The organism is Delftia acidovorans SPH-1, from assembly GCF_000018665.1.
GTDB lineage: Bacteria > Pseudomonadota > Gammaproteobacteria > Burkholderiales > Burkholderiaceae_C > Comamonas > Comamonas acidovorans.
This window is the reverse complement of the sequence record NC_010002.1, coordinates 501,237-558,411: the sequence shown is the minus strand read 5'-3', so window position 1 is coordinate 558,411 and position 57,175 is coordinate 501,237. Positions and strand designations below refer to the sequence as shown.

The following is a 57,175-nucleotide window of genomic DNA, read 5'->3' as shown; positions in this document are numbered from 1 at the left end:
AGGCGTGACCGAGGACTGCAGCGCCCGCGCGCCGCGCTCGCCCAGCCCCGCCAACGGCAGCCGCCCCGAGCGCGTGAGGCGCGCGACGGCGGCGCGCACGCTGTCTTCCATGGCCTGGGGCGCCTGCCCGGGCTCGTCCAGGCCGGCCGCCACCTGCTGCTGCAACTGCTGCACCAGCAGGTATTCGGTCAGGCCGTCGAGCTGGAACAGTTCCTCGTCCACCACGGGGTTGTCCTCCTGCTCGAAGCGCACCTGCAGGCGCTGGCGCAGGTAGGCGCGCGCCGGGTGGCGCAGGAAATCGGTGAGCCGGGCCAGCGTCAGCGGCGCCGAGGCGTCGGGGACAAAGGGCGGGCGTGGCTGCGCGGGCAGCGCAGGCAACACGTCCGTGCCGTCAGACTGCGCATGCGCGGCCCGCCATTCGCGCGCATAGGTGGTCCAGGGCGAGCCTTCTTCGAAATAGCGGCGGCTGAAGGGCTGCAGCGGGTGCTGCTGCGTGCGCTGCGCCAGCAGCGGCTGGCCGCCTTCGCCGCGCCAGCCCGTCTCCAGGTAGTCGCGCAGCTGCGAGACCAGGACCGAGGGCGGCTGCTCGCTGTTGTCGCGCACATGGTGGCCGGTCCAGCTGATGTAGAGCGCGCGGCGTGCGGACAGCAGGGCTTCGAGCATGAGCTGGCGGTCATCGTCGCGGCGCGCGCGGTCGCCGGGGCGCTGCTGGCCGGGCAGCGCCATCAGGTCGAAGTCGCTGCGCGTGGCGCGGCGCGGATAGTCGCCATCGTTCATGCCCAGCAGGCAGACCACCTCGAAGGGAATGGCCCGCATGGGCATCAGCGTGCAAAAGGTCACGCCACCGGCGCGAAAGCGCTGCGACAGCGAGGGCTGCTCCAGCGCCTGCATCCAGGCCTCCTGGGCCACGCCCAGTTCCACGGCGTCCGCGTAGCCGGCCTGCTCGCAGGCGCGCTGCCAGTCCGTGAGGGCGGCGTCCAGCGCGGCCAGCATGGCCTCGTCCTCATCGTCCTGCGCCTTGAAGAAGTCCTGCAGCAGTGCGCGAAAGCGCTGCGCCCAGGCCTCGGGCGTGGCGGGCCGCCCGGCCTCGCGCCACCAGGCCAGCATGCGCTCCAGCAGCGCGGCCAGCACGCCGGCCAGCTCGGCCGACAGGCCGCCCACTTCGTCATAGGGCTCGATGCCGCCAAAGGCCTGGCCGTCCTGCGCCACGCCGCCGGCATAGCCCAGCAGCATGCGCTGCAGGCCGAACCAGGCGCTGTTGTGCTCGCCACAGGCCTGCAGGCCCAGGGCGCCGCGCTGCGGCGCATTGAGTCCCCAGCGGATGCCGGCCCCGGCCATCCAGCGCGTGAGCTGGGGCAGGTCGTCGGCCGCCAGCCCCATGCGCGCGGCAATCGCGGGCACGTCCAGCAGGTCGCACAGCTCGCTGAGCCGGCAGCGCTGCTGGGGCAGGCGCAGCAGCCATTGCAGGGCCACGGCCAGCGGGCTGCTGGCGCGCGCACCCAGGTCGGCGATGTCGAAGGGAATGTGGCGCGGGTCGTGGCGTCCGTACTGGCCGAAGACCGCACGTATCGAGGGCGCAGCCGTCTCTATGGACGGAAGCATGACCACCACGTCACGCGGGGCCAGCGGCGCTTGCCCTGGCTGGGCTGGATCCGGTGGCCGGGCCAGCATCTGCAGCAGCTGGTCGTGCAGCACCTCCAGTTCGCGCACCACGCTGTGGGCGCTGTGAAAGACGATGGAACGATCGGCCCGCGCCACCTCCAGCGGCGGGTGCTCGGCCAGCGGCACCAGGTCGCGGATGCGCTGCTGTACCTGGGCCAGCAGCGGCGCGGTGCGCAGGTCCTCGGCATCGGTTTCGTCGAACAGGTCCACGCGCGGCATCTGCAGCTGCGCGGCGGCACCCGTGGTGTCGAAGGCGTCGAGCTGGCGCACATAGTCGCGGCTTTGCCGGCCCCAGGCGGCCAGCAGCGGATGGGCGTGGGCATGCATGGCCTCCAGCGGCAGCTGCGCCAGATCACGCCCGCCGCGCAGCGGCTGGCGGCGCCGCGCCATGCGCAGCAGCTCGCGCCCGTCGATGGCGTCAGCCCAATGGAAGCGGCAGGGATTGGGCACGGCCAGCAGCACCTGGCTGTGGCGGGCCATGGCGGCCAGGAATTCCAGCAGGCTCAGCGGCAGCTGGCTGATGCCGAACACCACCACGCGGCGTGCCAGCGGCGCGGCCGGCGCCTCGCCGGACTGCAGCGCGGCCAGCACCCGGCCCTGCAGGCGCGCGCGCGTGGCGCCGCGCTGGTCCTCGTCCAGCTCGGCCAGCACGGCGCGCCACAGGCGCGGCTGCCACTGCTGGCCTTCGGGCACCGTGGCGTCCGCCACACCAGGGCGCAAGGGCATGGGCAGCACGTCATGCCCGGCCTCCCAGGCGTCCAGCCAGTCGGCGCGGTAGATCTGGTATTGGTCGAAAAGGTCGGCCAGGCGCTGGGCCAATTGCAGCAGCCGCTCGGGCTCGCCGGGGCGCAGAAAGCCTGCAATGGGGGCGAAGGCGGGGTCATGAAGGCACTGCGGCAGCAGGCGCATGAGCCGCCAGGTCATGGGCGTCTTGTCCAGGGGCGATTCGCGCGGCACGGCCTGGCGGCCCAGCACCTGGCGGTAGCTGCGCCACACAAAGCGCGCGGGCAGTTCCACGCGCGCGGCGGCGCACACGCCCAGCTGCTCGGCCATGCGCATCTTGAACCACTCGGCCATGCCGTTGCTCTGCACCAGCACCACCTCGGGCTCCAGCACATCCAGCGGGTGCGCAGCCAGCCATGCCAGCACCGTGTCGGCCAGCACCTCCGTCTGATTCCCGTGCAGGGCGATCAAGCCCGGCTGCCAATGCGATGCCACCTCTGCGCCCCCGTGCTCCAAGCCATGCGAGCAGCGAGCTTAACGCGGGCAGGGCCTGCCTGCAGGCTGTTTACCAGTGCAGGTAGAACATGGCCTTGGCCAGCAGCACGATGGCCAGCACGTGGCAGAACACGCTCAGGTGCAGACGGTGCGAGCGGCGCCCGCCCGGCACACCGCGCCGGCGCCACCACATGGCCGCCAGGAAATGCCCGAACACGCTGAGCGCCAGCACAATCTTGAGCGCCAGCAGCAGGCCGAAGCTGCTGGCCAGCGGAGCGGCAAAGGCGGCAGCCAATGCCGCGCGGTGCTGCCAGGCCAGCCCCAGCCCCGCGCCGTACAGCACCACCAGCACCCAGGGCATGACGGCGACCGCGCGGTCACCCAGCGCCTGCTCGGTGGCGCGCGCCACGGCAGCGGGCAGGTGGCGGCGCGCCCCGGCCAGCAGCACGACTTCGAAGAACACCGTGCCTGCAAAGGCAATGGCCGCCAGCAGGTGCAGGGTCAGCAGCAGTCCGTAGCTCATGCGCGGCTCCTGTGCGGCAGGGGCAGGGAGGCGGGAGCCGGCAGCAGATCGGCCAGCGTGAAGCCGTCCAGATGGGCCATGAAGCTGTCCAGCGCCCCGCCCAGCACGCCGGCCAGCCGGCAGTCCTGCGCAAGCGTGCAGGCCGGCGGGCTGGTGCCCGTGAAGCATTCGACGATGGCAAGGTCCGGCTCCATGCCGCGCACCACGTCGCCCAGGCCGATGTCGGCCGGCGCATGGGCCAGGCGCATGCCGCCGCCCTTGCCGCGCACGGTGACGATCCAGCCGCGCAGCGCCAACTGGTGCGTGACCTTCATGAGGTGGGCCTCGGAGATGGCATGGGCCTGGGCGATCTCGGCAATCGTGCACAGCCGCCCGGGGTGGCGCGCCACATGCATGAGCAGGCGCAGCGCGTAGTCGGTCATCAGGGTCAGGCGCATGGCAGGCCTGCGATCATGCCTGCCGGTCGGCACGCGGGCGCACCAGCAGCGGGGCGAAACGCCACAGGTACGGCGGCCGCAATCCCAGCTCCAGGAAAGCCTTCCATTGCGGTGCCGGCTCCCGGGTTCGCAGGGGTTCCTCCAGTTCCAGCCATTGCGCCATGATGTCCACTCCTTCCGGCCCGCCGTGCGCCTGCATAAGATTCATTCAGCGTACATCTTCAGGCGCGCGGGCGGGGCCGCTGCGGCACCACCTTCTGACCCACATCAAGCAGGAGCCAAGCATGGCACTCGAACACGCAAAGCCACTGGAGGTCATCGCCCTGCACGCCCGCGACGGCATGCCCATCAGCACCAGCCTGATCCGAACGCCGAAGCTGCAACTGCTGCGCCTGGTGCTGCCACCGGGCCATGCCCTGCCCAGCCATCAGGTCCCCGGCGAGGCCACCATCCACTGCCTGGCGGGCGAGGCCGGCATTGCCACGCGCCTGGCAAGCCTGCGGCTGGTGGCCGGCTCGGTGGTGCTGGTGCCTGCCGGCGAGCTGCACGATGTGCACGCGCGCGGCGACCAGGGCTGCGTGCTGTTGGTGACGATTGCGGGCGCGAACGACTGAAGGCGGCCGCAGCCGGCGCACAGGCAGGATCACGCATTGCCTGAGGCACAAAGAAAAACGGACCGCTTCTTGCGAAGCAGTCCGTAATTTTTTACTGAATTTGGTGGCCTGGGACGGAATCGAACCGCCGACACAAGGATTTTCAATCCTCTGCTCTACCGACTGAGCTACCGGGCCGAGAACTAGATTATATGCAGGATTTTTTGACCCAAAAACGAAAAAGCCAAAATTCCTTCAAAAAGTCTATCCGCGCTTGTTGCGGCCCAGGTCCACGCCCAGCTGGCGCAGCTTGCGGTACAGGTGGGTGCGCTCCAGGCCGGTCTTCTCGGCCACGCGTGTCATGGAGCCGCCTTCGCGTGCCAGGTGGAATTCGAAGTAGGCCTTCTCGAAACCGTCGCGCGCCTCGCGCAGCGGGCGGTCCAGGTCGAACCCCTGGTGTGCATGCGGCACGTTGTTGTCCACCGGCACGCGGCTGGCCGCAGGCGTGACCACGGCCGCAGTGTCCGGCTCGACCACCGCCACGGGCGCTGCAGCCGGTGCCTGGCTGGCGGCGTTGCGCGCCAGGCCCTGCTCCACGGCCTTGAGCAGCTTTTGCATGGTGATGGGTTTTTCGAGAAAGGACAGCGCACCGATGCGCGTGGCCTCCACGGCCGTCTCGATGGTGGCGTGGCCGCTCATCATGATCACGGGCATGGTCAGCAGACCTGCCGAGGCCCATTCCTTGAGCAGCGATACGCCATCGGTGTCGGGCATCCAGATGTCGAGAAGCACGAGGTCGTAGGTGTTGGAGGCGCGCGCCGAGCGTGCCTGACCGGCGTTCTCGGCCACGTCCACACTATGACCTTCGTCGTTGAGGATTTCCGACAACAAATCCCGGATCCCCAGTTCGTCGTCGACCACCAGTATGTTTGCCATGTGTCTTAAGCCTATGTGCTGAGGCGCGGGGGGCGTCAGGCCTATCCCGTACGCTCAGGCGCAAATGATAGCGACACTTGCGCACCTTGAATCACCCCGTCGTCTTCCCTGTTGCCCAGGTCGATGCGGGCGCCATGCTCGTCTGCGATTTTCTTGACCACGGCCAGGCCCAGGCCGGTGCCTCGCACCTTGGTCGTGACGTAGGGCTCGAAGGCCCGTTGAAGGATGTTGGCGGCGAAGCCCGTGCCGCTGTCACTGATGCTCAGGCGCACGCGGCGCGCGGACTCGTTCCAGCGCGTCTCTATGGTCACGGGGCCGGGGGGCTGGCCGCTTTCCTGCGCGCGCTGGGCCGTGGCGTCCTGGGCATTCTGCAAAAGATTGTGAATGACCTGGCGCAGCTGCTGGCCATCGCCGGAAATCGGCGGGCATTGCGGGTCCAGCACGCAGTCCACGCGCACTTCGGCGTTCTCTTCCCCATACAGCTGGAGCACATCGGTGACCAGCGCGTTGAGGTCCAGCGACTGCAGGTTGGCGGCGGGAAGGCGCGCGTAGTCGCGGAATTCATCGACCAGGCGCTTCATGGCGCCGACCTGATCGACGATGGTCTTGACGGACTTGGCCAGCAGCGCCTGCTCTGCTGGCTGCAGCTTGTCGGTCAGCCGCATGGCCATGCGCTCGGCCGACAGCTGGATGGGCGTGAGCGGGTTCTTGATCTCGTGGGCCACGCGGCGCGCCACCTCGCCCCAGGCCTGGGCACGCTGGGCCGAGACGATTTCCGAGATGTCGTCGAAGACCAGCAGGCGCTGCGCATCGGGCAGTTCCGCACCGCGCATGACCAGGGTGGTGGTGTGCTGGATGACGCCGCCATCGGTGGAGGCATGCAGCTCATGCACCAGTTGCCAGCGATCGCGCCCCTGCTCGCCCAGGAAGAGCGCGAACTGCTCCTGCACGACTTCGCCGAACTGCTCCAGCCCCGGCACCTGGGACAGCAGCCGGCCTTCATGGACGGCCATGGGCGCGCGCAATATGCGCGTGGCGCCGGGATTGCTCAGCACGATGGCGCCCCGCGCGTCCAGCACGATGACGCCCGAGGTGAGGTTGTCGAGGATGGTCTGCAGGTTGCCGCGTGCGGCATCGAGCTGGCCCATGCTGCGGTTGGCTTCGGCGCGGGCGTCGGCCAGTTGCTGGGTCATGAGCGCAAAGGAGCGCGTGAGCCCGCCGATCTCGTCGCGCGTCTGCAGCGCCGGCTTGGGCCGCAGGTCGCCGCGCGCCACGTCGCGCATGCCCTGGGCCAGCAGCAGCAGCGGCCGGGCCAGCTGGTTGCCCAGCACGATGGCCAGCACCACGGCGCCGAAGACGGCCAGGAACAGGCTGAGCGTGAGCGTGCCTATGTACATGCGCTGCAGGCCACCGCGTGCCAGCGCGCGCTCCTGGTATTCGCGGTTGGCTGCCTGCACGGCCAGGGCATTGGTCACCAGGGCCTGCGGCAGTGCAATGGTGGCCTGCAGGTAGCGCGGCTCGGTCAGCAGGCCCACGCTCGGGTTGGGCACCAGGGCCAGGGTGCGGACCTGGGCCCCGGGCGCGGTGGCGCCGGGCTGGGCCATGCCGTCGTCGTCCAGGCCTTCGATGCTGGCCACGGCGCGCTGCTCGCGCAGCGAGCGCAGCATTTGCGCGCTGGGGCGTTCGGGCTGCAGGTTGAAGCGCGACTGGCCCACGCTGGCGATGGCGCGCAGGCCCGCAAGGTCACCGCTGCGGGTGGTCTGCGTCGGGCCCATGACGGCAAGCTCCGATGCACTCCACAGCACGACATCGGTGGCACCCAACTGGTCGCGCACGCGCTCCAGGATCAGCGCTGCGCCGGCATCGGAGACCTGGGACAGCTGGGCGCCTGCGGTGCGCGTGTTGTTGGCCATGTCATTGGCCACGGTCTCCAGCGTGGCACTGGCCAGGCTCACGCCGGCCGACAGCGCGCCCTCGACCTGCACATCGAACCAGCTTTCGATGGAGCGCGAGACGAACTGGTAGGAGACGATGTAGATCAGCAGGCCCGGCACCAGGCCCACCAGCGTGAAGATGCCGGCCAGCTTGAGCAGCAGGCGGCTGCCGAAGCGCCCGCGCTGCAGCCGGATGGCCAGGCGGATGCCGCCCCAGGCCAGGATGGCCAGCAGCAGGCCGGCCACGACCACGTTGGCGGCGAACAGCCAGTTGTAGTTGCGCTCGTAGTCCAGGCGGTTGTTGGTGGCCAGGGTGAGCAGGAACAGCAGCAGCACCCCGACCAGGCCCATGAGGCCGGCGCCCACGCCCACGGCCCAGCGCGTGCCGCGCGACAGGCCGGCCGAGGCCGGCAGGGCCACGCGTTCGTCGTCGGCCGAGGCCCTGCTCATGGCGCGTCTTCCAGCATCTGGGTGCGCGACAGCTGCAGGTTCCAGCCCGAGCGGCCCAGCGCGCCGATCTGCAGCGGCCTGGGCAGCTGGGACAGGTCGATGCGAAAGCGCAGTTGCACCGATACGCCCGATTGCGTGGGCGCCGTGTCCATGATCTTCCAGCGCGAGATGCGCTGCATGGAGGCCAGCGCATCGTCCAGGCTTTCGAAGGTCTGGCCCAGCGCCAGCCCCAGGCCGCTGCTGGAGAACGGGGTGCTGGAGATGTGCAGGCGCCAGCGGCGCGTCAGCGGCTGGTGGCTGAGGCGGTAGTGGCGGCTGGCGGTGGCCAGTTGCTGATCGGACCAGTACCAGCGCTCGCGCTGGATCTGGGCATCGGCCACGAAGTACATGGGGATGCCCTGGCGCAGCGCATCGTCGATCTGGTAGGGCAGCTCGAAATGGAGGGTGGCCGACAGCAGCAGGCCGTCGTCGGAGCGATCGAGCTGCATGGGGCCGATCTCGGCCGTCAGGGCATCGGCCCTGGCCTGCAGGCTCAGGCCCGCCAGCACGCCGGCCAGCAAAAGCGCCCCGGCCAGCCGCGCCAGCAGGCGCAGCCAGGCTGGCGACCAGGCCCGATGGGGGGGGTCAGCGCGTCTTTTGCAGCAAGGCGTAGAAGAAACCGTCGTGGTCACCCAAAGCATTGTCAGCCAGCATGCCGGCTTTGTCGGCTTTGCCCGGGATTAAATGCCCCGGTGCCGCCAGGGTTCGCGCCTCACTGTTGCGTGTAACAAACGCTTGAACCTGTGCCTCGCCCTCTTCCCTGAAGACCGAGCAGGTGCAGTAGAGCAGGCGCCCGCCGGGCTGCAGCAGGGGCCACAGGGTGTCGAGCAGGCGCGCCTGGATCTCGGCCAGCTGGCGCACATCGCTTTCGCGGCGCAGCCAGCGCACGTCGGGCTGGCGCCGCACGATGCCCGAGGCCGTGCAGGGTGCGTCCAGCAAGATGGCGTCGAACCGCTGGCCGCCGCATTGCGCATCGAACCACTGGTCGGGCCGGGATGCATCGGCCACCACCACACGGGCCTGCAGGCGCAGCCGCCCCAGCGTGTCCGCGATGCGCGCGGCGCGCTCGGCATCTATCTCCAGCGCCGTGACCTCCAGGGTCTGCGGGGCTGCGTACTCCAGCAGGTGGGCCGTCTTGCCGCCCGGGGCGGCGCAGGCATCGAGCACACGCAGCGCGCGGCCGGCGGGCTGCTCCAGCCCCTGCAGCAGCAGCGGCGCGGCCAGTTGCGCGGCCGCATCCTGCACCGAGGCCAGGCCTTCGTCGAAGCCCGGCAGGGATTGCACCGGCAGGGCCTGCTGCAGTTGCAGGCCGCTGTCGGCCACGGCCAGCGAAGGCACGTCCATGGCCTGCAGCGCTGCCTGGTAGGACTGGCGGTCCGTTTGTTGGCGGTTGACGCGCAGCGTCATCGGCGGCTGTTCATTGTTGGCCTGCAGGATGGCTTGCCAATGATCGGGATGGTCCTTGCGCAAACGGGCGATCCACCAGGCCGGGTGGTTCCAGACGGCCTGCGGCTGGTCGTCGGTGGCGGCGACCAGGGCATCGCGCTCGCGCAGGAAGCGGCGCAGGCAGGCATTGATGAAGCCGGACTGGGCGCGCGTGGGCCCCTGCTTGGCAGCTTCCACCGTCTGGTTGACCAGGGTGAATGGCGGGTACGGTGCCCGGGACTCATCCCAGGCCAGGGCCAGGGCCGTGTTCAGCAATGCGCTGACGCGCGGCGGCGGGTTGCGCGAGGCCAGCTGCTTTTGCAGCGCCTGGGCACGGCCCAACTGGCGCAGTACCTGGAACAGCAGCGCCTGGACGCCGGGGCGCAGCGGCTGCGCCACGCGCGCCAGCACGCTGCGGCTGGACTGGCCTTCAAGCACGGACTGCAGGCATTGGGCGACGGCGTCGAGCTGCTGCCAAAGAGGCGGTGCGGCAGGTGCCTGCGAAGGCGCCGCAGCGCGGCGCGGGGAAGAATGCGTGCGTTGGTTCATGTTCCACTTTCCTGTGCCTTGCTGGCGACAGGCTCGACCAGCAGGCTGCGCACCGGGCGAAAGCCCAGCAGCCAGGCCAGCAGCCTGGCCGGATATTGCGCAATGGCGGCGTTGTAGCGCTCGGCCGCAGCGTTGAATTGCTGCAGTCCCAGGCGGTTGCGCACCTGGTGCTCGGTCCAGCGCTGCTGCCAGGGCTGCAGCGGATCGGGGTCCGGCGATGGGGCATCTGATGGCGCAGCGCCAGTGCCAGCGGCGCCCGCGCCGGTATCAACGGCGACCTTGGTCATGGCCTGCCAGGCCACGTCCAGCGCCGAACAGGCGTGCTCCAGCGAGGCCAGCGCGGTCTCGCGCAGCGGCCGGCCACGGGCATCGACCAGGGCCGCCTGCAGCTGTGCGGCGGTCTGGTGCAGTGCGGCCTGGGCATGCACAAGGGCGGGGCTTTGGCCTTCGGCCTTGGGCTGGGCCTCGAAGGCCTGCAGCATGGCGTGCCATTGGCCCAGGTGGGCATCGAGCACGCCGAACTGCTGCACGCAGCCGCTGCGCAGCCGGGCCAGCCGGTTGTATGCGCCAACGGCCCAGAACACGAGCAGGGCCAGCAGCATCCATTCAAGAGACAAGGACCACATCGTCTGCAATGGCCCGGCCGGAGGCTGGTCCGGCCGAACCCTGGTTATTCCCAAAGAAAAACGCTCCCGCCTGCGCTGGGCAGGCCGGGAGCGTCACGTCACTTCAGGGGCTCGCTTGACGCTCGCCCGAGTGCATCAGTCGGCGGAAGCGTCACCGGCGACAGACACTGCAGCAGTGTCGTCATCGGCCATCACACCGGCCAGTTCGGCCGCTTCGGCGTCGGCGATGGCGCGGCGCTCTGCGTCGTCCATGGCGTCCTTGGCCTTGCGTGCCTGGTGGTAGGCCAGACCCGTACCGGCGGGGATCAGGCGACCGACGATGACGTTTTCCTTCAGGCCACGCAGCTCGTCGCGCTTGCCCATGATGGCAGCCTCGGTGAGCACGCGGGTCGTTTCCTGGAACGACGCGGCGGAGATGAAGGAGTCGGTCGACAGCGAAGCCTTGGTAATACCCAGCAGCACGTTGGAGTACGTGGCAGGGATCTTGCCTTCGCGCTGCAGGGCCTCGTTGGTATTGAGGATTTCCGAACGCTCGACCTGCTCGCCAGCGATGTAGGTCGAATCGCCGGTGTTCTCGACCACGACGCGGCGCAGCATCTGGCGAACGATCACCTCGATGTGCTTGTCATTGATCTTCACACCCTGCAGACGGTAGACGTCCTGCACTTCATCAACGATGTAGCGCGACAGCTCCTCGATGCCCAGCAGGCGCAGGATGTCCTGCGGATCGGCGGGACCGTCGACGATGGACTCGCCCTTGTTGACCACCTGGCCTTCGTGCACCAGGATGTTCTTTTCCTTGGGCACGAGTTCTTCCCAGACCTTGCCATCCAGATCGGTGATCTGCATGCGCACCTTGCCCTTGGTTTCCTTGCCGAAGGAGATGGTGCCGGTCATCTCGGCCAGCGTGCCCTTGTCCTTGGGCGTACGGGCTTCGAACAGCTCGGCCACGCGGGGCAGACCGCCGGTAATGTCGCGGGTCTTCTGGCCTTCGACAGGGATACGGGCCAGCACTTCGCCGGGGCCCACGTCCTGGCCGTCGCGCACCTGGATCAGAGCGCCGACCTGGAAGCCGATCGTCACCGAGTGGTCGGTGCCAGGGATCTTGACTTCCTGGTTGTTGGCATCGATCAGCTTGACCTGAGGACGCACGACCTTGGCAGAGCCACGGCGCTTGGGATCGATCACCACCAGCGTGGACAGGCCGGTCACTTCATCGACCTGCTTGGCCACGGTCAGGCCCTCTTCCACATTCTCGAAGCGCACCTGGCCGGCGTACTCGGTAATGATGGGTCGGGTCAGCGGATCCCAGTTGGCCAGGATCAGACCGGCCTTGACCTGCTGGTCAGGCCTGACGGTCAGCACGGCACCGTAAGGCACCTTGTGGCGCTCACGCTCGCGGCCGTTGTCGCTGATGACGATTTCGCCCGAACGCGAAATCACGACCAGCTCACCCTTGGTGTTGCTGACGTAGCGCATCGTGCTGTTGAAGCTGATGGAGCCGTTGGACTTGGCTTCCACGCTCGAGGCGATGGCAGCGCGCGAAGCGGCACCACCGATGTGGAAGGTACGCATGGTCAGCTGCGTGCCGGGCTCGCCGATGGACTGGGCGGCGATCACACCCACGGCTTCGCCGAGGTTGATCAGGCCGCCGCGGCCCAGGTCGCGGCCGTAGCACTTGGCGCACAGGCCGTAGCGGGTTTCGCAGGTCAGCGCGGTGCGGACCTTGATCTCGTCCACGCCCTGCAACTCGAGTTCATCGATCCCGTCTTCGTTGAGCAGCGTGCCTGCGGGCAGCAGGACGGCCAGCGTCTCGGGATGCACGACATCCTCGGCCGTGGTACGGCCCAGCACGCGGTCGCGCAGCGATTCGATCACTTCACCGCCTTCGACGATGGCGCGCATCAGTGCGCCATTGGTCGTGCCGCAATCGTCTTCGTTGACCACCAGATCCTGCGTCACGTCCACCAGACGACGCGTCAGGTAGCCGGAGTTGGCCGTCTTCAACGCCGTGTCGGCCAGACCCTTTCGGGCGCCGTGGGTGGAGATGAAGTACTGCAGAACGTTCAGGCCTTCACGGAAGTTCGCCGTAATGGGCGTCTCGATGATGGAGCCGTCAGGCTTGGCCATCAGGCCACGCATGCCGGCCAGCTGGCGGATCTGCGCGGCCGAGCCGCGGGCACCGGAGTCGGCCATCATGTAAATGGCGTTGAACGATTCCTGCTCGACTTCGTTGCCGTGGCGGTCGATGACCTTTTCCTTGGCAAGCTGGGCCATCATGACCTTGGAGACTTCGTCGCCGGCCTTGCCCCAGATGTCCACCACCTTGTTGTAGCGCTCGCCAGCGGTCACGAGACCGGAGACGTACTGCTGTTCGATCTCCTTCACCTCGGCTTCGGCACGGCCGATGATCTCGGCCTTTTGCGGCGGCACCAGCATGTCGCCGATGGCGATCGAGATACCGGCGTGTGTGGACAGGCGGAAGCCGTTTTGCAGCAGCTTGTCGGCAAACACCACCGTGGCCTTGAGACCGCACTTGCGGAACGAGGCGTTGATGAGCTTGGAGATTTCCTTCTTCTTGAGCGCCTTGTTCATGTGGCTGAACGGCAGGCCCTTGGGAAGGATCTCGGACATCAGGGCGCGGCCCACGGTGGTTTCCACCAGGCTGGTCGAAGGCTCGAACTCGCCGGAGTCCTTGTTCTTGGTCCACTCGGTCAGACGCACGCTGATCTTGGCGGCCAGTTCGACCTGGTCGGAGTCCAGCGCGCGCTGCACTTCACCGATGTCGGCGAAGATCATGCCTTCGCCCTTGCCGTTGATGCGCTCGCGCGTTGCGTGGTACAGACCCAGCACCACGTCCTGCGAAGGAACGATGGAGGGCTCGCCCGATGCGGGGAACAGCACGTTGTTGGAGGCCAGCATCAGCGTGCGGGCTTCCATCTGTGCTTCCACCGACAGCGGAACGTGGACAGCCATCTGGTCACCGTCGAAGTCGGCGTTGAAGGCCGCGCAGACGAGCGGGTGCAGCTGGATGGCCTTGCCTTCGATCAGGATGGGCTCGAAGGCCTGGATGCCCAGTCGGTGCAGCGTGGGAGCACGGTTCAGCATGACCGGGTGCTCCTTGATGACCTCTTCGAGGATGTCCCACACCACGGGCGTGCCGGATTCGACTTCCTTCTTCGCCGCCTTGATGGTGGTGGCGATGCCGCGCTGCTCGAGCTGCGCGAAGATGAAGGGCTTGAACAGTTCCAGCGCCATCAGCTTGGGCAGACCGCACTGGTGCAGCTTGAGGTACGGACCCACCGTGATCACGGAACGGCCCGAATAGTCCACGCGCTTGCCCAGCAAGTTCTGGCGGAAACGACCGCTCTTGCCCTTGATCATGTCGGCCAGCGACTTCAGGGCACGCTTGTTGGCGCCCGTCATGGCCTTGCCACGGCGGCCGTTGTCCAGCAGCGAGTCCACCGCTTCCTGCAGCATGCGCTTTTCGTTGCGCGCGATGATTTCCGGAGCCTTCAGCTCCAGCAGGCGGCGCAGACGCGAGTTGCGGTTGATGACGCGGCGATACAGGTCGTTCAGGTCGGACGTTGCGAAGCGGCCGCCGTCCAGCGGCACCAGCGGACGCAGGTCCGGGGGCAGCACGGGCAGCACTTCCATGACCATCCAGCCCGGCTTGATGCCGGACTTCTTGAACGCTTCCAGCAGCTTCAGGCGCTTGGCGTTCTTCTTGACCTTGACTTCGGAGCCGGTCAGATCGCCGCGCAGGCGCTCTGTCTCGACATCGATGTCGATGCCTTCGAGCAGATCCTTGATGCCTTCGGCGCCCATCTTGGCTTCGAACTCGTCACCGTATTCGGTGCGCTTGGCCTCGTAATCGTCCTCGGTCATGATGCTGAACTTCTTCAGCGGGGTCATGCCGGGGTCGGTCACCACGTAGGCTTCGAAGTACAGCACGCGCTCGATATCGCGCAGCGTCATGTCGAGCACCAGGCCCAGACGCGACGGCAGCGACTTCAGGAACCAGATGTGGGCGCAGGGCGCAGCCAGGTCGATGTGGCCCATGCGCTCGCGGCGCACCTTGGTCTGGGTCACTTCGACGCCGCACTTCTCGCAGATCACACCGCGGTGCTTGAGGCGCTTGTACTTGCCGCACAGGCACTCGTAGTCCTTGATGGGGCCAAAGATCTTGGCGCAGAACAGACCATCGCGCTCGGGCTTGAACGTGCGGTAGTTGATGGTCTCGGGCTTCTTCACCTCGCCGAAGGACCAGGAACGGATCTTCTCGGGAGAAGCCAGACCGATCTTGATGGCATCGAAATGCTCATCAGGCGTGAATTGCTTGAACAGGTCGAGTAGAGATTTCATAAGACTCTTTCCCTTTTCAATATTTAAGAACGCTCAAGCTCGATGTCGAGGCCCAGGGAGCGGATTTCCTTGACCAGCACGTTGAACGACTCGGGCATGCCTGCCTCGATGGCGTGCTCGCCCTTGACGATGGATTCGTACACCTTGGTACGGCCCACCACGTCGTCGGACTTCACGGTCAGCATTTCCTGCAGCACATAGGCGGCGCCGTAAGCTTCCAGCGCCCACACTTCCATTTCCCCGAAACGCTGGCCACCGAACTGGGCCTTGCCGCCCAGCGGCTGCTGCGTCACCAGAGAGTACGGACCCGTGGAGCGGGCGTGCATCTTGTCGTCGACCAAGTGGTGCAGCTTCAGGTAGTGCATGTAGCCGATGGTGGTCGGACGCTCGAAGCGGTCACCGGTGCGGCCGTCATACAGGTAGGCCTGCGTGCGCGACTCGGTCAGCCCCTTGCGCTGGGCCAGCTCCTCCGGATATGCCAGATGCAGCATGTCCTGGATTTCCTGCTCGGACGCACCATCGAACACCGGCGTGGCAAACGGCACGCCCGTGGTCAGCGCCTGCGCCATGGACACGATCTCCTTGTCGTCGAGCTGCGTCAGGTCTTCCTTGCGGCCGCGCGAGTTGTAGATCTCTTCCATGAAGGTGCGGATCTCGGCGGCGCGGGCTTCCTGCTGCAGCATGTCGCCGATGCGCTGGCCCAGGCCCTTGCCGGCCCAGCCCAGATGCACTTCCAGCACCTGGCCGATGTTCATACGCGAAGGCACGCCCAGCGGGTTCAGCACGATGTCGGCAGTGGAGCCGTCGGCCATGTAGGGCATGTCCTCGACCGGAACGATCTTGGAAACCACACCCTTGTTGCCGTGGCGGCCGGCCATCTTGTCGCCGGGTTGCAGGCGGCGCTTGACGGCCAGGTAGACCTTGACCATCTTGAGCACGCCAGCGGGCAGCTCGTCGCCCTGGGTGAGCTTCTTGCGCTTTTCTTCAAAAGCCAGGTCGAAGCTGTGGCGCGTCTGCTCCAGCGAGTTCTTGATGGACTCGAGCTGGGTGGCGACTTCGTCCTCTGCAGGACGGATGTCGAACCAGTGGAACTTCTCCACGCCATCCAGGTAGGCCTTGTCGATCTTGGCGCCCTTGGCCAGCTTCTGCGGGCCGCCGTTGGCCACGCGGCCATTGAGCAGCTTTTCGATACGGTCGAAGGCGTCGGCCTCGACGATGCGCAGCTGGTCGTTCAGGTCCAGGCGGTAGCGCTTGAGTTCATCGTCGATGATCTGCTGGGCGCGCTTGTCACGCTGGATGCCTTCACGGGTGAAGACCTGCACGTCGATCACGGTGCCTTGCGAGCCCTGGTCCACGCGCAGCGAGGTGTCCTTCACGTCGGAAGCCTTCTCGCCGAAGATGGCGCGCAGCAGCTTCTCTTCAGGCGTCAGCGTGGTCTCGCCCTTGGGCGTGACCTTGCCGACCAGCACATCGCCGGGCTGCACTTCCGCACCCACGTAGATGATGCCGGACTCGTCCAGACGGTTGAGCTGCTGCTCGGACAGGTTCGGGATGTCGCGCGTGATTTCCTCGGCACCGAGCTTGGTGTCGCGGGCCATCACCACGAGTTCTTCGATGTGGATCGAGGTGTAGCGGTCTTCGGCCACCACGCGCTCGTTGATCAGGATCGAATCCTCGAAGTTGTAGCCGTTCCAGGGCATGAAGGCGATCAGCATGTTCTGACCGATGGCGATTTCGCCCAGGTCGGTCGATGCGCCGTCGGCCACCACGTCACCCTTGGCCAGCTTGTCGCCACGCTTGACGATGGGACGCTGGTGGATGTTGGTGTTCTGGTTGGAACGCTGGTACTTGATGAGGTTGTAGATGTCCACGCCGACTTCGCCGGCCACGGCTTCCGCATCGTTCACGCGGACCACGATGCGCGTTGCATCGACATAGTCCACGATACCGCCGCGGGTTGCCGTCACCACGGTGCCGGAGTCCACTGCCGCCACGCGCTCGATGCCCGTGCCCACCATGGGCTTTTCGGGACGCAGCACAGGCACGGCCTGACGCGACATGTTGGCGCCCATCAATGCGCGGTTCGCGTCATCGTGTTCCAGGAACGGAATCAGCGAGGCAGCCACCGACACGATCTGTGCGGGCGACACGTCCATGTACTGAACGCGCTCGGCAGACACCAGGGTCGAATCACCCTTTTCGCGCGCCGACACCAGGTCGCCGATCAGGCGGCCTTCGGCATCCAGCTCGGCGTTGGCCTGGGCGATGATGTACTTGCCTTCCTCGATGGCCGACAGGTAGTCGATCTCCATCGTGACCTTGCCGTCGGCCACCCGGCGGTACGGCGTCTCGATGAAGCCGTACTCGTTCAGGCGGGCGTACAGGGCCAGCGAGTTGATCAGGCCGATGTTCGGGCCTTCAGGCGTTTCGATAGGGCAGACGCGGCCGTAGTGGGTCACGTGCACGTCGCGCACTTCGAAGCCTGCACGCTCGCGGGTCAGACCGCCCGGGCCCAGGGCCGAGACGCGACGCTTGTGCGTGATTTCGGCCAGAGGGTTGGTCTGGTCCATGAACTGCGACAGCTGCGACGCACCGAAGAATTCCTTCAGGGCGGCCGAAATCGGCTTGCTGTTGATCAGGTCATGGGGCATCAGCGGCTCTTGCTCGGCCTGGCCCAGACGCTCCTTCACGGCCTTCTCGATACGTGCCAGGCCGGTGCGGTACTGGTTTTCGGCCAGTTCGCCCACGCAACGCACGCGGCGGTTGCCCAGGTGGTCGATATCGTCGACTTCACCCTTGCCGTTGCGCAGATCCACCAGGATCTTGACCACGGCCAGGATGTCCTCGTTGGACAGCACCATGGGGCCGGTGGCGCCATCGCGGCCGACCTTGGCGTTGAACTTCATCCGGCCCACGCGCGACAGGTCGTAGGTGTCGGGGTTGTAGAACAGGCGCTGGAACAGGGCCTGCACGGCGTCTTCGGTCGGCGGCTCGCCGGGGCGCATCATGCGGTAGATGGCCACGCGTGCAGCGAACTCATCCACGGTTTCGTCGGTGCGCAGGGTCTGCGAGATGTAGGCGCCCTGGTCCAGCTCATTCGTGTAGATGCACTGCAGATCCTGGATGCCGGCGCTGCGCAGCTTCTTGAGCAGGGACTCGGTCAGCTCTTCATTGGCCTTGGCGATGATCTCGCCCGTGTCCGGATCGACGATGTTCTTGGCGACCACGCGGCCGATCAGGAAATCTTCGGGGACGCTGATGAACTTGGTGCCCGACTGCTCCAGCTCACGCGTGTGGCGAGCGGTGACGCGCTTGTCCTTGGCGACCACGACCTTGCCCGACTTGTCGGTGATGTCGAAGCGCGCGACTTCGCCGCGCAGGCGCTCGGAGACGAACTCCATCTGCGCGCCCGAATCCATGAGGCGGAAGTTGTCGTTGACGAAGAAGTTGGCCAGGATCGATTCCGGCGTCAGGCCGATGGCCTTCAGCAGAATGGACACGGGCATCTTGCGGCGACGGTCGACGCGGAAGAACAGCAGGTCCTTGGGGTCGAACTCGAAGTCCAGCCACGAGCCGCGGTAAGGAATGATGCGTGCCGAGAACAGCAGCTTGCCCGAGCTGTGGGTCTTGCCCTTGTCGTGCTCGAAGAACACGCCAGGCGAGCGGTGCAGCTGCGAGACGATGACACGCTCGGTGCCGTTGATGATGAACGAGCCCTTTTCGGTCATCAGGGGCACTTCGCCCATGTAGACCTCTTGCTCCTTGACTTCCTTGACCACCTTGGACTGCGAGGTCGAAGACTCACGGTCATAGATGATCAACTGGACCTTGGCGCGCACGGCGGAGGCGAACGTCAGACCACGGGTCTGGCACTCGCGCACATCGAAAGCAGGCTTGGCGAGGTTGTACTCGACGAACTTCATCTCCACAAAACCGTTGTGGGAGACGATGGGGAAGGCGGAGTTGAAGGCCGCTTGCAGGCCTTCGATGGTGCGTTTTTTGGGGGCTACATCTGACTGCAAGAATGCGGTATATGCATCTTTTTGCATCTGCAGCAGGTAAGGCACTTCGAGCACGCTGTCGCGGCTCCCGAAGCTTTTGCGGATTCGCTTGCGTTCGGTGTAAGAATAGGCCATGAGATCTCCGGGCAAAGACATGAGTCCTGGGTCTGCGACGACTGCCCCACATGGAAAGCTCCCTGCGGGCTTGGCGGTTGGCCACTACCAACCATGGCTGACGGCGATGCGTTGCACATCGCCCGAACCAAGGCATCTTCTGCTGTCGGGTTGTCAGAAGACACTAAAAAACAGACTGTGCTGACTGCTTTTTAGTGTGCTCTATGGATCAGCGCTCCACAAGCGCCAAAGGCTGGAGGCCCTTTTTCGGAGCCTCCAGCCCTTGAGGGGACTGAATTACTTCAGTTCAGCCTTGGCACCGGCTTCCACCAGCTTCTTCACAGCGGCTTCAGCGTCAGCCTTGGCAACGCCTTCCTTGACGTTCTTGGGAGCGCCGTCGACCAGGTCCTTGGCTTCCTTCAGACCCAGGCCGGTGATTTCACGCACGGCCTTGATGACGGAAACCTTGTTCGCGCCGGCTTCTGTCAGCACAACGTTGAACTCGGTCTTTTCTTCTGCAGCAGCAGCGCCGCCAGCAGCGCCGCCAGCAGCGGGAGCAGCCATAGCGGCAGCGCTCACGCCAAACTTCTCTTCAATGGCCTTCACCAGGTCATTGAGTTCCAGGACCGTCATGCCGTCGAGCGCGGTCAGAAATGCGTCTTTATCGAATGCCATTTTGATTTCCTAACAATATTGGTTAACTGCCGCGCGCTCAGGCTGCGACTGCTTCGGCTGCCGGTTCTTCGGCAGAGCCTTCGCTCTTCTTTGCCGCCAGGGCGCCCAGCACAACGGCCGTACGCGAGATAGGCGACATCAGCAAGCCACACAGTTGTGCCAGCAGAACTTCCTTCGAGGGGATGTTCGCCAGTTGCTTCACACCGTTCACGTCCAGGGCCTTGCCTGCAAACGCACCACCGCGGATCACCAGCTTGTCGTTGGTTTTCGCGAAGTCGGCCACCACCTTGGCGGCGGCCACTGCGTCTTCAGAGAAGCCATAGATCAGAGGGCCGGTCATCTGGTCGGCGACAACGTCAAACTGGCTGCCAGCCACAGCACGGCGGGCCAGCGTGTTCTTCAACACGCTCAGGCTCACACCCTTGCTGCGAGCATCAGAACGCAGTTTGGTCATGTCGGCGACCGTGATGCCGCGGTATTCCGCGATCACAAGCGTTTGAGCTTTTGCGGCGAGGCTGGTCACTTCATTGATGACCGCTTCTTTCTCACTGCGATTAAGACTCAAGGTCTACTCCTTCAAATGCGCACTCGGGGCAAGCCCCTCATGCGCGCTCTTGTTGCAGCGACCAACTGTTTTGGAAATGCATCCATCTGCAGCGGGATCGCCATCTGCGTTGGCCCCGGGGGTTTAAGTGCCGCAAGGCACACCAACGGTCTTGGATGACCCGGCGCATCGCTGCACCGGCCCACCACTGAGGCACCCCGAAAGGTGTCTCAAGATTTCTTGGCTATCAGGCCGAGATGGTTTGCGTGTCGACGCGAACGCCCACACCCATGGTCGACGAAACAGCGACCTTGCGCAGGTACAGGCCCTTGCTCGAAGCGGGCTTGGACTTGTTCAGGGCGTCGATCAGCGCAGCCAGGTTGCCTTGCAGCTTCTCGTTGTCGAACGAGCGGCGGCCGATGGTGGCATGGATGATGCCGGCCTTGTCGACGCGGTATTGCACCTGACCAGCCTTGGCGTTCTTCACAGCCGTGGCCACATCGGGAGTCACCGTGCCAACCTTGGGGTTGGGCATCAGGCCGCGCGGGCCCAGGATCTGGCCCAGCGTACCGACAACGCGCATGGCGTCGGGGGCAGCGATGACCACGTCGAAGGGCATGTCGCCAGCCTTCACGCGGGCAGCCAGGTCGTCCATGCCGACCACGTCGGCGCCGGCAGCCTTGGCTTCTTCAGCCTTGGCGCCTTGGGCGAACACAGCCACGCGGGCAACCTTGCCGGTGCCATGGGGCAGCACGACAGCGCCGCGAACCACTTGGTCAGACTTCTTGGCGTCCACGCCCAGTTGCACGGCCACGTCGATGGATTCATCGAACTTGGCGGTTGCAGCATCCTTCACCAGCGCGACTGCGTCAGCGAAAGCGTACAGCTTGGTGGACTCCACCTTGCCCTGGAGAGCCTTTTGCTTCTTGGTCAACTTGGCCATTTACACGCCCTCCACAATCACGCCCATCGAGCGAGCCGAACCAGCCAGCGTACGCACGGCGGCGTCCACGTCAGCAGCGTTCATGTCCTTCAGCTTGGTGTTGGCGATCTCTTCCAGCTGAGCGCGGGTGATCTTGCCGACCTTGTTCTTCAGGGGGTTGGAAGAACCCTTGTCCAGCTTGATGGCCTTCTTGATCAGCACAGTCGCCGGAGGCGTCTTGATGATGAAGGTGAAGCTCTTGTCCGCGAAGGCCGTGATGACCACGGGCAGCGGCAGTCCGGGCTCGACACCTTGGGTCTGGGCGTTGAACGCCTTGCAGAATTCCATGATGTTGAGGCCGCGCTGACCCAGCGCAGGACCGATCGGGGGAGAGGGATTGGCCTTACCAGCTGGCACTTGCAGCTTGATGAAGCCGACGATTTTCTTCGCCATTGAATGCTCCTTGCGGGTATAGCGCCGCCGGCCCAACCAGCAACAGTTGCAGCCGACAGCTCCCCGGGGGTTAAAAGACTCTTGTGAGAACGCTCTGCACCAAGCCTAAAAAATGCAGAGCCAGAGATTGTAAGCGGTAACTCAGGTTTTTTCAACCTGGGCAAATTCAAGCTCGACCGGCGTGGAGCGACCGAAGATCATCACGGAGACGCGCAGACGGCTCTTCTCGTAGTTGACTTCTTCGACAGAGCCGTTGAAGTCCGTGAACGGACCTTCCTTGACACGCACCAGCTCGCCGGGCATGAACTCGACCTTGTGACGCGGCTTTTCCGTGCCTTCCTGCATCTGGCTGACGATCTTGCGCACTTCCTCTTCGGAAATCGGCGCAGGACGGTTCTTGGCACCGCCCACGAAACCCGTCACCTTGCTGGTGTGCTTGACCAAGTGCCAGGTGTCGTCGTCCATGACCATCTCGACGAACACGTAGCCAGGGAACAGACGGCGCTCGGTAGTACGGCGCTGGCCATTCTTCATTTCCACCACTTCTTCAGTGGGGACAAGAATGCGACCGAACTTGGACTGCATGTCAGAGCGCGCGATGCGCTCGATGATGTTGCGCTCAACCGCCTTTTCCATGCCGGAATAGGCATGGACGATGTACCAGCGCAGATCCGGATTGGCAGGCGCTGCCCCTCCGTCGTTCACACCCGTTTCGACAGCATCCATTACTTCCTCCAGCCCAAAATCAGGTCGTACAAGACCCACTCAAGCGTCTTGTCCGTGAACCACAGGAACAAGGCCATGATGACGACAAAGCCGAAGACGTACAAGGTCATCTGCATGGTTTCCTTGCGCGTCGGCCAGACGACCTTCTTGACTTCGCGCCAGGCATCCTGGGCAAAGCTCACGAAACGCTTTCCGGGCTCGGAAACAAGGAACGTGCCAGCAGCTGCAGCCAGGCCGACCAGCAACACCAGCCACTGGACGATGGGCCCTTGCTTGCTCAGCAGATAGAAACCTGCGATCGCAGCAACGACTAAAGCCGCGACTGCGGCAAGCTTGGCTTTGTCAGCTCCGGAGCTGACCGTTTCAACCTGAGTAGTGGCCATAATCCATTTCTAATGCGCATCTTTTGCGCAACGCCAAGACACCGAAGCCCGCTTTGGGGCGGGCTCGTTGCGATTCCACCATCAGGTGGCAGGGGCAGTAGGAATCGAACCTACAACCTTCGGTTTTGGAGACCGACGCTCTGCCAATTGAGCTATACCCCTACGAATCAATTAGGCAATGATCTTGGCAACCACGCCAGCGCCCACGGTACGGCCACCTTCGCGGATAGCGAAGCGCAGACCTTCTTCCATGGCGATGGGGGCGATCAGCTTGACGGTGATCGACACGTTGTCGCCAGGCATCACCATTTCCTTGTCGGCGGGCAGCTCGATGGAGCCGGTCACGTCGGTCGTGCGGAAATAGAACTGGGGACGGTAGTTGTTGAAGAACGGAGTGTGGCGACCACCTTCGTCCTTGGACAGCACGTACACCTCAGCCGTGAAGTGGGTGTGGGGCTTGATGGAGCCGGGCTTGCACAGCACTTGGCCGCGTTCCACGTCTTCACGCTTGGTGCCGCGCAGCAGCAGACCCACGTTGTCGCCAGCTTGACCTTGGTCCAGCAGCTTGCGGAACATTTCCACGCCGGTGACGATGGTCTTCTGGGTGTCGCGGATACCGACGATTTCGATTTCTTCGCCGACCTTGATGATGCCGCGCTCGATACGGCCAGTCACCACGGTGCCACGGCCAGAGATCGAGAACACGTCTTCCACGGGCATGGCGAAGGCACCGTCCACAGCGCGCTCGGGCGTGGGGATGTAGGAGTCCAGTGCTTCAGCCAGGCGCAGGATGGCAGCTTCGCCCTTGTCGGACTGGTCGCCTTCCAGGGCCAGCTTGGCCGAGCCGCGGATGATGGGGGTGTCGTCGCCGGGGAAGTCGTACTTGGCAAGCAGCTCGCGCACTTCCATTTCGACCAGTTCCAGCAGCTCTTCGTCGTCCACCATGTCGCACTTGTTCAGGAACACGATGATGTAGGGCACGCCCACCTGACGGGCCAGCAGGATGTGCTCGCGGGTCTGGGGCATGGGGCCGTCAGCGGCCGAGCACACCAGGATGGCGCCGTCCATTTGAGCAGCGCCGGTGATCATGTTCTTGACGTAGTCGGCGTGGCCGGGGCAGTCAACGTGAGCGTAGTGGCGACCGGCCGTTTCGTACTCGACGTGGGCGGTGTTGATCGTGATGCCGCGAGCCTTTTCTTCAGGTGCTGCGTCGATCTGGTCGTAAGCCTTGGCTTCGCCGCCGAACTTCTTGGACAGAACGGTAGCGATAGCAGCCGTCAGGGTCGTCTTGCCGTGGTCCACGTGACCGATGGTGCCAACGTTGACGTGCGGCTTGGTACGCTCGAATTTTGCTTTAGCCATTTTTCCGACTCCGAAAAAAATCTAAATCACTACAACAGGATTTGGCGCAACCCCATCTAGCGAGCGCACCAGAGATAATGGTGCCCATGGGCAGGATCGAACTGCCGACCTCTCCCTTACCAAGGGAGTGCTCTACCACTGAGCCACATGGGCCTTGAGGCTGCCGAAGCAATCTCAAAAAACTTTGCTCGCCAACTGGAGCGGGAGACGGGAATCGAACCCGCGTCATTAGCTTGGAAGGCTAGGGTTCTACCATTGAACTACTCCCGCACAGATTGACTGCACGTCGCCATCTTTTCAGATGACTTCTCTTCTTCACCATTACTGGTGGAGGGGACTGGATTCGAACCAGTGTAGGCGTAAGCCAACAGATTTACAGTCTGCCCCCTTTAGCCACTCGGGCACCCCTCCGAAGAGATTTGAATTCTAGCACCGTTTTTTTCGTCAGAAAAATTTCAGTGCATTTTTTCTCAGGCCACCTGGGCGATCCAAGAAAAATTGTGGTGCGGCTGGCGGGGATCGAACCCACGACCCTTGGCTTCGGAGGCCAATACTCTATCCACTGAGCTACAGCCGCTCAGGGCATCGCTGCCCTGCACAAGCCGAGCATTGTCGCATGACTTTGCCCCGGCACGTCCAAGCCCCCAGGACCCGGCGCTATTGCGCCTGCGGCACCGTGAAGCCCAACCCCCGCAGGCAGACATCCACCGCCTGCGCGCCCACCTGCTTGAGATCGAAGGCCCTTCCCAGCAGCCAGCTCTGCAACAGGCCATCGAACATGGCGCACAGCGCGATCGAGGCCTGGGGAGCCGGCATGGACATGGTCACCGCATGGCTTTCGGCAGCCGCGCGCAGCGCCAGCTCCAGTTGCGCGGAAAAAGAGTCCAGTGCGGCACGGTTGCGCTCCTGCACGGGCATGAGCTCGCCCACGTATTCCACCTTGAGCAGCAGGATCTCGAAGACGCGCCGCGTGCTGTCGTCATCGGCGATGCGCCCGAAGACCACAGCCATCAGGCGCCGCACATATTCCAGTGCATCGCACTCCGAATCGTCCTCGCAGTCGCTGTAGACCGCCTGCTCCAGCGGGAGCGTGACGCGGTCCAGCATGGCGTAGAAGAGATCCAGCTTGTCCTTGAAATGCCAGTAGACCGCACCGCGCGTGGCGCCGGCTCGCTGGGCAATCTCGTTGAGCGAGGCCCGGGCGACACCCTGTTCGTAGAACACTTGCTCCGCAGCGTCCAGCAGACTGTTGCGCGTTGCAAACGCATCTTCTTTCGTTCGTCGTGCCAAGATGTATTTCCTTCCATCGTTGAGCCCGGCCATGCCACGCTACGCCATGCTTCGCGCCGCCTTGCAGCAACAGCGGTCATTATACATTCATGTATGTATGTATAATCCGCGACTTGCCCGTGGACACGGGCGTTCCGGATAGCGCTGACCGGAACGTCAACATCGTTATTTGATTCAGCACAAGGACCCATCATGCCCAGCACACGCAGCAATGTGTCAGCCGCTCCGTCCCCTTACAGCAGTCTGCGCCTCACCACCGTGGCCCTGGCCGTCACTGCCGCAATGGCCATGGCGGCCTGCGGGAAAAAGCCCGAAGAAAAAGCTGCCGCGCAGCAGCAGATGCCCGCCGTGCCGGTGGGCGTGGTGGTCGCAACCCCCGCCGACGTGGGCCTTGTGACCGAACTCCCTGGCCGCGTGGATGCGCGCCGCGTAGCCCAGATCCGCGCCCGCAGCGCCGGCATCGTGCAGGAACGCCTGTTCCGGGAAGGCAGCGATGTGAAGGCCGGCCAGGTGCTGTACCGCATCGACCCCGCTCCCTACCAGGCCACGCTGCAAAGCGCCAAGGCCACGCAGGCCCGCGCCGAAGCCAACCAGGCCCAGGCACTGGCGCAGCTGGAACGCTACCGCCCGCTGGTTGCCGCCAACGCCATCAGCAAGCAGGATTTCGTCAATGCCGAGGCAGCCTACAAGCAGGCCCAGGCCGATGTGGCGGCCGGCAAGGCGTCGGTGCGCACGGCCGAGATCAATCTGGGCTACACCAACGTCACGGCCCCCATCTCCGGCCGCATCGGCCAGTCGCTGGTGACCGAAGGCGCGCTGGTCGGCCAGGGCGAGGCGACTCCGCTGGCCGTGGTCCAGCAGATCAATCCTGTCTATGTGAACTTCACCCAGTCGTCCAGCGAGGCCTTCCGGCTGCGCCGCGCGATGGAGCAGGGCAAGCTCAAGAAGGCCGATGGCGCCGAGGCTGCCAGCGTCGAGGTGCGCCTGGACGACGGCACGGCCTATGAACTCAAGGGCAAGCTGCTGTTCACCGACCTGACCGTGGACAGCTCCACCGGCCAGGTCACGCTGCGCGCCGAGGTGCCCAATCCCAAGGGATTGCTGCTGCCCGGCATGTATGTGCGTGTGCGCATGGAGCAGGCCCAGGCGTCCAACGCCATTGCCGTGCCCCAGCAGGCGGTGACGCGCACCGAGACCGGCGACACCGTGAGCGTGGTCAGCGACGACGGCAAGATCACCAAGCGCCAGGTGAAGGTGACCACGGCCCAGAACAACCAGTGGCTGGTCAGCGAAGGCCTGCAGGCGGGCGAGAAGGTCATGGTCGACGGCTTCCAGAAGCTGCAGATGCTGCCGCCCGGCACGCCGGTCAAGCCCGTGCCCTGGCAGCCCGAGGCCGCAGGTGCCCAGAAGCCGGCCGGCGCGGCAGCGCCAGCCCCGCAAGCCGCAGCCGATGCCAAGCCTGCGGACCAGGCAGACAAGAAGTAATCAAGGGGCTCAGCAATGGCCAAGTTCTTTATCGACAGACCGATCTTTGCATGGGTCGTCGCGCTATTCATCATCGTCCTCGGTGGTATCGCGCTGACCAAGCTTCCGATCGCTCAATACCCTAAGGTGGCTCCTCCGGCCATCGTCATCAACACCGCCTACCCAGGCGCGTCCGCCAAGGTGCTCGAAGACAGCGTGCTGTCCGTGATCGAGCGCGAGATGAACGGCTCGCCCGGTCTGGTCTACATGGAGTCGGTGGCCCAGGCCGATGGCACGGGCAGCATCACCATCAGCTTCGAGGCTGGCACCAACGTGGACCTGGCGCAGGTGGACGTGCAAAACCGCCTGTCGCGCGCCACGCCGCGCCTGCCTGCGTCCGTGACGCAGCAGGGCGTGCGCGTGGACAAGGCGTCGTCCAACTTCCTGCTGTTCATCATGCTGTCGTCCGAGGACGCCAAGGCCTATGACACGGTGGCCTTGGGCGACTATGCCTCGCGCAACATCGTGCCCGAAATCCAGCGTGTGGCCGGCGTGGGCCAGGCACAGCTGTTCGGTACCGAAAAGGCGATGCGCATCTGGTTCGATCCCGCCAAGCTGCAGGGCTACAAGCTCTCGGCCGAGGACGTGACGGCCGCCATCCGCAGCCAGAACGCCCAGGTGGCCAGCGGCGCCATCGGCGACCTGCCCAACATCACGGGCCAGAAGATCGCCGCCACGGTGACGGTGATGGGCCAGCTGTCTTCGATCGGCCAGTTCGAGAACATCGTGCTGCGCGCCAATCCCGATGGCTCCACCGTGCGCCTCAAGGACGTGGCGACCGTCGAGATCGGCGGCCAGGCCTACGCGACCTCCGCCCGCCTGAACGGCAAGGATGCCGTGGGTATCGGCGTCCAGCTGACGCCCAGCGGCAATGCGCTGGCGACCGCCAAGGCCGTGCATGCGCGCATGGAAGAGCTGCAGAAGTTCTTCCCCAAGGGCGTGAAGTACTCCATTCCCTACGACAGCTCCAAGTTCGTGAGCATCTCCATCGAGAAGGTCGCCCACACGCTGCTGGAAGCCATCGTGCTGGTGTTCCTGGTGATGTTCCTGTTCCTGCAGAACTGGCGCTACACGCTGATCCCGACCATCGTGGTGCCCATTGCACTGCTGGGCACCTTCGCGGTCATGCAGGCCGTGGGCTTCTCGATCAACGTGCTGGCCATGTTCGGCATGGTGCTGGTCATCGGCATCGTGGTGGATGACGCCATCGTGGTGGTGGAGAACGTCGAGCGCATCATGAGCGAGGAAGGCCTGCAGCCGCGCGAGGCCGCGATCAAGGCCATGGGCCAGATCTCGGGCGCCATCGTGGGCATTACGCTGGTGCTGATCGCGGTGTTCATACCGCTGGCCTTCTTCGCGGGGTCCACCGGCAATATCTACCGGCAGTTCTCCATCGTGATGGTGGCCTCCATCAGCTTCTCGGCCTTCATGGCGCTGACGCTGACACCGGCCCTGTGCGCAACGCTGCTCAAGCCCGTGGAAGCCGGTCACCACCACGAGAAGAAGGGCTTCTTCGGCTGGTTCAACCGCACGTTCGCACGCTCGGCCAAGTCCTACGAGGGCTGGGTGGCCCGACTGCTCAAGCGTTCGGTGCTGATGATCGGCGTGTACCTGGCCGTGATCGCGGGCGCCGTGGTGGTGTTCCGTGGCCTGCCGACCTCGTTCCTGCCGACCGAGGACCAGGGCTACTTCATCGTCAACGTGCAACTGCCCCCTGGCGCCGCCAAGGAGCGCACGCTGGAGGTGATGAAGCAGGTGGAAGAAGCCGTGCTGCCGCAGCCCGAAGTGGCCAACATGGTCAGCGTGCTGGGCTTCAGCTTCTCCGGCCAGGGCCAGAACGCCGCCCTCGCCTTCGTGCCGCTCAAGGACTGGTCCGAGCGCAAGGGAGCGAACTCCACGGTGGACGCCATGACGGGCCGCATCATGGGCATGACGTCGGGCATCCGCGATGCCTTCGTGTTCGCCGTGAACCCGCCGCCCATTCCCGAACTGGGCAACGCCGTGGGCTTCTCGTTCCGCCTGCAGGACCGTGCCGGCCACGGGCACGATGCGCTGATCAATGCCCGCAACATGATGCTGGGCATGGCCGGGCAGAGCAAGGTGCTGGCCGGCGTGCGTCCCGATGGTCTGGAGGACGCGCCCCAGCTGCGCATCGAGATCGACCGCGACAAGGCCAACGCCCTGGGCGTGGACTTCACCTCGATCAATGCCGCGCTGTCCACGGCGCTGGGCTCGTCCTACGTCAATGACTTCCCCAACCAGGGTCGTCTGCAGCGCGTGATCGTGCAGGCCGATGCTCCGGCCCGCATGCAGCCCGACGACCTGCTGCGCCTGAACGCGCGCAATGCCAAGGGCGATCCGGTGCCGCTGTCCACGTTCGCGACCACCAAGTGGGTCAAGGGCGCCCAGCAGACGGTGCGCTACAACGGCTACCCTGCCGTGCGCATCGAAGGCTCGGCCGCACCGGGCTTCAGCTCGGGCGATGCCATGGACGAGATGGAAAAGCTGGCTGCCAAGCTGCCCGAAGGCTTCGGCTTCGAGTGGACCGGCCAGTCGCGCGAGGAAAAGCTGGCGGGCTCGCAAGCCATCTTCCTGTACGCCTTCGCCATCCTGGCCGTGTTCCTGTGCCTGGCCGCCCTGTACGAGAGCTGGTCGATTCCGCTGTCGGTGATTCTGGTCGTGCCGCTGGGTCTGCTGGGTGTGGTGCTTGCCACCTTGCTGCGCAACTACTCCAACGACGTGTACTTCCAGATCGGACTGGTGACGGTGATCGGCCTGTCGGCGAAGAACGCGATCTTGATCGTGGAGTTCGCCAAGGACCTGCAGGCCGAAGGCAAGGGACTGATCGAGGCTGCGCTGGAAGCCGCCCACCTGCGGTTCCGCCCCATCATCATGACCTCGCTGGCCTTCGGCCTGGGCGTGGTGCCTCTGGTGATCGCCACGGGCGCGAGCTCGGCCAGCCAGCGTGCCATCGGCACCGGCGTGCTCGGCGGCATGATCACCGGCACCGTGCTGGCCGTGCTGTTCGTGCCCACCTTCTTCGTCGTGGTGCGCAAGCTGTTCAAGGGCAAGATCAAAACGCACAACCCGCCGTCCACACCGGCCGGCAAGGAGGCCTTGAGCCATGATTAATCGCAGTACCCCGGTGGCCATCGCCACCGCCGTGCTCCTGGCGGGATGCTCGCTCATCCCCACCTACGAGCGCCCTGCCGCTCCGGTCGCGGCGCAGTACACCCGCGCGAACGCCACCGCTGCGGCGGAAGGCGGCACGGCTGCAGCGCAGCTGCCCTGGCAGGATTTCTTCCAGGACGCACGCCTGCAGCAGCTGGTTCGCACCGCGCTGGACAACAACCGTGACCTGCGCGTGGCCGCGCTCAACATCGAGCGCGCCCAGGCCCAGTACCGGATCACGCGCGCCGACCAGTTCCCGACGGTCGGTGCAGGCGTCAACGCCAGCCGCGCCCCGAACACCACGGGCTCGGGCGCCAAGTACGTCAACAGCTACCAGGTGGGCCTCGCCGTCACTTCCTGGGAACTGGACTTCTTCGGCCGCATCGGCAGCCTGAAGGAAGCGGCCCTGGCCCAGTACCTGGCGACCGAGGAAGCTCGCCGCGCCGCGCAGACCAGCCTGGTGGCCGCTGTGGCCAGCGGCTGGTATACGCTGCTGGCCGACGAGCAACTGCTGAAGATCTCGCGCGACACGCTGCGGACCCGTGAAGAGTCGATCAAGCTGACCAAGCTGCGCTTCGACACGGGCGTGGCGTCCGAGCTGGACTACCGCCAGGCCGTCTCGCTGACCGAGGCTGCGCGCGCCACGCTGGCGCAGCAGCAGCGCCAGCGCGCCCTGGATGAAAATGCCCTTGTGCTCTTGCTCGGCCAGGCGCTGCCAGCGGACGTGCTCGCCAGCCTGGGCTCCAGCCAGGGACTGCGCGACACGGCCGACCTGCCCGCCGTGCCGGCCGGCCTGCCTTCGGACCTGCTCACGCAGCGGCCCGACATTCGCCAGGCCGAGCAGCAGCTGATCAGTGCCAACGCCAACATCGGTGCCGCGCGTGCAGCCTTCTTCCCGCGCATCACGCTGACGGGGCAGTTCGGCACGGCAAGCAACGAGCTGTCGGGCCTGTTCAAGAGCGGCAGCTGGGGCTTCACCCTCGCGCCATCCGCCCTCCTGCCCATCTTCGATGCGGGCCGCAATTCGGCCAATCTGGCTGCGGCCAAGGTCGAGCGCGAAGTGGCCATCGCCCAGTACGAGAAGTCCATCCAGAGCGCCTTCCGCGAGGTCTCCGACGCACTGGACAGCCAGGGCACGCTGCGTGACCAGATCATGGCCCAGCGCGCCCAGCTCGAAGCCGAGCAGGCACGCCTGAAGCTGTCCGACCTGCGCTACAGCAACGGCGTGGCCAGCTACCTGGACCTGCTGGATGCACAGCGCACCCTGTTCGCGCTGGAGCAGTCCACCGTGAGCGTGCGTCTGGCGCAGCTGCTCAACCAGATCGAGCTGTACAAGGCGCTTGGCGGCGGCTGGACCGACAGAACAGCGACAGCAGCGGCAGCCACGCCGGCTACCGCGCCCGCGCAGTAAGACCCAAGGCAGGCATCTGCCGCGCCCACCGCACAGAGGTGTTCTCCGCAAGGTGAACACCTCTTTTTCATGGCGCGCGGAAAGCATTTGCCATTTGCTTGATCCATCTCATGGCATATGTGCGCCCCAGGTCAACCCGGGTCTGCGCGCAGTGTCTGCAAGAGGCCCGTCGATATAATTTGTTGTTGACTCACGCCCCCACAACACAAGAGGACTTCATGAGCGCAACCCACACCGAAGAAGCCCATACGGGCCCGATCAAGAACCCCAAGCAGCTGCTGATGGCGGTGTTTTTCTCGTTCGTGGTTCCGGTGTTCGTGATCATCGGCCTCGTGCAATACGTGAGCTCGGCCGACAAGGCCGGCGCCGGCGCTTCCCAGACCGAAATGGCCAAGGCCCAGCGGCTGCAGAAAATCGGCCTCGTGGAAATCCGGGATGCCAATCGCCCGCTGCGCTCGGGTGAAGAAGTCTTCAAGGGTCAATGCGCGGCCTGCCATGCCACAGGTGCCGCAGGTGCTCCCAAGTTCGCGGATGCCGCGGCCTGGGGCCCGCGCCTGGCACAAGGTCTGGAAGGTCTGGTGCACTCGGCCCTCAAGGGCAAGGGAGCGATGGCGCCTCAAGGCGGCGGCGATTTCAACGACACCGAAATTGCCCGGGGCGTGGTCTACATGGCCAATGCCGCAGGTGGCAAGTTTGAAGAGCCCAAGGCCCCGGCCGCAGAAGGCGCTGCAGCAGAAGGTGCAGCGGCACCCGCCAACTGAGCAAGGCCCAGGATGCCTGGCACCAACCGGCTTCGGCCGGTTTTTTCATTTCACACTGACTTCAGTACCGTAATTCGCTGGACTACGCCGAAGCCAGATACAGCAGGTTTATCAATAACTTAGGCGCGTTCATCATATGCCGGTGCTTTCTGAAACCTGATCCGGCTTCCTGCCTCGTGGCTCCCATGTGGCCCCTGGAAACCGGGTCTTTCCGAGGAGTCATCGTGGCAAAAATCAAGCTCACCAAGTCCGCAGTGGATGCGGCACAACCCCAGGCGCAGGCCGTCGAACTGCGGGACACGCTGGTGCCCGGCTTCCTGTGCAAGATTACACCAGCGGGCCGCAAGGTGTTCATGCTCCAGTACCGCACGAACGCCGGCGAGCGCCGCAAACCCGCTTTGGGCCTGTATGGCGAACTGACCGTCGAGCAGGCCCGCTCGCTGGCCCAGGAATGGCTGGCCCAGGTACGCCGGGGCGGCGACCCGGCCGCCGACAAGGCGGCGGCGCGCAAGGCGCCCACGGTCACGGAACTGTGCGTGAAGTTCATGGAGGATCACTCCAAGCAACGCAACAAGCCCAGCACCCGCCGGGGCTACCAGGGCGTCATCGACCGCTGCATCGTCCCCTTCCTGGGCCGCATCAAGGTTCAGGACGTGAAGCGCCCGGACGTGGCCGGGGCGATGAAGAAGATGGCGCACAAGCCCGCCGAGGCGAACCGCGCTTTCAGCGTCATGCGCAAGATGTTCAACCTGGCCGAGGTCTGGGGTTATCGGCCGGACGGCACCAACCCATGCCGCCACGTCCCGGTGTACCCCGACGGCAAGGCCACCCACCTCATCAGCGACGAGGACATGGGCAAGCTGTTCCGGCACCTTGACGGTATCGAGGCCGAAGGGCTGGAGAACTACGTCATCCCGCTGGCGATCCGCCTGCAATTCGAGTTTGCCGGGCGGCGCTCCGAGATCATCTCGCTGGAATGGGCATGGGTGGATCTGGACAACCGCCGCGTGGTCTGGCCCGATAGCAAGACAGGTGGCATGTCCAAGCCCTTGAGCGAGGAAGCCTACCGGCTGCTGTCCACCGCGCCGCGCCGGGACGGCTGCCCCTACGTGCTGCCGTCGCCGAACGACCCGGCCAAGCATCTCACCGAGGGCGAGTATTACGGTGCCTGGTGCCGCATCCTGAAGGCGGCGGGCGCTACGCACGTGGGCACGCATGGCATCCGCCACCGTTCGGCCACTGACATCGCCAACTCGGGGATTCCGGTGAAGGTGGGCATGGCGCTGACGGCGCACAAGACCGTGGCGATGTTCATGCGGTACGTCCACACGGAGGACGATCCGGTGCGGCAGGCCGCCGAGCTGGTGGCGAACCGGCGCAAGACGATCACCGGGGCGCAACGCACCGAGCAGGCGTCCGCATGAACGGCAAGATGCCGTCGGCTGCGGCAGGCGCGGCGTTGCCAGCCTTTCGTGTCGGAAATCAGGCCCGCCGAATTGTCGCGACGCTGTCGCGACAATTCGAGCGTGGGTCACCAAGCCTTGCAGCAAGGTTGTCACTTGACAACCTTGCGCATCATCCCCATACTGGAGGTCGCTGATGGCCCGTTCCTCTCACCCGAAGAAAGAGGTCGAGGATGCGCTGCGACACGCCGAAGGGCAAGGCTGGCGTGTCGAAGTCGGCGGTAGCCATGCCTGGGGGCGGATGTACTGCCCGTACAACGATGAGGAATGCCGTTGCGGCGAGTTCTGCATTACCAGTGTATGGAGCACGCCGAAGAACCCCGGCAACCATGCCCGCGCCTTACGGCGCGCCGTGGACAACTGCACCATGGACCGCCAGCAGCGCGAGGCGGATGACGATGGCACCCAGGAATAGCGCGATGGAATACACCTTTACCCTCAAATACCAGCTCACCGATGACGACCGCGATTCGCAGACACTGGTCGAGCGCCTGGGTGAAGCCGGCTGCGACGATGCCCTGGTCGGCATCGGGCAGCCGGGGCGGCTGGCGCTGGAATTTACCCGCGAGGCGGTGGATGCAGATGAGGCAGTGCGCAGCGCGCTGGCCGATGTGCGCCGTGCCGCACCCTCGGCCCGGCTGATCGAAGTGGCGCCTGATCTGGTTGGGCTGACCGATGTGGCCGACATCGTGGGCGTGTCGCGGCAGAATATGCGCAAGCTGATGCTGGCCCATCCGGGTAGCTTCCCGGCGCCGGTGCATGAGGGCAGCGCGTCGATCTGGCATCTGGCGGATGTGCTGGGCTGGATGCAGGCCAAGGGCGGTTATGCCCTGGCGCGGGAGGTGCTGGACGTGGCGCGGGCCGCCCTGCAGGTCAACGTGGCCAAGGAAGGCCGGCGCTTGCCGCGCCTGGCGTTCGAGGAACTGGAAGCGCTGGTGGGCTGATGAAAAGCAGACCCCATGACGAAGCGATGGCCGAGCTGTACCGCAGCGACCCGGCGCTCGCGCTCGAAGTCATCAACGGTGTTCTGGAGGACGGCGACCAGGCCGAACTGCCGACTGTGCTGCGCCAGATGGCGCGGACGTTCGGTGCTGACGCTCGATCTTCCGCAGCCGATGAATTCTCGTATCGCTGATACGAGAATTTCGGCTCGGAGGTGCCACCAGCTTCCCATCAGAAAAGGTCGTCCTCGCACGCTTGCGGCGCTGTCGGACGATCCATTGATGGCTTCTTGACCATGGCCTCCAGTGCGTCAAGGGCCGCTTCGCGGAGCTTTCGGACGCGGGGCAGCAAATCGAACAGGGACAGCCCGAGCTGTGGCGACAGCAGTTCGACGATCAGCCGGTAATGCTCGTCCTCCCGCAAAACTTTCGTCTGGAACAACAGCCAAAAGCAGGACTCGCCCAGTTCCTGCCTGGAGGGCAAGTCCTCTATGGACCGCGACTCAGCGGCCTCGATGTAGGTGTCCACGATGGCTTCTGCCTCAAGCCACAATTCCGAAGCCGTCTCGTCATCGACGGGTTCCTTTTCTGCGAGCTCCCTGATATGCGCAAACGCAGCGGCCTCATCGGCCTGCTTGTAGACCTTGCTGCTGGAAATTCCCATTCTGTTCTCCGATCCGTTTCTGTCGCTGCGATGGCGCATCAGATTAGCGTCACGACGGATTGGTGAGTGAAGTGCTTGTTTTTTAGGGGGAGTGTTCAGATAGCCGTCTGCTGGACGCGCCGGCTCAGTGCTTCCGCACTTTCCTTGCGCTCGCTGTAGCGGTCCACGAGGTACGGCGCCGCATCGCGCGTGAGCAGGGTGAACTTCATCAGCTCCTCCATCACGTCCGCGATGCGGTCATAGTAGGCCGAGGGCTTCATGCGCCCGGCCTCGTCGAACTCCTGGTACGCCTTGGCGACCGAGGACTGGTTGGGGATGGTCAGCATCCGCATCCAGCGGCCCAGCACGCGCATCTGGTTGACGGCGTTGAAGGACTGCGAGCCGCCCGAGACCTGCATCACCGCCAGCGTCTTGCCCTGCGTCGGGCGCACTGCGCCGGCCGACAGCGGAATCCAGTCGATCTGCGTCTTCATCAACCCCGTCATGGCCCCATGGCGCTCGGGCGAACTCCACACCATGCCTTCGGCCCACTGGGCCAGCTCGTGCAGTTCCTTGACCTTGGGATGGTCGGCGGGTGCATCGTCCACCAGTGGCAGGCCCGAGGGATTGAACATGCGCGTCTCACCGCCGAGCGCGCGCAGGATGCGAGCCGCTTCCTCAGCGGCCAAGCGACTGAACGAGCGCTCGCGTAGCGAGCCATAGAGCAATAGGAAGCGCGGCGCGTGCGTGGCGCGCTCGGGTGTCAGCAGCCGTTGGGTATCGGGCAGTTGGAATAGCGCGGTGTCGATATTGGGTAGGTCGATTCTGGATTCAGACACGGCGGCCTTCCGCGTCCACGACCGCTTCGCCGTCTTCCTTGTTGAACGCGCCGCGCTGTGATTGCGGCAGGATGTCCAGCACGGCCTCCGAAGGCCGGCACAGCCGCGTGCCCAGCGGCGTCACCACGATAGGGCGGTTGATCAGAATGGGATGCTGGAGCATGCAGTCGATCAACTGCGCATCGCTCCACTTCGGGTCATCGAGGCCGAGTTCCGCGTAGGGCGTGCCCTTCTCGCGCAATACCGCGCGCACCGGCACGCCCATGTCCGTGATCAGGCGTTGCAGGGTTTCGCGGTCGGGCGGTGTCTTCAGGTATTCGATGACCGTGGGTTCCTCGCCGCTGTTGCGGATCAGGGCCAGCACGTTGCGCGACGTGCCGCAGACGGGGTTGTGATATATCGTGATACTGCTCATGGGAAATGCCTTGCTTATCTGCGGGCAGGGTTCGGGCCGCACTCATACCAGCCCTTGCTTTGGTTGACGATCCGAACGACCAGCAGCATCACCGGCACCTCGATCAGCACGCCGACCACGGTGGCCAGCGCCGCGCCGGACTGGAAGCCGAACAGGCTGATGGCGGCCGCTACAGCCAGCTCGAAGAAGTTGGAGGCGCCGATCAACGCCGAGGGGCAAGCGATGCTGTGCTGCTCGCCGGCCTTGCGGCTGAGCCAATAGGCCAGGCCGGAGTTGAAGAACACCTGAATCAGGATCGGCACCGCCAGCATGGCGATGACCAGCGGCTGGCGGATGATGGCCTCGCCCTGGAAGGCGAACAGCAGCACCAGCGTGAGCAGCAGCGCCGCGATCGACAGCGGGCCGATGCGCTCCAGCGCCCGGTCGAAGGCGGCTTGGCCCTTGTTCAGCAGAGCACGGCGCCAGAGCTGGGCCAGGATGACCGGAATCACGATGTACAGGCCGACCGATACCAGCAGCGTGGCCCACGGCACCGTGATGGACGACAGGCCCAGCAGCAGGCCGACAATGGGCGCGAAGGCAAACACCATGATGGTGTCGTTCAGCGCCACCTGCGACAGCGTGAATACCGGATCGCCCCCGGTCAGCCGGCTCCAGACGAACACCATCGCCGTGCAGGGCGCGGCGGCCAGCAGGATGAGGCCGGCAACGTAGCTGTCGAGCTGGTCGGCCGGCAGCCACTGAGCGAAGACCTGGCGGACGAAGATCCAGGCCAGCAGCGCCATCGAGAACGGTTTGACCGCCCAGTTGACGAACAGCGTCACGCCGATGCCGCGCCAGTGCTGCTTGACCTGGCCCAGCGCACCGAAGTCCACCTTCAGCAGCATCGGCACGATCATGATCCAGATCAGCAGACCGACCGGCAGATTAACCTGGGCGATCTCCATGCGGCCAATGGCCTGAAATACGTTGGGTGCGAACTGGCCCAGCGCGATGCCGGCGACGATGCACAGCAGCACCCACACGCTCAGGTAGCGCTCGAAGACGCTCATGGTGGAGGTGGCCGGCACGCGGCCGGCCGTTTGGGTTCCAACACTCATCGCGCAGACCTCACTTCGTACCAATGCTGCGCAGCTCGTGCTGCAGCGACATGGCATCGAGCCGCTGCAATGGCAGCGACAGGAACAGCTCAATGCGCCGGCGCAAGGTCAGCGCCGCATCCGTGAACGCCTTGCGCTTCTGCTCGTCGGTGCCTTCAACGGCTGCAGGATCAGGCACACCCCAATGCGCTGACATCGGGCGCCCAGGCCATACGGGGCAGACCTCGCCGGCGGCGTTGTCGCACACCGTGAAGATGAAATCCAGCTCCGGTGCACCGGGCGCCGCGAACTCGTCCCAGTTCTTGCTGCGGTAGCCGACGATCGGCATATGCAGCCGTTCCAGCGTGGCAAGCGCCAGCGGGTGGACTTCGCCCTTGGGGTGGCTGCCCGCCGAGTAGGCGCGAAAGCGCCCCTGGCCCAATTCATTGAGGATGCCTTCGGCCAGGATGGAGCGGGCCGAGTTACCCGTGCAGATGAACAGGGCGTTGTAGGTCTTGTTGGTGGTCATGGATGTCTCACATCAGCAGCAGGACGAAGCCGGCTTCACCGCAACGCCCACCGGCTTGCCGCGCGCCGGGGCGCAGCAGGCTGCGGCAGAACCCGTTGCAGGCGCCGCTTCGTTGAAGACCGGGATGCTGCCCAGCGTATGAAAGTGTTCCCAGGCCACGCCCTGCGGATCGGTGATCCAGTGCTTCTCGCTGCGCGCGTAGCAGCAGGTGGTGGTGCCTTCGTCGAGCAGCGCCATGTCGGCCGCCTCGGCGCGTGCCTTCAGCACGGCCAATTCCTCCGCATCGTCGGTCTGGATGCCCAGATGGTCGATGCCTGGTTTGTTGCCCCGTGTGGAGATAGCGAAGTTGACCGGCGGGTCTTCGAGCATCCACTTGGCGTAGTCGCCCTCGACACGCGCGGGCTGCGCGGCGAACAGTTGGGAATAGAAGCCGATGCTGCGGTTCAGGTCATCGACGTGCAGGTGAACGTGAAAGCGCTTCATGGGGAGATCCTTTCAGCAGGAAGTACAGGCAGAGGAGGAATCACTGACCTCGCATGTGCTGCCTTGGCAGCAGTGCTCGGTCAGGTAGCCGAGCAGTCCGTTCATCTGGGTGAAGTCGGCGCGGTAGATCAGGTTGCGGCCCTGCTGCTCGATGGTGACCAGGCCGGCATGGGCCAGCTCCTTCAGGTGGAAGGACAGGGAATTGCGGGCCACGTCGAGCTGGTCGGCGAGGGCGCTGGGTGTCAGCCCTTCGGGGCCGGCGACCACCAGGGCGCGGAAAACCCGCAGGCGCTGGGTGTGGGCCAGGGCGCCGAGGGCGGAAACGGCTTGGGTCTCTTTCATATTTCGATAATACAACATTTATTGAATTAATGTGCAAAAGGGCACTATCGCGCCGAATTGTGGCCATCCGGTCTTGATCCCATCGCGCCTCCGGCTCAATACCTTAAATCTGGTTCGCGCGCCGCGCTTGCCTGTCCGCCCCTTCGCCGCGAGGTGAACGGCCGAACTTCTCCGCTCAACAGCAGTGCAATGCCGCGATCAGCGGGCAGGACACATTGCCATGGTGCGCGTCGCATTCACCCACCAATTTCGACAATGCCGCCTCAATCCGTGTGAGGTCCACCAGGCGGGCGCGCACATCGGCCAGCCGCAGCGAGGCCAGCTCCGCCGCCTCATTGCAATGGGTGCCGTCCTCAAGTTTCAGAAGCTGGCCGATTTCATCCAGGCTGAACCCCAGGCGCTGGGCTGACTTCACGAACTTCACCCGCGCCACATCTGCCGGCCCGTAGCGGCGGATGCGGCCGTAGGCCCGCTCCGGCTGGGGCAACAAGCCCTTGAGCTGATAGAACCGGATCGTCTCCACATTGACTGTGGCCGCCTTGGCAAAGGCGCCGATGGTCAGATTGTCCGAGGCGCTTTCCATGACGCTTGACTCCGTAGTTGACTACGGAAGTAACCTTACAGCATCAAGCGAAGTCCCGGAAGGAAAACCATATGTCGGAACCCAAGAGCGGGCGTGGCGCCCTGGCCGCTGGCGGCCTCGCCGCCATTCTTGCGTCGGCCTGTTGCCTCGGCCCCCTCATCTTGGTCTTGCTCGGTTTCTCGGGCGCCTGGATCGCCAACCTGGCCGTGTTGGAACCCTACCGGCCGATTTTCATCGGCGCGGCCCTGATGGCGCTGTTTTTCGCCTGGCGCAGCATCTTCCGGCCGGTTCACGCCTGCAAGCCGGATGAGGTCTGCGCCGTGCCCCGCGTGCGGACGGCCTACAAGATCATTTTCTGGATCGTGGTCGCGCTGGTCTTGATTGCCCTCGCTTTTCCGTACGTCCTGCCGTTGTTCTATTGAGAGGAATCCACCGTGAAGAAACTTGCCACCGCTATTGCCCTGGCCGTTACCCTGGGCGCTCCGGCGTGGGCCGCCACCAAGACCGTCACACTGTCGGTGCCCGATATGACCTGCGCGTCGTGTCCGATCACGGTCAAGATGGCCCTGTTCAAGGTGGCCGGGGTCCAGAAGACCGAGGTCAGCTATGAAAAGCGGGAAGCCGTCGTGACCTTCGACGATGCCAAGACCAACGCCGGGGCCTTGGCCAAGGCCACCGCAAACGCGGGCTACCCCGCCACCGTCAAGCAGTGAGGTTGCCCGCCATGGCCGAAGCGATCGCCTTGCACATCGACGGCATGACCTGCGCGTCGTGCGCCGAGCACGTCAGAGAGGCGCTGGAGAAGGTGCCCGGGGTGCGCTCGGCCTCGGTGTCCTATCCGCGGCGACGGGCCGAGGTCGAGGCGGATGCGGACATGAACCATGGTCCGCTGGTCGCGGCGATGGCCGCGCTCGGTTACCGCGCACGGGTGTCCGACACGCCGAACAAGGCTGCGGGCTTGTTGGGCAAGGCGCTGGGCTGGCTGGGCAGCGAACCGAGTCACGGTGGTGGCGAGCGGGCGCTGCATGTGGCCGTGATCGGCAGTGGCGGCGCGGCGATGGCGGCGGCACTCAAGGCGGTCGAGCGAGGCGCGCGCGTGACGCTAATCGAGCGGAGCACCATCGGCGGCACCTGCGTCAATGTCGGCTGCGTGCCGTCCAAAATCATGATCCGCGCCGCGCACATTGCGCATCTGCGCCGGGAAAGCCCGTTCGATGCCGGCCTGCCGCCCACGCCGCCGTCCATTCTGCGCGAGCGGCTGCTGGCCCAGCAACAAGGCCGCGTCGATGCGCTGCGCCATGCCAAGTACGAAGGCATCCTGCAGAGCACCCCGGCTATCACCGTGCTGCATGGCGAGGCCCGTTTCATGAATGAAAACTGCCTGACCGTGCAACTGGCGGAAGGCGGTGAGCGCACGGTGGCCTTCGACCGCTGTCTCATCGCCACTGGTGCGAGCCCCGCGCTCCCGCCGATTCCTGGCTTGAAGGGCACTCCCTACTGGACCTCCACCGAGGCGCTGGCGAGCGATGCCATTCCCTCGCGGCTGGCCGTGATCGGTTCGTCGGTGGTGGCAGTCGAATTGGCGCAAGCCTTTGCCCGGCTGGGCAGCCAGGTCACGATCCTCGCGCGCAGCACACTGCTCTTTCGCGAAGACCCCGCCGTCGCCGAAGCCGTCACGGCCGCGTTCCGTGCCGAGGGCATCGAGGTGCTGGAGCATGTCCAGGCCAGTCGAGTCGCCCATGCAGAGGAAGAGTTCATCTTGACGACGGATCGCGGCGAGCTGCGCGCCGACAAGCTGCTCATTGCCACGGGGCGCGCGCCGAACACCCGCACGCTGAACCTCGAAGCGGCGGGCATCGAGGTCAATCCCCAGGGGGCCATCCTCGTCAGCCACACCATGCGTACCAGCGCGCCGCACATCTACGCGGCCGGCGACTGCACCGACCAGCCGCAATTCGTCTACGTCGCGGCGGCGGCCGGCACGCGCGCCGCCATCAACATGACCGGCGGCGACGCGACGCTGGACCTGACGGCGATGCCGGCCGTGGTGTTCACCGATCCGCAGGTGGCGACGGTGGGCTACAGCGAGGCGCAAGCGCGCCACGACGGCGTCGAGACCGACAGCCGCACGCTCACGCTCGACAACGTGCCGAGGGCGCTGGCCAACTTCGACACGCGCGGCTTCATCAAGCTGGTTGCCGAGGCCGGCACCGGACGGCTGATCGGCGTGCAGGCGGTCGCGCCGGAAGCGGGCGAACTGATCCAGACGGCGGCGCTGGCGATCCGCAACCGGATGACCGTGCAGGAGCTGGCCGATCAGCTATTCCCCTACCTGACGATGGTCGAGGGCCTGAAGCTCGCGGCGCAGACCTTCAGCAAGGACGTGAAGCAGCTGTCCTGCTGTGCCGGATAGCGTCATCTCTTGCTGAGCGCGATTTTTTCCAGGAGTCACGCTCGGCAGTGACGCCGGCTTGTTTCACGCGGGCCGGGGATTTCGCGCCTTCACGGCGTTCATGGCAAAGCCTGCCAGAGCAACGGCAAGCACCACGGCTTGCGCAATGGCGGTTTCCGCTGACGGATAGATGCCAAGCACTTCGATGCGCGGCCAATGGATCGGGCTGGCGCTCAACCGGCCGGCCTCCTGGAGGCCGGCAACCCCCTTGCCGGCGAGCACGACCGCGAGCACCGCTACCAGGATCGAGCTGAGACTGAAGAATTTGCCGATCGGCATGCGGGCGCTGGTGCGCAGCATGAACCATGCGAGGACGGCCAGAACGGCCACTCCGCCCACCAATCCACCGAGCAGGGCTCCATTGTTGCCGTCGCCGGCCAGGGCCGAATAGAAAAGCACCGTCTCGAAAACTTCGCGGTAGACCGCAATGAACGACAAGGCGAACAATGCCCATGCCGAACGCCGCGTCATGGCTGCGGAGAGTTTTTCCTTCAGGTAGGCCTGCCACTTGCCCGCCGTGCTTTTCTGGTGCATCCAGAGCCCGACGCTCAGCAGCACAACGGCCGCAAACAGGGATGAAACCCCCTCGGTCACCTCACGGCTTGCGCCGCTGATGCTCACGAAGTAGGTGGCCACCGCCCAGGTCAGGCCACCGCAAGCCAGTGCGGCCATCCAGCCGCCATGCACATAGCCCAGCACATCGCGCCGTTCTGCCTTCTTCAGGAAGGCCAGCATGCCCACGACGATCAACAGCGCTTCAACCCCTTCGCGCAGCAGGATGGTGAGGGAGGCGATGAACGTGGTCAGCGGGTCTGCCTTGTCCGCGCCGAGTTCGGCGTCCACCTGGGCAAAGAGATAGTCCAGCTTCTGCGCCGTGGCATCGGCTTGTTCCAGTTTCCCGCCGGCGAGCGCGCCGCGATAGGCCAGCATGGCGTTTTCGACTTCCGTGAGAAGTGTCTGGTTGCGTGCGCGCAATGCCGGCTCCAGAGGCTCAAATCCATCCAGGTAGGCCGACAGGCCCAGGCGCGTTGCGCTGGCCCGGTCGCCCGCGCGCGCCGCGGCAAGGCTCTCCTGAAGGCGTGTGCGGGCCAAGGCCAGTCCGCCCGAGCCGCTCGCGGCAGCGGTGACTTCCGGGTGGCGGCGAACATAGGCGGTGAGGTCGCGGGCTGCGTCCGGGGGCATCCGCTCGGACAAGGCGGCTTCGGTCAAGGTGGCGGCAGCAGCCAGGTCGGGAAAGACAGCCTTGGCGCTGGCGTCTCGCCCCCAGGACTGTTCGCCGCGTGCGCGCATGGCATCGTCATGCGACAGTGTGCCGGCGAAAAATGCCAATGCCCACCGATCCTCGTCGGAGAGCGTGGCGAAGCTGGGCATCGACGTGCTGGTCACGCCTTGAGAAATGACCTGGTACAGCGCGAGCACGCTGCGCGAACGGGCACGATCACGATCGGTGAAGGCGATCGGCGGCGGTTCGAGCTTGGCGCCGAGCGGGCCGTCGCCTGCACCGGTTGCCCCGTGGCATGCCGCGCAGTTGGCTTCAAACAGCACCTTGGCGCGTGCGAGATCCGGCGGCTGGGTCGGCGAGAGCGGAAACGGATAGGCTTTGACCAGCGCTGCGGCCAGCGAATGGGCGCTGTCGGCCACGGCCTTGGCGTCCGCCTTTGCGGCGATGAGGTCTCCGAGCGCTTTGGCCTGCCGCTGCAACTCGGGCAGCGCCGCAGTGCTCGGCAGTGCGGCAAGCTGCTGTGCGGCGGTTGCCGCGAACTCCTTCATCTCCTCGTACTCGCTGGCACTTTGAATCTGGCCGTTGCTCACCGCGCCGCCGTAGTCAACCGCGAGGTAGTCCAGCAATTGCCAGGTCTGCTTGGCCTGGTCGCTGGCGGCAGGGGCGGCAGCCCAGGCGGGAGAAGCCGACCAGAGTGCGAACAACGCGGCTATTGCCAGGAATCGCCTGGCGCAAAGAGAAAGCATTTTCATGATGTATAAATGTTATTGATTCTCATTTTATCGATGACTCGGACCACTGGGCGTTGCACGATGCAGTGCGAGCGAAGGTTCTAAAACGAAGATTTGCCTGTTGCCGGCGAAAAATGATGGGGCTAACTACGCCGCGCACCTTTCGCTGCACGTATGGCCCTGCGCCACGGCCTGTTGTGCAGAAGGCCTTCAACAGCGTCCACATGGGTCGTCGTCATCGCCAGTGAAAGGTTACGTGGCGACCGCTACCAAGATTAGCGTTCCCAGTGCAATGCGATACCACGCAAAAACTCCAAATCCATGTCCGGTCAAATAACGCATCAGAAGGCGTATCGCAAGCAGCGCAAATGCGAAAGAAGCAATGAAACCCATTGCAAAAACGCCGATGTCGTCGCTCGACAATGCGCCCCAGTGCTTGAAGAGGTTGTATACCGAGGCGGCCCCCAAGATTGGAATGCCGAGGAAAAACGAAAACTCCGTCGCAGCCTGCCGCGAAGCCCCGAACCATAGCCCGCCGATAATCGTCGCGCCTGAGCGCGAAGTACCCGGCCAGAGCGCAAGGCACTGCACGAAACCAATCTTCAGTGCGTCGATTCGGCTGATCTGTTCGGCACGCTCAGCCTTCACTTGCACGGGGCGTCGCTCAGCCCACAGGATCGCGATGCCACCGACAACGAGTGCGACGGCCACCGGCCCCGGACTGAAAAGCAGCCTCTGCACATGAGATCCAATCAGCAGTCCGAGCACTGCCGCGGGCATAAATGCAATGGCAAGGTTCACTAAAAACCGGCGGGAGCCTTGGTCGGCATGCGCTGAGACAACAACGCTTGCCAGACGAGCCCTATATTCCCAGATGACCGCGAGCATCGCGCCGAACTGGATGAACACTTCAAAGACGTCGCGCTTCTCTTTCGCAAGGAATGAGAGCGCATTGCCCGCTAGGATCAAATGCCCCGTCGAGGAGACTGGCAAGAATTCCGTGATGCCTTCGACGACGCCCATCATTAGCGTCTTGAGAACGAGTTCAGCGTGCATTTGCAGGCGGCAGTGGTAGCGCCGAGTGGGACATCGGTTTCTCCGAAGCCGTGCTCACGGCTCCGCATGTGTCAATGAAAATCTGGATCATCGTGCTGGCGAATGGGAATCTGCGCCGTTTCGGCCGCGGCCGCGAAACGCGGCGATCAGCAGAAGCCCCGCTCCCAGGGTGATGCCAACGTCGGCTGCATTGAACGCAGGCCAGTGCCAATCGCCCCAATGAAAATCGAGCCAGTCCACCACGGCCCCATGCCGCACTCGATCAAGAACATTGCCGAGCGCGCCGCCGAGAATTGCTGCATAGCCCACGGCCTCAGGTGTTGCAGTCTTCTCGCGGGCAATGAGCCAGGTGAGAAAGGCAGAAGCAGCGACGCCAATAACAATAAAAAAGCCGCGTTGCCACCCACCCGCCTGCGCCAAGAAGCTGAAGGCCGCGCCTGGATTCAGCCAATGCCCGATGTTGAACCATGGCGTGATTTCATGGGAGCCATACAAGGGAATCCACGCGACGATGGCCGCCTTGGTCGCTACGTCGGCGGCAAGCACCGTCACGGCCAACAGGTACATCCGCAAGACAGCCCTATCAATGGCCATGTGGCTTGATGTCCTCAGACGACCGCAGCAAGCGCATCCCATTGAAAACGACCGCCAGACTGGCACCCATGTCGGCCAGAATCGCCAGCCACAGACTTGCATGTCCAGTAAAGGCCAAGGCCATGAACACCGCCTTTGTTCCAAGCGCAAAGACGATGTTGGCCGTCAGGATGCCGGCTACGCGCTGTGACAGCCGGATGAACTCTGGAAGCTTGCGCAGGTTGTCCTGCATCAATGCGACGTCGGCCGTTTCGATTGCCGTGTCGGTGCCAGCTGCGCCCATTGCGAAGCCTATGCTCGACTTGGCCAATGCCGGTGCGTCGTTGACGCCGTCGCCCACCATGCCGACTGGCCCGCGTGAGAGCAGTTCTTCGATTGCCTGCAGCTTGTCCTGCGGCAGCAACTCGCCCTTGGCGCTGGTGATGCCGACCTGGGCAGCCACGGCTTGCGCGGTTTTCGCGTTATCGCCAGTCAACATGACTGGTTCGATTCCCAGCGACTTGAGTTCGGCGATCGCTTGCCGGCTGGTGTCGCGCACTGTGTCGGCCACGGCCAGCAGGGCGAGTACTTGCTGGTCCGTGGCGAGGAGCACAACGGTCTTGGCCTGGTACTCCAACGCATCGAGCTGAGTCTCGACCTCAAGTGTTGAAAGTCCCAGCTCTTTGATCAGCCGGTGGTTGCCGACGTAATAGACATCTCCATCGACGTTGCCTTTGACGCCGCGTCCAGGGATCGCCTCGAACTTGTCCACCTGGGCATGCGGTTGGTTGTAGCCCGCCACGATGGCGGTGGCCACAGGATGCTCCGACAGAGCATCGATGCTCGCTGCAATGCGCAGAACTTCTTCCTTCGGCAGGCCGCGCAGCGATATGACATCGGTCAGTGCGGGGCGCCCATGGGTCAGGGTCCCGGTCTTGTCCAGGGCCACCGATTTCAGGTGCCGCCCTTGTTCGAGGTAAAGACCGCCCTTGACCAGGATGCCTCGGCGTGCGGCAGCTGCCAGGCCGCTGACCACGGTAACCGGCGTGGAGATCACCAATGCGCAGGGGCAGGCAATGACCAGCATCACCAGCGCCTTGTAGACCCATTCGAACCAGGGCTGCCCGAAAGCGAGCGGAGGAATGACCGCCACGGCAAGGGCAAGCGCAAACACCGCGGGTGTATAGATGCCGGCGAACTTGTCCACGAAGCGTTGCGTGGGCGCGCGTTGTCCCTGCGCTTCCTGGACCGATCGTGCAATGCGGTCGAGGGTGGTTTCGCCCTTGCGCGAGGTAACGCGGAACTCCAGCGTGCCGCGCTCGTTGATGGTGCCGGCGAAGACCGTGGCACCGGCGGTCTTCTCCACCGGCATGCTTTCGCCGGTGATCGGCGCCTGGTTCACCGACGACTGTCCCGCGACGACTTCGCCATCCAGTGCGATGCGTTCGCCCGGACGCACCCGCACAACACTTCCGAGTGGCACGGTATCCGCCTTGACCTCGCGCCATTGACCGTCGGGCTGGCGCACCAATGCGTTCTCTGGCGCCAGGTCCATCAGCTTGCGGATGGCATTGCGGGCCCGATCCAGGCTCAAGGCCTCGATCATCTCGGCGATGCCGAAGAGCCAGATGACCACCGCCGCCTCGGGCCACTGGCCGATCAGCGCCGCGCCGATGACGGCGACCGTCATCAACAGGTTCATGTTCAGCGAACGCGTCTTCAGCGCGATCCAGCCCTTCTTGAGGGTCTCGACCCCACCCAGGCCGATGGCCGCGAGGCAAGCAAGAATGATGGGCCAGGAGGCCTCGGGAGCACCCGCGAAGACCATGGCCTCCGCGCCGAGCGCCAGCACGCCGGAGACCGCCATCCGAATCCATTGCCCGCGCGAGATGCCGGTGCCGAACTCACGGGGAGCGGATGGCGCCGGGTCGGAGGCGCTTTGGAGCACTGGAGCCATGCCGAGCCGCTCGATCGCGCTGGTCACCGGAGCCAGATCGACAAGCTCGTGGCTCACGGTCAGCGTGCGGCCCATCAGGTTGAAATCCAGGGCCTTCACCCCAGGCATGCCTTCGAGCGCCTTGCGCAGCAGGCCCTCCTCGGTCGGGCAGTCCATTTTTTCGATCAGGTACACGGCCTGGCCCTGCGGCCCGGTGTCGTCAGCGTGCTCAATGCTGGCCTTCATGCCTACATCGTTCAGGGCCTTGAGGATCGGCGCGGGGTCGGGCAGACGGTGCTGGACATCGAGCCGTCGCCCCATCAGGTCGAAATCCAGCCGTTCGATGCCATCGACCGCACCAAGGCGCTTGCGGATCGTTGCCTCTTCGGTAGGGCAATCCATGTTCGGAATAAGGAAGCGTGTACCGTTCCCTGTCGCCGGTGCCGGGGTTTGCGACGCCGCCGTGCTGGGGATGAGGGCTTCGACAGCGATTGGCATGCTGCCCGCCGTCTTTTCCACCGGCTTCATTCCCAGGCCTTCGATGGTCCTGGCAATCGGGGCTGTATCGGTCAGCGAATGGGTCACCGTCAGCGTGTGGGCCTTCAGATCGAAGTCCACCGCCTGCACGCCCGCCAGTGGCTCCAGCATCGAGCGCAACTGGCGCTCTTCGCTGGGACAGTCCATCTCCTTGATGAAGTAGATGACCTGCTGCGGCGCGGGTTCCACGACCGCCCGCATGCCGATGTCGTGCAGCGCGCGCAGGATGGCGTTCTGTCCAGCTGGTTCGCGTGTGACCTCAAGGCGGCGACGGGTCAAGTCGAAAGCCATATCCCGGACGCCATCGACCTGCGCCAAGCGCTTGCGAATCTGAGCCTCCTCGCTGGGGCAATCCATGTTGGCTATCCCGAAGTGGGTCACGAGTGGCTCAACGGTCGCCGCTGCGCTCATGGCGCTCGCTGAACAGCACGCCGTGGTGCAGGAGGTTTCGGTGTCTGCTTTCATGGATCGATCCGTTCTTCTTCAAGAGTCAGGTGGTGAGACGGGCCAGCTTTGCCAGTCTCCGCGCAGGAGAGCCAAAGCGCAGACGCCGACAGCGTTGCGACAGGTGCCGTTCCCCTTGTGCTTTCATTTACAAGGGCTATTTCACACCTTGGAGTAGCTCCAAGGTCAAGCGGCTACGATGCATGTCCTGACAACATGTGAGTGTTCTGCGATGAAAATTGGCGAGTTGAGCCACGCCACCGGCGTGGACACCGACACGATCCGGTTCTACGAGAGGACGGGGGTGTTGCCGCCGCCAGCTCGGCAGACCAATGGATACCGGGTATACGGGACGGAACACATCGATGGACTGTCCTTTGTCCGCCACTGCCGGGCCTTGGACATTCCTCTGGCCGATGTCAGGCGGCTCCTGAACTTCACATCCCGTCCGGATGAGGATTGCGCGGACATCAACCGGCTGGTCGACGAGCAGATTGCGAGGGTGCGTGCCCGCCTGACCAGCTTGAAAGCACTGGAAAGGCAACTGACGACGCTGCGCGCCCGCTGCTCCGCAGGACATCAAGCGAAAGAGTGCGGCATCCTTGGCGAGCTGGTCTCTGCAGCGCAGCGGGAAGCGTAGTCAAACAGATCTATCGATGGCGCAGGGCAAGACGCCTGTGCGCAAGCACTGGCAGCAGGCGAAGGCTGTGTTGACATGCGCCGGCAAGACCGCCTAAACTACGTACCAAACAACAGACATAGAGTCTTTTCGTCGTTCGATCGCCTGAGCCATTCTTTTCCCCATGCCGACCCATGCATTCACCATACGCAAACTCGCCGACGCGGCAGGCGTTGGCGTGGAGGCGGTGCGCTATTACCAGCGCGGTGGATTGCTGGCTGCGCCGGATCGCGTGGACGGCGGCTTCCGGCAGTATTCGGAGGACGATGTCCGTCGTCTGCGCTTCATCAAGCGGGCTCAGGCATTGGGGTACTCGCTGGAGGACATCGCCGAACTGATGTCCTTGAGTACCAAGCGTGATCGGCTGCGCGTGCGGGAAATCACCCGCGAACGCATCGCGGAGATCCGGGAGCGCGTGGCCGACCTGCAGTCGATGGCCTCGGCGCTGGAAAATCTGGCCGATTGCTGCGCCAAAGCGCCAGAAGGTTCGGCCTGTTCGATCATCGCCGCGCTGACCGGGGAGCAGGACTTAGATCCGGCCATCGCCGATCCGAGCCTCGTTGCGCAGGCAAGCGTTGCCGGCCGACGCAGATCCGTGCGGCCGGGCGCTGAAGCCTATCACCGCACTGATGGGGTGGCCGCATGACGATGACGCGCATGTTCAGGCGATTCGTCTGCCGGCTGATGCTCGGTGTGCTGGTCTTCGGCCAGTTGGCCATCGCTGCCTACGCCTGCCCCGCACTGTCGGGCATGCCGCAGTCGCTTCCGACGATGGCCCTGAATGCGTCGGCCGCGGCGATGCCCGGTGATGAGGCCGGTGCTGCGATGGCCGTGTCGCCCGACATGGTCGCAACGTCAGACATGGCCGCCATGGCGAGCTGCGACCAAATCGACGACAACGCCGCCAACTTGTGCGTAGAGCACTGCCGTTTCGGCCAGCAAAGCGCCGACCATGCGTCGGCCCCGACCGTACCCGCGGCGCTGCTGACGACCCTCTACACCCTTCCGGTGCAACCCGAGCCTCTCGGGCATGGCTGGCCTTCGGCCGACGTGATATTCCGGCGCGTCGCGGCGTCTCCGCCGCACGCCATCCTGCACTGCTGTTTTCGCATTTGATCTCCTGACGCTGGTGCGGCCGGCCTGAGCCGGCTGAACCAGACCGATCGGTCGCGCTTGCGCGTGTCCGCGAGTTTCCGCTCGCCCCCGCCAAGCTCCATTCGACCTGATGGCATTCGTCAACTGGAGATCCCATGTTCATCGACTCTTTTTCTTTCCGCACGCCGGGCGGCGCTGTGCCATGGCGCAGGCTTGCTGCCGGCATCGTTGCGGCATTCGCCATGGGCGCCGGTGCAGCCCATGCCGCCGACGGCCTGACGCTGGATCAGGCGCTGCGCCTGGCACAAACCCGTTCTCGCGCGCTCGTGGCCCAGGATGCGACGGCATCGGCCGCACGGGACATGGCGGTCGCCGCCGGACAGCGGCCAGACCCCACCCTCAAGCTCGGCATCAACAACCTGCCCGTCAACGGCGCGGATCGGTTCAGCCCGACGCGCGACTTCATGACCATGCGCTCCATCGGCGTGATGCAGGAGTTCACACGCGAAGACAAACTCAAGGCCCGTGCCGGGCGCTACGAGCGCGAGGCCGAAGTCGCCGAGGCCGGGCGCAGCCTGGCGCTCGCCAACCTGCAGCGCGACACCGCCTTGGCCTGGCTGGACCGTCTCTTCCAGGAGCGTGTGCGCGACATGCTGGTGACCCAGCGCGACGAAGCGCGCCTGCAGATCGACGCCGCTGATGCCGCCTACCGGGGCGGGCGCGGCACGCAAGCCGATGTGTTCGCCGCCCGTTCGGCGGTCGCCCAGATCGACGACCGCATCGAGCAGGCCGAGCGCCAGGTCGCCACGGCCCGCACGCAACTGGCGCGCTGGATTGGCTCCGTCGCAAGCGATCCCCTGGGCTCGGTTCCGGCATTGGATATGGTTCGCCTGAGCCCGCAGGATTTGGAAGCCCAGTTGGCCCACCACCCTGAAATCGCCGTGATGCAAAAGCAGGAAGAGGTCGCGCAGGCCGAAGCCGACATCGCGCAAGCCAACAAGAAGACCGATGTGAGCGTCGAGCTGATGTACAGCCAGCGCGGCCCGGCCTACTCGAACATGGTCTCGCTCAATGTTTCGATCCCGCTGCAGTGGGACCAGAAAAACCGCCAGGACCGCGAGCTGGCCGCCAAGCTCGCCAGTGTCGAGCAAAAGCGCGCCGAGCGCGAGGAAGCCACGCGCGCCCATGTGGCCGAGGCACTGGCGATGCTGCAGGAATGGCGCAGCGACCGAGAGCGCCTGGCGCGCTACGACAGCTCGCTGCTGCCACTGGCCACCGAGCGCACGCGCGCCTCGATCGCCGCCTACCGCGGCAACGCGGGCACCTTGACCGCGGTGCTAGAGGCACGCCGCGCCGAGATTGACACGCGCGTCGAACGCTTGCGCCTGGAAATGGGCGCGGCGCGCCTGTGGGCACAACTGAACTACCTGGTGCCGGCTGGTCACGACACGGCCGCACCCCGCCCCTGAGCACAACCGAGAGACCTCCCATGAAAACCAAAAACCTCGTGATGGCCCTCGTCGCCGCCGGCGTGCTGGGCGCCGCCGGCTACGGCCTCTACACCCTCGGCATGCGCCACGGAGCCGACATGCCGGCCACGCCTTCGAATCCCAGTGGCATGGCATCGCCGCAAGCGGCGACTCCCGCTGTTGCTGCGCCTGCCAATGAGTCGGGCGAGGACGCCACGCGGCGGCATATCGCGGCCGGCCTCAAGGCCGGCGACGTCGATCCCGCCAATGGCAAGAAGATCCTGTACTACAACGATCCCATGGTACCGGCGAACAAGTTCGACAAGCCGGGCAAGTCACCCTTCATGGACATGATGATGTCGCCGGTCTACGCCGACGGCGATGCGGACCAGGGCAAGGTCACCGTCAGCTCGCGCATCCAGCAGAACCTCGGCGTGCGAACCGCTGAAGTGACCGAAGGCACGCTGTCGCCGCAGCTGTCCGCTGTTGGCAGCATCGCTTTCAACGAGCGCGACCAGGCGATCGTGCAGGCGCGTGCCACCGGCTATGTCGAGCGCCTGCACGTGCGCGCCACGCTGGACCCGGTTGCCAAAGGGCAGCCCTTGGTCAGCCTTTATGTCCCGGACTGGATTGCTGCGCAGGAAGAGTTCCTGTCGGTACGGCGCATGAAAGGCACGGACCTGGGTGGACTCGTGGACGGTGCGCGCCAGCGCATGCGTCAGGTTGGCATGGACGATGCCCAGATCGCGCTGGTCGAGCGCAGCGGCCAGACCCAGCCGCGCATCACGCTGAGCGCGCCCCTCGGCGGAGTGGCGGTCGAAGTGCTGGCGCGCGAAGGCATGACGGTGGCGCCGGGTGCGACGCTGTTCCGCATCAACAGCCTTTCCACCGTATGGGCCAACGCCGAGGTGCCGGAGAGCCAGGCCGCGCTGCTGCGACCGGGCGCCAAGGTGCAGGCCAGAAGCCCGGCCGCGCCCGGCAGCAGCTTCGATGGCAAGGTGCAGGCGATCCTGCCCGAGGTGAACCCGAGCACGCGCACGCTGAAGGCGCGCATGGAGCTTGCCAACCCGGGCGGCCGGCTGGTGCCGGGCATGTTCGTGACGATGAACTTCGTGGACATGCGCCCCGACAAGACGCTGCTCGTGCCTACCGAGGCGGTGATCCAGACCGGCAAACGCACGGTCGTGATCGTGGCCGAAGACAACGGGCGCTTCCGTCCCGCCGAAGTCGATGCCGGTATCGAGAGCGGTGGCCAGACCGAGATCAAGCACGGCCTCTCGGCCGGCCAGCGCGTGGTCGTGTCGTCGCAATTCCTGATCGATTCGGAGGCCAGCCTCAAGGGCGTCGAAGCCCGCCTGAACAGCGCGCCGTCGGCGGTGGCAGCAGCTTCACCGCCGGTCCCGATGGCCGCCAGCGCGCCGCGGCATTCCGGTGAGGCCAAGGTCGTCGGCATCGGCAAGGACGCGCTGACCCTGTCGCACGGTGCGATCCCCACGCTGAAATGGGGCCCGATGACGATGGATTTCAAGCTGCCGCCTGACGGCTCGGCACCCAAGGTGCAGGTCGGCGACCGCGTGAGCTTCGAGTTCTTCATGGGCGCGGACGACCTGCCGCAACTCACTCGCGTCACGCCGATGGCGGCCGGAGGCAAGCCATGATCGCCAAGCTGATCCGCTGGTCCATCGCCAACCGCTTCCTCGTGCTGCTGGCCACCGTGGCGCTCAGCGCCTGGGGCATCTATGCGGTGCAACGCACACCGCTGGATGCGCTGCCCGACCTGTCGGACGTGCAGGTCATCATCCGCACCACCTATCCGGGTCAGGCGCCGCGCATCGTCGAGAACCAGGTCACGTACCCGCTGACCACGACGATGCTTTCGGTGCCGGGGGCCAAGGCGGTGCGCGGCTACTCGTTCTTTGGCGACTCCTTTGTCTACGTGCTGTTCGAGGACGGAACCGACCCATACTGGGCGCGCTCCCGGGTGCTCGAATACCTGAACCAGGTGCAGTCGAGATTGCCCGCCCAGGCCAAAGCCTCATTGGGTCCAGACGCGACCGGCGTCGGTTGGATCTACGAGTATGCGTTGATCGACCGCAGCGGCAAGATGGACATCTCGCAACTGCGCGCGCTGCAGGACTGGTTTCTCAAGTACGAGCTGAAGACCGTGCCCGACGTGGCCGAGGTCGCTTCCGTGGGCGGCATGGTGCGCCAGTACCAGATCGTGCTCGATCCGGACAAGCTTGCGGCCTACGGCATCCCGCACACCAAGGTCGTGGAGGCGATCCAGCGCGCGAACCAGGAGACGGGCGGCTCGGTGCTCGAACTCGGCGAGGCCGAGTACATGGTGCGCGCCTCGGGCTACCTGGGGAGCCTGGAAGATTTTAGGAAGGTGCCGCTCATGACGACAGCCGCCGGCGTGTCGGTGCGTCTGGGCGACGTAGCGCGGGTGCAGATCGGTCCGGAAATGCGGCGCGGCATCGGCGAACTCAACGGCGAGGGAGAGGCCGTCGGCGGCGTGATCGTGATGCGCTCGGGAAAGAACGCGCTGCAGACCATTGCTGCGGTCAAGGGCAAGCTCCAGGGCCTGGCGTCCAGCCTGCCGCGAGGTGTGGAGATCGTGCCGGTCTACGACCGCTCGGGGCTGATCGAACGCGCAGTGGAGAACCTCACGCACAAGCTGATTGAGGAATTCATCGTCGTTGCGGTGGTCTGCTTCCTCTTCCTGTTCCACCTGCGCTCGGCGCTGGTCGCCATCATCTCGCTGCCCCTGGGCATCCTGGCGGCGTTCATCGTGATGCACTACCAGGGCGTCAACGCCAACATCATGTCGCTGGGGGGCATCGCGATCGCCATCGGTGCGATGGTCGACGCGGCGGTGGTGATGATCGAGAACGCCCATAAGCATCTGGAGCATTGGGGCCATGAACACCCTGGCGAGACGCTTGAAGGGACGGCCCGATGGCACGTCATCGGCGAATCGGCGGCGGAGGTGGGGCCGGCGCTGTTTTTCTCGCTGCTGATCATCACGCTGTCCTTCGTGCCTGTGTTCACACTGGAAGCGCAGGAAGGACGCCTGTTCTCCCCGCTGGCGTTCACCAAGACCTACGCCATGGCGGCTGCGGCAGGCCTGTCGGTGACCCTGATCCCGGTGCTCATGGGCTACCTGGTCCGTGGCCGCATCCCCGACGAGAAGAACAATCCGCTCAATCGCCTGCTGATCGCGGTCTACCGGCCGCTGCTCGACAGGGTGTTGCGCGCCCCGAAGCTCACGCTCGTGGTGGCGCTCGTGGTGCTGGCTACCAGCTTGTGGCCGCTGCGGCACATCGGCGGCGAGTTCATGCCGCGGCTGGACGAAGGCGACCTGCTGTACATGCCTTCGGCACTGCCAGGACTGTCGGCAGGGAAAGCGGCCGAGTTGCTGCAGCAGACCGATCGCCTGATCAAGACGGTGCCGGAGGTCGCGAGCGTCTACGGCAAGGCGGGCCGCGCAGAGAGCGCGACCGACCCCGCGCCGCTGGAGATGTTCGAGACGACGATCCAATTCAAGCCGCGCGACCAGTGGCGCGCCGGCATGACGACCGACAAGCTGGTTGAGGAACTCGACCGCATCGTCAAGGTGCCGGGCCTGTCCAACATCTGGGTGCCGCCGATCCGCAATCGCATCGACATGCTGGCCACGGGCATCAAGAGTCCGGTGGGTGTCAAGGTGGCGGGCACGGACCTGGCGACCATCGACCGCCTCACTGGCGAGATCGAGCGCACGCTCAAGGACGTGCCGGGCGTGAGCAGCGCCCTGGCCGAGCGGCTCACCGGCGGACGCTATGTGGATGTGAACATCCGGCGCGACGACGCGGCGCGCTATGGGTTGAACATCGCCGACGTGCAGTCGGTGGTTTCATCCGCCGTGGGCGGCGAGAACATCGGCGAGACGGTGGAAGGCCTGCAGCGCTTCCCGATCAACCTGCGCTATCCGCGCGAGATGCGCGATTCGCTGGAAAAGCTGCGCGTCCTGCCCGTGCTGACAGGAAGCGGCCAGCGGCTGGTGCTCTCCGATGTGGCCGACATCCGCGTCGCCGACGGGCCGCCGATGCTGCGCAGCGAGAACGCGCGCCTGTCGGGCTGGGTGTATGTCGATATCCGGGATCGGGATCTGCGCTCCGCCGTGCAGGACATGCAGCAGGCCGTCGAAAAGCAAGTGAAGCTGCCGCCGGGCTACTCGATCTCCTGGTCGGGCCAGTTCGAGTTCCTGGAGCGCGCCACCGCCAAGCTCAAGGTGGTGGTGCCATTCACGCTGCTCATCATCTTCGTGCTGCTGTACCTGACCTTCGGCGCGTTCGGTGAGGCGCTGCTGATCATGGCGGCGCTGCCGTTCGCTCTGGTGGGCGGCATCTGGCTGCTGTATCTGCTGGGCTACAACCTGTCGATCGCGGGCGCCGTGGGCTTCATCGCGCTGGCCGGCGTGTCCGCCGAATTCGGCGTGATCATGCTGCTGTACCTCAAGAACGCCTGGCAAGAGCGTGCCGACCAGGGTAAGACCAGCGAGGCCGATCTGCTGGATGCCATTCGCGAAGGCGCCGTGCTGCGCGTGCGCCCCAAGGCGATGACGGTGGCCGTCATCCTGGCCGGCCTGCTGCCGATCATGTGGGGCACGGGAACAGGCTCGGAGGTGATGCAACGCATCGCCGCGCCGATGGTGGGCGGGATGGTCACGGCGCCGTTGCTCTCGATGTTCGTCATTCCCGCGGCCTACCTGTTGATGCGCCGGTCGCGCGAACGTAAGGCATCGCCGTGGATGTTCTGGAGGCGTCATCGTGCGGCCGCTTGAATGCTCCTCCGGTGGCTACCGCGCGTGGGGTGCGGCGGCGCTTTGCCTGTGCCTGTCACTGCTGCTGGGCACGGTGGCGCATGCTGCCGTTTCCGTCGCGGAGATTCAGCATGCCGGCCCGGTGATGACGGCGGCGGTCTCGCGCCCGCTGTCCAGCAGCGCCGGCGATTGTCAGACCTGCGCGGCTTGTGTCATCGCACCGGCTCCTGTTGCCCATGCCTTCACCGGCGAGGGCGAAGCGCGAGAACAAGCGCCGGCGGCCTGGCTCGCGCACGCGACGGCGGCGCCGATTCCAACCTGGTTCTTCGATGCTGGAGACGCACGGCTGCGATGGCCTGTGCGCGTTGCGTTCTGCCGGTGGCTGGATTGATCCGATGAGGCCCTCTCGAACTTTTGAATCCAGCCAACCTGAGGAAACCATCATGAAAACATCGTATCTCCCCCTCATTGCTGCCCTGACGCTGGGTGTCTCTCTGCCCGCGCTGGCCGGCCCCGACTTCCAGGCCATCGAGAAAGCACGTGCCGCCCGGCAAGCGGCCGGGGCTGCGCAAGCGGTCACCACCAGAGTCGACAGCGCCTCCGGCCAGCGGGTGAAATGTCTGCCTGCCCCATTGGTGCTGCCGCTGGATCATGGGCCGCGTGCTCAAACGACGCCCGGAGAAAACCGGATGCGAAAGGCACGCTACGAAGCCCAGGTCAAGGCATGCGCGAATCCCGAGTCGTGAGCGCCAGCGCATGACTCTCC

The 57,175-nt window shown here is 65.0% G+C and carries 49 protein-coding genes, 6 tRNA genes and 2 pseudogenes (1 of these 57 running past the window's edge); 20 read left to right on the top strand and 37 right to left on the bottom strand.

The window, feature by feature from the left end:
* The 4 genes from recC to DACI_RS02630 all read right to left on the bottom strand — a co-directional run.
* Positions 1-2,880: the 5' portion of an exodeoxyribonuclease V subunit gamma gene (recC, locus tag DACI_RS02645; RefSeq protein ID WP_012202452.1), read on the bottom strand. Its footprint begins 645 nt before the window's first position; 2,880 of the gene's 3,525 nt are visible here — the first part of the coding sequence; it begins with the start codon at positions 2,878-2,880; its stop codon lies off the left edge, out of view.
* Between the two features lie 70 nt (positions 2,881-2,950).
* Positions 2,951-3,403: a CopD family copper resistance protein gene (locus tag DACI_RS02640; protein WP_012202451.1), complete on the bottom strand. Its 453-nt coding sequence runs from the start codon at positions 3,401-3,403 to the stop codon at positions 2,951-2,953.
* Complete coding sequence (locus tag DACI_RS02635; RefSeq protein WP_012202450.1) at positions 3,400-3,840, bottom strand: RrF2 family transcriptional regulator; 441 nt, start codon at positions 3,838-3,840, stop codon at positions 3,400-3,402. Before DACI_RS02635 ends, DACI_RS02640 begins: the two co-directional genes overlap by 4 nt.
* A 13-nt stretch (positions 3,841-3,853) precedes the next feature.
* A complete protein-coding gene (locus DACI_RS02630) occupies positions 3,854-4,003 on the bottom strand; it encodes a hypothetical protein (protein ID WP_157059620.1) in 150 nt (49 codons plus the stop codon).
* Positions 4,004-4,124: 121 nt separating this feature from the next.
* Here DACI_RS02630 and DACI_RS02625 point away from each other — a divergent pair, with 121 nt between their 5' ends.
* On the top strand, positions 4,125-4,454 hold the full coding sequence (locus tag DACI_RS02625) for a cupin domain-containing protein (RefSeq protein ID WP_012202449.1): 330 nt from the start codon (positions 4,125-4,127) through the stop codon (positions 4,452-4,454).
* Between the two features lie 101 nt (positions 4,455-4,555).
* Here DACI_RS02625 and DACI_RS02620 read toward each other — a convergent pair.
* From DACI_RS02620 to DACI_RS02520, 21 genes are all read right to left on the bottom strand, one after another.
* A tRNA-Phe gene (locus DACI_RS02620) sits at positions 4,556-4,631 on the bottom strand.
* A 66-nt stretch (positions 4,632-4,697) separates the two neighbouring features.
* Positions 4,698-5,369, bottom strand: coding sequence for a response regulator (locus DACI_RS02615; protein ID WP_012202448.1), 672 nt, complete (start codon positions 5,367-5,369; stop codon positions 4,698-4,700).
* Between the two features lie 41 nt (positions 5,370-5,410).
* The gene (locus DACI_RS02610; protein ID WP_012202447.1) at positions 5,411-7,753 is read right to left on the bottom strand and encodes a sensor histidine kinase; all 2,343 of its coding nucleotides are present in this window, start codon (positions 7,751-7,753) and stop codon (positions 5,411-5,413) included.
* Complete coding sequence (locus DACI_RS02605; protein ID WP_225971023.1) at positions 7,750-8,433, bottom strand: DUF4390 domain-containing protein; 684 nt, start codon at positions 8,431-8,433, stop codon at positions 7,750-7,752. Before DACI_RS02605 ends, DACI_RS02610 begins: the two co-directional genes overlap by 4 nt.
* Positions 8,378-9,766 carry a 16S rRNA (cytosine(967)-C(5))-methyltransferase RsmB gene (gene rsmB, locus DACI_RS02600; protein ID WP_012202445.1) on the bottom strand — a complete coding sequence of 463 codons (1,389 nt, stop codon included), beginning with the start codon at positions 9,764-9,766 and terminating at the stop codon, positions 8,378-8,380. Before rsmB ends, DACI_RS02605 begins: the two co-directional genes overlap by 56 nt.
* Entirely contained in the window at positions 9,763-10,392 is a 630-nt protein-coding gene (locus DACI_RS02595; protein ID WP_043780420.1) for a LemA family protein, read from the bottom strand. Before DACI_RS02595 ends, rsmB begins: the two co-directional genes overlap by 4 nt.
* A gap of 135 nt (positions 10,393-10,527) precedes the next feature.
* Positions 10,528-14,757: a DNA-directed RNA polymerase subunit beta' gene (gene rpoC, locus DACI_RS02590; RefSeq protein WP_012202443.1), complete on the bottom strand. Its 4,230-nt coding sequence runs from the start codon at positions 14,755-14,757 to the stop codon at positions 10,528-10,530.
* A gap of 23 nt (positions 14,758-14,780) precedes the next feature.
* The gene (gene rpoB, locus DACI_RS02585) at positions 14,781-18,893 is read right to left on the bottom strand and encodes a DNA-directed RNA polymerase subunit beta (protein ID WP_012202442.1); all 4,113 of its coding nucleotides are present in this window, start codon (positions 18,891-18,893) and stop codon (positions 14,781-14,783) included.
* 276 nt (positions 18,894-19,169) lie between these two features.
* On the bottom strand, positions 19,170-19,547 hold the full coding sequence (gene rplL, locus DACI_RS02580; protein WP_012202441.1) for a 50S ribosomal protein L7/L12: 378 nt from the start codon (positions 19,545-19,547) through the stop codon (positions 19,170-19,172).
* Between the two features lie 37 nt (positions 19,548-19,584).
* Positions 19,585-20,112, bottom strand: a complete 528-nt coding sequence (rplJ, locus tag DACI_RS02575; RefSeq protein WP_012202440.1) for a 50S ribosomal protein L10 — start codon at positions 20,110-20,112, stop codon at positions 19,585-19,587.
* A 226-nt stretch (positions 20,113-20,338) separates the two neighbouring features.
* Positions 20,339-21,034, bottom strand: a complete 696-nt coding sequence (gene rplA, locus DACI_RS02570; RefSeq protein ID WP_012202439.1) for a 50S ribosomal protein L1 — start codon at positions 21,032-21,034, stop codon at positions 20,339-20,341.
* Entirely contained in the window at positions 21,035-21,466 is a 432-nt protein-coding gene (gene rplK, locus DACI_RS02565) for a 50S ribosomal protein L11 (protein WP_012202438.1), read from the bottom strand.
* Between the two features lie 141 nt (positions 21,467-21,607).
* Positions 21,608-22,192 carry a transcription termination/antitermination protein NusG gene (gene nusG / locus DACI_RS02560; protein WP_012202437.1) on the bottom strand — a complete coding sequence of 195 codons (585 nt, stop codon included), beginning with the start codon at positions 22,190-22,192 and terminating at the stop codon, positions 21,608-21,610.
* On the bottom strand, positions 22,192-22,575 hold the full coding sequence (secE, locus tag DACI_RS02555) for a preprotein translocase subunit SecE (RefSeq protein ID WP_012202436.1): 384 nt from the start codon (positions 22,573-22,575) through the stop codon (positions 22,192-22,194). The genes nusG and secE overlap by 1 nt, the downstream gene beginning before the upstream one ends.
* Positions 22,576-22,661: 86 nt before the next feature.
* Positions 22,662-22,737, bottom strand: a tRNA-Trp gene (locus DACI_RS02550).
* Positions 22,738-22,746: 9 nt separating this feature from the next.
* Entirely contained in the window at positions 22,747-23,937 is a 1,191-nt protein-coding gene (gene tuf, locus DACI_RS02545) for an elongation factor Tu (RefSeq protein WP_012202435.1), read from the bottom strand.
* A gap of 78 nt (positions 23,938-24,015) precedes the next feature.
* A tRNA-Thr gene (locus DACI_RS02540) sits at positions 24,016-24,090 on the bottom strand.
* A 43-nt stretch (positions 24,091-24,133) separates the two neighbouring features.
* Positions 24,134-24,207: transfer RNA gene (locus tag DACI_RS02535), tRNA-Gly, on the bottom strand.
* A 55-nt stretch (positions 24,208-24,262) separates the two neighbouring features.
* Positions 24,263-24,348: transfer RNA gene (locus DACI_RS02530), tRNA-Tyr, on the bottom strand.
* Positions 24,349-24,438: 90 nt separating this feature from the next.
* Positions 24,439-24,514, bottom strand: a tRNA-Arg gene (locus DACI_RS02525).
* A gap of 80 nt (positions 24,515-24,594) precedes the next feature.
* Positions 24,595-25,227, bottom strand: a complete 633-nt coding sequence (locus DACI_RS02520; RefSeq protein WP_192812304.1) for a TetR family transcriptional regulator — start codon at positions 25,225-25,227, stop codon at positions 24,595-24,597.
* A 192-nt stretch (positions 25,228-25,419) separates the two neighbouring features.
* Between DACI_RS02520 and DACI_RS02515 the strand changes: the two genes are divergently transcribed.
* The 8 genes and pseudogenes from DACI_RS02515 to DACI_RS02480 form a co-directional block, all read left to right on the top strand.
* The gene (locus DACI_RS02515) at positions 25,420-26,712 is read left to right on the top strand and encodes an efflux RND transporter periplasmic adaptor subunit (RefSeq protein ID WP_012202433.1); all 1,293 of its coding nucleotides are present in this window, start codon (positions 25,420-25,422) and stop codon (positions 26,710-26,712) included.
* A gap of 15 nt (positions 26,713-26,727) precedes the next feature.
* Complete coding sequence (locus tag DACI_RS02510) at positions 26,728-29,883, top strand: efflux RND transporter permease subunit (protein WP_012202432.1); 3,156 nt, start codon at positions 26,728-26,730, stop codon at positions 29,881-29,883.
* Positions 29,876-31,333 carry an efflux transporter outer membrane subunit gene (locus DACI_RS02505; RefSeq protein ID WP_012202431.1) on the top strand — a complete coding sequence of 486 codons (1,458 nt, stop codon included), beginning with the start codon at positions 29,876-29,878 and terminating at the stop codon, positions 31,331-31,333. The genes DACI_RS02510 and DACI_RS02505 overlap by 8 nt, the downstream gene beginning before the upstream one ends.
* 218 nt (positions 31,334-31,551) lie before the next feature.
* Positions 31,552-32,082, top strand: a pseudogene (locus DACI_RS02500) (c-type cytochrome); the annotation flags it as partial.
* 236 nt (positions 32,083-32,318) lie between these two features.
* Entirely contained in the window at positions 32,319-33,518 is a 1,200-nt protein-coding gene (locus tag DACI_RS02495; protein ID WP_016451583.1) for a tyrosine-type recombinase/integrase, read from the top strand.
* 175 nt (positions 33,519-33,693) lie between these two features.
* On the top strand, positions 33,694-33,972 hold the full coding sequence (locus DACI_RS02490) for a hypothetical protein (protein ID WP_012202428.1): 279 nt from the start codon (positions 33,694-33,696) through the stop codon (positions 33,970-33,972).
* A 4-nt stretch (positions 33,973-33,976) separates the two neighbouring features.
* Positions 33,977-34,501, top strand: coding sequence for a helix-turn-helix transcriptional regulator (locus DACI_RS02485; protein ID WP_012202427.1), 525 nt, complete (start codon positions 33,977-33,979; stop codon positions 34,499-34,501).
* Positions 34,501-34,647 (top strand): annotated as a pseudogene (locus DACI_RS02480) (addiction module antidote protein); the annotation flags it as partial. The gene DACI_RS02485 and the pseudogene DACI_RS02480, both read left to right, overlap by 1 nt.
* A gap of 83 nt (positions 34,648-34,730) precedes the next feature.
* Here DACI_RS02480 and DACI_RS02475 read toward each other — a convergent pair.
* The 8 genes from DACI_RS02475 to merR form a co-directional block, all read right to left on the bottom strand.
* Positions 34,731-35,162, bottom strand: coding sequence for a hypothetical protein (locus tag DACI_RS02475; RefSeq protein WP_012202425.1), 432 nt, complete (start codon positions 35,160-35,162; stop codon positions 34,731-34,733).
* 95 nt (positions 35,163-35,257) lie between these two features.
* Positions 35,258-35,980, bottom strand: coding sequence for an arsenical resistance protein ArsH (gene arsH, locus DACI_RS02470; protein WP_012202424.1), 723 nt, complete (start codon positions 35,978-35,980; stop codon positions 35,258-35,260).
* Positions 35,973-36,395 (bottom strand): arsenate reductase (glutaredoxin), encoded by a 423-nt coding sequence (gene arsC, locus DACI_RS02465; RefSeq protein ID WP_012202423.1) that lies wholly within the window; start codon positions 36,393-36,395, stop codon positions 35,973-35,975. The genes arsH and arsC overlap by 8 nt, the downstream gene beginning before the upstream one ends.
* Before the next feature lie 14 nt (positions 36,396-36,409).
* Entirely contained in the window at positions 36,410-37,495 is a 1,086-nt protein-coding gene (gene arsB, locus DACI_RS02460) for an ACR3 family arsenite efflux transporter (protein ID WP_012202422.1), read from the bottom strand.
* A gap of 10 nt (positions 37,496-37,505) precedes the next feature.
* Positions 37,506-38,003 carry an arsenate reductase ArsC gene (locus tag DACI_RS02455; protein ID WP_012202421.1) on the bottom strand — a complete coding sequence of 166 codons (498 nt, stop codon included), beginning with the start codon at positions 38,001-38,003 and terminating at the stop codon, positions 37,506-37,508.
* Between the two features lie 12 nt (positions 38,004-38,015).
* Positions 38,016-38,486 (bottom strand): ArsI/CadI family heavy metal resistance metalloenzyme, encoded by a 471-nt coding sequence (locus DACI_RS02450; RefSeq protein WP_012202420.1) that lies wholly within the window; start codon positions 38,484-38,486, stop codon positions 38,016-38,018.
* 12 nt (positions 38,487-38,498) lie between these two features.
* Entirely contained in the window at positions 38,499-38,828 is a 330-nt protein-coding gene (locus DACI_RS02445; protein ID WP_016451582.1) for an ArsR/SmtB family transcription factor, read from the bottom strand.
* 175 nt (positions 38,829-39,003) lie between these two features.
* A complete protein-coding gene (gene merR / locus DACI_RS02440) occupies positions 39,004-39,411 on the bottom strand; it encodes an Hg(II)-responsive transcriptional regulator (RefSeq protein ID WP_012202418.1) in 408 nt (135 codons plus the stop codon).
* Between the two features lie 71 nt (positions 39,412-39,482).
* Between merR and merT the strand changes: the two genes are divergently transcribed.
* The 3 genes from merT to merA are packed head-to-tail and all read left to right on the top strand — an operon-like array spanning position 39,483 to position 41,824.
* Entirely contained in the window at positions 39,483-39,833 is a 351-nt protein-coding gene (gene merT / locus DACI_RS02435; protein WP_012202417.1) for a mercuric ion transporter MerT, read from the top strand.
* A 12-nt stretch (positions 39,834-39,845) separates the two neighbouring features.
* Complete coding sequence (gene merP, locus DACI_RS02430) at positions 39,846-40,124, top strand: mercury resistance system periplasmic binding protein MerP (RefSeq protein ID WP_012202416.1); 279 nt, start codon at positions 39,846-39,848, stop codon at positions 40,122-40,124.
* Between the two features lie 11 nt (positions 40,125-40,135).
* Entirely contained in the window at positions 40,136-41,824 is a 1,689-nt protein-coding gene (gene merA, locus DACI_RS02425) for a mercury(II) reductase (RefSeq protein ID WP_012202415.1), read from the top strand.
* A 63-nt stretch (positions 41,825-41,887) separates the two neighbouring features.
* On the opposite strand, the gene DACI_RS02420 is transcribed toward merA, so the two are convergent.
* From DACI_RS02420 to DACI_RS02405, 4 genes are all read right to left on the bottom strand, one after another.
* On the bottom strand, positions 41,888-43,837 hold the full coding sequence (locus tag DACI_RS02420; protein WP_012202414.1) for a cytochrome c/FTR1 family iron permease: 1,950 nt from the start codon (positions 43,835-43,837) through the stop codon (positions 41,888-41,890).
* A 231-nt stretch (positions 43,838-44,068) separates the two neighbouring features.
* Positions 44,069-44,872 (bottom strand): undecaprenyl-diphosphate phosphatase, encoded by an 804-nt coding sequence (locus DACI_RS02415; protein WP_012202413.1) that lies wholly within the window; start codon positions 44,870-44,872, stop codon positions 44,069-44,071.
* Between the two features lie 87 nt (positions 44,873-44,959).
* Positions 44,960-45,466, bottom strand: coding sequence for a signal peptidase II (gene lspA / locus DACI_RS02410; protein WP_016451581.1), 507 nt, complete (start codon positions 45,464-45,466; stop codon positions 44,960-44,962).
* The gene (locus DACI_RS02405) at positions 45,456-48,329 is read right to left on the bottom strand and encodes a heavy metal translocating P-type ATPase (protein WP_175866204.1); all 2,874 of its coding nucleotides are present in this window, start codon (positions 48,327-48,329) and stop codon (positions 45,456-45,458) included. Before DACI_RS02405 ends, lspA begins: the two co-directional genes overlap by 11 nt.
* 232 nt (positions 48,330-48,561) lie before the next feature.
* Here DACI_RS02405 and cadR point away from each other — a divergent pair, with 232 nt between their 5' ends.
* The 8 genes from cadR to DACI_RS02365 all read left to right on the top strand — a co-directional run bounded on the left by cadR (position 48,562) and on the right by DACI_RS02365 (position 57,155).
* A complete protein-coding gene (cadR, locus tag DACI_RS02395; protein ID WP_012202410.1) occupies positions 48,562-49,002 on the top strand; it encodes a Cd(II)/Pb(II)-responsive transcriptional regulator in 441 nt (146 codons plus the stop codon).
* Positions 49,003-49,165: 163 nt separating this feature from the next.
* On the top strand, positions 49,166-49,687 hold the full coding sequence (locus DACI_RS02390; RefSeq protein ID WP_012202409.1) for a MerR family transcriptional regulator: 522 nt from the start codon (positions 49,166-49,168) through the stop codon (positions 49,685-49,687).
* Positions 49,684-50,157: a hypothetical protein gene (locus DACI_RS02385; RefSeq protein WP_012202408.1), complete on the top strand. Its 474-nt coding sequence runs from the start codon at positions 49,684-49,686 to the stop codon at positions 50,155-50,157. The genes DACI_RS02390 and DACI_RS02385 overlap by 4 nt, the downstream gene beginning before the upstream one ends.
* Before the next feature lie 134 nt (positions 50,158-50,291).
* Positions 50,292-51,605, top strand: coding sequence for a TolC family protein (locus tag DACI_RS02380; protein WP_012202407.1), 1,314 nt, complete (start codon positions 50,292-50,294; stop codon positions 51,603-51,605).
* Positions 51,606-51,625: 20 nt separating this feature from the next.
* Positions 51,626-53,263 (top strand): efflux RND transporter periplasmic adaptor subunit, encoded by a 1,638-nt coding sequence (locus tag DACI_RS02375; RefSeq protein ID WP_012202406.1) that lies wholly within the window; start codon positions 51,626-51,628, stop codon positions 53,261-53,263.
* A complete protein-coding gene (locus DACI_RS02370; RefSeq protein ID WP_012202405.1) occupies positions 53,260-56,430 on the top strand; it encodes an efflux RND transporter permease subunit in 3,171 nt (1,056 codons plus the stop codon). The genes DACI_RS02375 and DACI_RS02370 overlap by 4 nt, the downstream gene beginning before the upstream one ends.
* Positions 56,417-56,800, top strand: a complete 384-nt coding sequence (locus DACI_RS31800; RefSeq protein ID WP_059038862.1) for a hypothetical protein — start codon at positions 56,417-56,419, stop codon at positions 56,798-56,800. The genes DACI_RS02370 and DACI_RS31800 overlap by 14 nt, the downstream gene beginning before the upstream one ends.
* Before the next feature lie 52 nt (positions 56,801-56,852).
* Complete coding sequence (locus DACI_RS02365; protein WP_033945460.1) at positions 56,853-57,155, top strand: hypothetical protein; 303 nt, start codon at positions 56,853-56,855, stop codon at positions 57,153-57,155.
* Positions 57,156-57,175 lie beyond the last annotated feature (20 nt).

Excerpts from the sequence above, each read along its gene's own strand:
- DACI_RS02640 (WP_012202451.1), bottom strand. The coding sequence starts at position 3,403 with ATGAGCTACGGACTGCTGCTGACCCTGCACCTGCTGGCGGCCATTGCC.
- DACI_RS02635 (WP_012202450.1), bottom strand. The coding sequence starts at position 3,840 with ATGCGCCTGACCCTGATGACCGACTACGCGCTGCGCCTGCTCATGCAT.
- DACI_RS02630 (WP_157059620.1), bottom strand. The coding sequence starts at position 4,003 with ATGGCGCAATGGCTGGAACTGGAGGAACCCCTGCGAACCCGGGAGCCG.
- DACI_RS02625 (WP_012202449.1), top strand. The coding sequence starts at position 4,125 with ATGGCACTCGAACACGCAAAGCCACTGGAGGTCATCGCCCTGCACGCC.
- DACI_RS02615 (WP_012202448.1), bottom strand. The coding sequence starts at position 5,369 with ATGGCAAACATACTGGTGGTCGACGACGAACTGGGGATCCGGGATTTG.
- DACI_RS02610 (WP_012202447.1), bottom strand. The coding sequence starts at position 7,753 with ATGAGCAGGGCCTCGGCCGACGACGAACGCGTGGCCCTGCCGGCCTCG.
- DACI_RS02605 (WP_225971023.1), bottom strand. The coding sequence starts at position 8,433 with ATGCTTTGGGTGACCACGACGGTTTCTTCTACGCCTTGCTGCAAAAGA.
- rsmB (WP_012202445.1), bottom strand. The coding sequence starts at position 9,766 with ATGAACCAACGCACGCATTCTTCCCCGCGCCGCGCTGCGGCGCCTTCG.
- DACI_RS02595 (WP_043780420.1), bottom strand. The coding sequence starts at position 10,392 with ATGTGGTCCTTGTCTCTTGAATGGATGCTGCTGGCCCTGCTCGTGTTC.
- rpoC (WP_012202443.1), bottom strand. The coding sequence starts at position 14,757 with ATGAAATCTCTACTCGACCTGTTCAAGCAATTCACGCCTGATGAGCAT.
- rpoB (WP_012202442.1), bottom strand. The coding sequence starts at position 18,893 with ATGGCCTATTCTTACACCGAACGCAAGCGAATCCGCAAAAGCTTCGGG.
- rplL (WP_012202441.1), bottom strand. The coding sequence starts at position 19,547 with ATGGCATTCGATAAAGACGCATTTCTGACCGCGCTCGACGGCATGACG.
- rplA (WP_012202439.1), bottom strand. The coding sequence starts at position 21,034 with ATGGCCAAGTTGACCAAGAAGCAAAAGGCTCTCCAGGGCAAGGTGGAG.
- rplK (WP_012202438.1), bottom strand. The coding sequence starts at position 21,466 with ATGGCGAAGAAAATCGTCGGCTTCATCAAGCTGCAAGTGCCAGCTGGT.
- nusG (WP_012202437.1), bottom strand. The coding sequence starts at position 22,192 with ATGGATGCTGTCGAAACGGGTGTGAACGACGGAGGGGCAGCGCCTGCC.
- secE (WP_012202436.1), bottom strand. The coding sequence starts at position 22,575 with ATGGCCACTACTCAGGTTGAAACGGTCAGCTCCGGAGCTGACAAAGCC.
- tuf (WP_012202435.1), bottom strand. The coding sequence starts at position 23,937 with ATGGCTAAAGCAAAATTCGAGCGTACCAAGCCGCACGTCAACGTTGGC.
- DACI_RS02515 (WP_012202433.1), top strand. The coding sequence starts at position 25,420 with ATGCCCAGCACACGCAGCAATGTGTCAGCCGCTCCGTCCCCTTACAGC.
- DACI_RS02510 (WP_012202432.1), top strand. The coding sequence starts at position 26,728 with ATGGCCAAGTTCTTTATCGACAGACCGATCTTTGCATGGGTCGTCGCG.
- DACI_RS02505 (WP_012202431.1), top strand. The coding sequence starts at position 29,876 with ATGATTAATCGCAGTACCCCGGTGGCCATCGCCACCGCCGTGCTCCTG.
- DACI_RS02490 (WP_012202428.1), top strand. The coding sequence starts at position 33,694 with ATGGCCCGTTCCTCTCACCCGAAGAAAGAGGTCGAGGATGCGCTGCGA.
- DACI_RS02485 (WP_012202427.1), top strand. The coding sequence starts at position 33,977 with ATGGAATACACCTTTACCCTCAAATACCAGCTCACCGATGACGACCGC.
- DACI_RS02475 (WP_012202425.1), bottom strand. The coding sequence starts at position 35,162 with ATGGGAATTTCCAGCAGCAAGGTCTACAAGCAGGCCGATGAGGCCGCT.
- arsC (WP_012202423.1), bottom strand. The coding sequence starts at position 36,395 with ATGAGCAGTATCACGATATATCACAACCCCGTCTGCGGCACGTCGCGC.
- arsB (WP_012202422.1), bottom strand. The coding sequence starts at position 37,495 with ATGAGTGTTGGAACCCAAACGGCCGGCCGCGTGCCGGCCACCTCCACC.
- DACI_RS02455 (WP_012202421.1), bottom strand. The coding sequence starts at position 38,003 with ATGACCACCAACAAGACCTACAACGCCCTGTTCATCTGCACGGGTAAC.
- DACI_RS02450 (WP_012202420.1), bottom strand. The coding sequence starts at position 38,486 with ATGAAGCGCTTTCACGTTCACCTGCACGTCGATGACCTGAACCGCAGC.
- DACI_RS02445 (WP_016451582.1), bottom strand. The coding sequence starts at position 38,828 with ATGAAAGAGACCCAAGCCGTTTCCGCCCTCGGCGCCCTGGCCCACACC.
- merR (WP_012202418.1), bottom strand. The coding sequence starts at position 39,411 with ATGGAAAGCGCCTCGGACAATCTGACCATCGGCGCCTTTGCCAAGGCG.
- merT (WP_012202417.1), top strand. The coding sequence starts at position 39,483 with ATGTCGGAACCCAAGAGCGGGCGTGGCGCCCTGGCCGCTGGCGGCCTC.
- merA (WP_012202415.1), top strand. The coding sequence starts at position 40,136 with ATGGCCGAAGCGATCGCCTTGCACATCGACGGCATGACCTGCGCGTCG.
- DACI_RS02420 (WP_012202414.1), bottom strand. The coding sequence starts at position 43,837 with ATGAAAATGCTTTCTCTTTGCGCCAGGCGATTCCTGGCAATAGCCGCG.
- DACI_RS02415 (WP_012202413.1), bottom strand. The coding sequence starts at position 44,872 with ATGCACGCTGAACTCGTTCTCAAGACGCTAATGATGGGCGTCGTCGAA.
- lspA (WP_016451581.1), bottom strand. The coding sequence starts at position 45,466 with ATGGCCATTGATAGGGCTGTCTTGCGGATGTACCTGTTGGCCGTGACG.
- DACI_RS02405 (WP_175866204.1), bottom strand. The coding sequence starts at position 48,329 with ATGAGCGCAGCGGCGACCGTTGAGCCACTCGTGACCCACTTCGGGATA.
- cadR (WP_012202410.1), top strand. The coding sequence starts at position 48,562 with ATGCATGTCCTGACAACATGTGAGTGTTCTGCGATGAAAATTGGCGAG.
- DACI_RS02390 (WP_012202409.1), top strand. The coding sequence starts at position 49,166 with ATGCCGACCCATGCATTCACCATACGCAAACTCGCCGACGCGGCAGGC.
- DACI_RS02385 (WP_012202408.1), top strand. The coding sequence starts at position 49,684 with ATGACGATGACGCGCATGTTCAGGCGATTCGTCTGCCGGCTGATGCTC.
- DACI_RS02380 (WP_012202407.1), top strand. The coding sequence starts at position 50,292 with ATGTTCATCGACTCTTTTTCTTTCCGCACGCCGGGCGGCGCTGTGCCA.
- DACI_RS02375 (WP_012202406.1), top strand. The coding sequence starts at position 51,626 with ATGAAAACCAAAAACCTCGTGATGGCCCTCGTCGCCGCCGGCGTGCTG.
- DACI_RS02370 (WP_012202405.1), top strand. The coding sequence starts at position 53,260 with ATGATCGCCAAGCTGATCCGCTGGTCCATCGCCAACCGCTTCCTCGTG.
- DACI_RS02365 (WP_033945460.1), top strand. The coding sequence starts at position 56,853 with ATGAAAACATCGTATCTCCCCCTCATTGCTGCCCTGACGCTGGGTGTC.